Source organism: Cryobacterium sp. Sr8 (assembly GCF_004403225.1).
Lineage (GTDB): Bacteria > Actinomycetota > Actinomycetes > Actinomycetales > Microbacteriaceae > Cryobacterium > Cryobacterium psychrotolerans.
Genome location: NZ_SOHO01000060.1, coordinates 1 through 56,060, shown reverse-complemented (window position 1 = coordinate 56,060; position 56,060 = coordinate 1). Strand labels below are relative to the sequence as shown.

The 56,060-nt window shown below is 66.5% G+C and carries 53 protein-coding genes and 2 pseudogenes (1 of these 55 running past the window's edge); 33 read left to right on the top strand and 22 right to left on the bottom strand.

Features of this window, described 5'->3' with window-relative positions; translation table 11 throughout:
- Together E3T54_RS12525 and E3T54_RS12520 are read left to right on the top strand one after the other, a co-directional pair.
- On the top strand, positions 1-801 hold the final stretch of the coding sequence (locus E3T54_RS12525; protein WP_134475981.1) for a hypothetical protein. The gene continues 840 nt to the left of window position 1, outside the view; only the last 801 of its 1,641 coding nucleotides appear in the window; the start codon falls outside the window, past its left edge; its stop codon occupies positions 799-801.
- A complete protein-coding gene (locus E3T54_RS12520; protein WP_166804917.1) occupies positions 786-1,175 on the top strand; it encodes an adenylate/guanylate cyclase domain-containing protein in 390 nt (129 codons plus the stop codon). The genes E3T54_RS12525 and E3T54_RS12520 overlap by 16 nt, the downstream gene beginning before the upstream one ends.
- 90 nt (positions 1,176-1,265) lie before the next feature.
- Here E3T54_RS12520 and E3T54_RS12515 read toward each other — a convergent pair whose 3' ends face one another.
- The 5 genes from E3T54_RS12515 to E3T54_RS12495 all read right to left on the bottom strand — a co-directional run bounded on the left by E3T54_RS12515 (position 1,266) and on the right by E3T54_RS12495 (position 9,063).
- Positions 1,266-2,075, bottom strand: a complete 810-nt coding sequence (locus tag E3T54_RS12515) for a hypothetical protein (RefSeq protein WP_134475979.1) — start codon at positions 2,073-2,075, stop codon at positions 1,266-1,268.
- 102 nt (positions 2,076-2,177) lie between these two features.
- Entirely contained in the window at positions 2,178-4,511 is a 2,334-nt protein-coding gene (locus tag E3T54_RS12510) for a hydantoinase B/oxoprolinase family protein (protein WP_134475978.1), read from the bottom strand.
- 52 nt (positions 4,512-4,563) lie between these two features.
- Positions 4,564-6,690, bottom strand: a complete 2,127-nt coding sequence (locus E3T54_RS12505; protein WP_134475977.1) for a hydantoinase/oxoprolinase family protein — start codon at positions 6,688-6,690, stop codon at positions 4,564-4,566.
- 1 nt (position 6,691) lies between these two features.
- A complete protein-coding gene (locus E3T54_RS12500) occupies positions 6,692-7,141 on the bottom strand; it encodes an acetone carboxylase subunit gamma (protein WP_134475976.1) in 450 nt (149 codons plus the stop codon).
- A gap of 50 nt (positions 7,142-7,191) precedes the next feature.
- Positions 7,192-9,063, bottom strand: a complete 1,872-nt coding sequence (locus E3T54_RS12495; protein ID WP_134475975.1) for a hydantoinase/oxoprolinase family protein — start codon at positions 9,061-9,063, stop codon at positions 7,192-7,194.
- Between the two features lie 169 nt (positions 9,064-9,232).
- On the opposite strand from E3T54_RS12495, the gene E3T54_RS12490 reads away from it, so the two are divergent.
- Complete coding sequence (locus tag E3T54_RS12490; RefSeq protein WP_134475974.1) at positions 9,233-11,071, top strand: sigma-54-dependent Fis family transcriptional regulator; 1,839 nt, start codon at positions 9,233-9,235, stop codon at positions 11,069-11,071.
- An 11-nt stretch (positions 11,072-11,082) separates the two neighbouring features.
- Here the strand turns inward: E3T54_RS12490 and E3T54_RS12485 are convergent, their stop codons facing one another.
- Complete coding sequence (locus E3T54_RS12485) at positions 11,083-11,901, bottom strand: IclR family transcriptional regulator (RefSeq protein ID WP_134475973.1); 819 nt, start codon at positions 11,899-11,901, stop codon at positions 11,083-11,085.
- A 196-nt stretch (positions 11,902-12,097) separates the two neighbouring features.
- Between E3T54_RS12485 and E3T54_RS12480 the strand changes: the two genes are divergently transcribed.
- Genes E3T54_RS12480 through E3T54_RS12470 form a run of 3 tightly spaced genes read left to right on the top strand, consistent with a single transcriptional unit; the run spans position 12,098 to position 14,693 of the window.
- Complete coding sequence (locus tag E3T54_RS12480) at positions 12,098-12,814, top strand: CoA transferase subunit A (RefSeq protein WP_134475972.1); 717 nt, start codon at positions 12,098-12,100, stop codon at positions 12,812-12,814.
- 32 nt (positions 12,815-12,846) lie between these two features.
- Positions 12,847-13,503, top strand: coding sequence for a CoA transferase subunit B (locus E3T54_RS12475; RefSeq protein WP_134475971.1), 657 nt, complete (start codon positions 12,847-12,849; stop codon positions 13,501-13,503).
- Positions 13,500-14,693: an acetyl-CoA acetyltransferase gene (locus tag E3T54_RS12470; protein WP_134475970.1), complete on the top strand. Its 1,194-nt coding sequence runs from the start codon at positions 13,500-13,502 to the stop codon at positions 14,691-14,693. The genes E3T54_RS12475 and E3T54_RS12470 overlap by 4 nt, the downstream gene beginning before the upstream one ends.
- 88 nt (positions 14,694-14,781) lie before the next feature.
- Here the strand turns inward: E3T54_RS12470 and E3T54_RS12465 are convergent, their stop codons facing one another.
- Positions 14,782-15,459, bottom strand: a complete 678-nt coding sequence (locus E3T54_RS12465; protein WP_134475997.1) for an alpha/beta family hydrolase — start codon at positions 15,457-15,459, stop codon at positions 14,782-14,784.
- A 194-nt stretch (positions 15,460-15,653) separates the two neighbouring features.
- On the opposite strand from E3T54_RS12465, the gene arfB reads away from it, so the two are divergent.
- Positions 15,654-16,076, top strand: a complete 423-nt coding sequence (arfB, locus tag E3T54_RS12460; RefSeq protein WP_092324465.1) for an alternative ribosome rescue aminoacyl-tRNA hydrolase ArfB — start codon at positions 15,654-15,656, stop codon at positions 16,074-16,076.
- A 124-nt stretch (positions 16,077-16,200) separates the two neighbouring features.
- Here arfB and E3T54_RS17110 read toward each other — a convergent pair whose 3' ends face one another.
- From E3T54_RS17110 to E3T54_RS12445, 3 genes are all read right to left on the bottom strand, one after another.
- On the bottom strand, positions 16,201-16,449 hold the full coding sequence (locus E3T54_RS17110) for a hypothetical protein (RefSeq protein WP_206751264.1): 249 nt from the start codon (positions 16,447-16,449) through the stop codon (positions 16,201-16,203).
- Positions 16,450-16,633: 184 nt separating this feature from the next.
- A complete protein-coding gene (locus E3T54_RS12450; RefSeq protein ID WP_134475968.1) occupies positions 16,634-17,053 on the bottom strand; it encodes a prevent-host-death protein in 420 nt (139 codons plus the stop codon).
- Positions 17,054-17,118: 65 nt separating this feature from the next.
- Positions 17,119-19,002 (bottom strand): FAD-binding monooxygenase, encoded by a 1,884-nt coding sequence (locus E3T54_RS12445; RefSeq protein ID WP_134475967.1) that lies wholly within the window; start codon positions 19,000-19,002, stop codon positions 17,119-17,121.
- Between the two features lie 344 nt (positions 19,003-19,346).
- On the opposite strand from E3T54_RS12445, the gene E3T54_RS12440 reads away from it, so the two are divergent.
- Both E3T54_RS12440 and E3T54_RS12435 read left to right on the top strand, forming a co-directional pair.
- Positions 19,347-19,547: a hypothetical protein gene (locus tag E3T54_RS12440; protein WP_092324521.1), complete on the top strand. Its 201-nt coding sequence runs from the start codon at positions 19,347-19,349 to the stop codon at positions 19,545-19,547.
- A 69-nt stretch (positions 19,548-19,616) separates the two neighbouring features.
- Positions 19,617-20,588: a squalene cyclase gene (locus tag E3T54_RS12435; protein ID WP_134475966.1), complete on the top strand. Its 972-nt coding sequence runs from the start codon at positions 19,617-19,619 to the stop codon at positions 20,586-20,588.
- Here E3T54_RS12435 and E3T54_RS12430 read toward each other — a convergent pair.
- On the bottom strand, positions 20,585-21,064 hold the full coding sequence (locus E3T54_RS12430; protein ID WP_134475965.1) for a nitroreductase/quinone reductase family protein: 480 nt from the start codon (positions 21,062-21,064) through the stop codon (positions 20,585-20,587). The two genes, E3T54_RS12435 and E3T54_RS12430, sit on opposite strands and share 4 nt — an antisense overlap.
- 169 nt (positions 21,065-21,233) lie before the next feature.
- On the opposite strand from E3T54_RS12430, the gene E3T54_RS12425 reads away from it, so the two are divergent.
- Positions 21,234-21,530 (top strand): zf-TFIIB domain-containing protein, encoded by a 297-nt coding sequence (locus E3T54_RS12425; RefSeq protein WP_092324473.1) that lies wholly within the window; start codon positions 21,234-21,236, stop codon positions 21,528-21,530.
- Between the two features lie 30 nt (positions 21,531-21,560).
- Here the strand turns inward: E3T54_RS12425 and E3T54_RS12420 are convergent.
- Positions 21,561-21,974, bottom strand: a pseudogene (locus E3T54_RS12420) (cation transporter); the annotation flags it as partial.
- A gap of 108 nt (positions 21,975-22,082) precedes the next feature.
- Positions 22,083-22,979 (bottom strand): LysR family transcriptional regulator ArgP, encoded by an 897-nt coding sequence (locus tag E3T54_RS12415; RefSeq protein WP_134475963.1) that lies wholly within the window; start codon positions 22,977-22,979, stop codon positions 22,083-22,085.
- Between the two features lie 68 nt (positions 22,980-23,047).
- On the opposite strand from E3T54_RS12415, the gene E3T54_RS12410 reads away from it, so the two are divergent.
- The 3 genes from E3T54_RS12410 to E3T54_RS12400 all read left to right on the top strand — a co-directional run bounded on the left by E3T54_RS12410 (position 23,048) and on the right by E3T54_RS12400 (position 24,682).
- Positions 23,048-23,734, top strand: coding sequence for a LysE/ArgO family amino acid transporter (locus E3T54_RS12410; RefSeq protein ID WP_134475962.1), 687 nt, complete (start codon positions 23,048-23,050; stop codon positions 23,732-23,734).
- 66 nt (positions 23,735-23,800) lie between these two features.
- A complete protein-coding gene (locus E3T54_RS12405; RefSeq protein ID WP_134475961.1) occupies positions 23,801-24,175 on the top strand; it encodes a helix-turn-helix transcriptional regulator in 375 nt (124 codons plus the stop codon).
- Between the two features lie 12 nt (positions 24,176-24,187).
- Positions 24,188-24,682 (top strand): SRPBCC domain-containing protein, encoded by a 495-nt coding sequence (locus E3T54_RS12400; RefSeq protein WP_134475960.1) that lies wholly within the window; start codon positions 24,188-24,190, stop codon positions 24,680-24,682.
- Positions 24,683-24,691: 9 nt separating this feature from the next.
- Here the strand turns inward: E3T54_RS12400 and arsA are convergent, their stop codons facing one another.
- From arsA to E3T54_RS12375, 5 genes are all read right to left on the bottom strand, one after another.
- Positions 24,692-26,473 carry an arsenical pump-driving ATPase gene (gene arsA, locus E3T54_RS12395; protein WP_174844420.1) on the bottom strand — a complete coding sequence of 594 codons (1,782 nt, stop codon included), beginning with the start codon at positions 26,471-26,473 and terminating at the stop codon, positions 24,692-24,694.
- Between the two features lie 19 nt (positions 26,474-26,492).
- Positions 26,493-26,900, bottom strand: a complete 408-nt coding sequence (gene arsD / locus E3T54_RS12390; protein WP_134475958.1) for an arsenite efflux transporter metallochaperone ArsD — start codon at positions 26,898-26,900, stop codon at positions 26,493-26,495.
- A gap of 120 nt (positions 26,901-27,020) precedes the next feature.
- On the bottom strand, positions 27,021-27,443 hold the full coding sequence (locus E3T54_RS12385) for an arsenate reductase ArsC (protein ID WP_134475957.1): 423 nt from the start codon (positions 27,441-27,443) through the stop codon (positions 27,021-27,023).
- A gap of 77 nt (positions 27,444-27,520) precedes the next feature.
- Positions 27,521-28,462 carry a metalloregulator ArsR/SmtB family transcription factor gene (locus E3T54_RS12380; protein ID WP_134475956.1) on the bottom strand — a complete coding sequence of 314 codons (942 nt, stop codon included), beginning with the start codon at positions 28,460-28,462 and terminating at the stop codon, positions 27,521-27,523.
- A 45-nt stretch (positions 28,463-28,507) separates the two neighbouring features.
- Entirely contained in the window at positions 28,508-29,821 is a 1,314-nt protein-coding gene (locus tag E3T54_RS12375; RefSeq protein ID WP_134475955.1) for an FAD-dependent oxidoreductase, read from the bottom strand.
- A gap of 91 nt (positions 29,822-29,912) precedes the next feature.
- Here E3T54_RS12375 and E3T54_RS12370 point away from each other — a divergent pair, with 91 nt between their 5' ends.
- The 6 genes from E3T54_RS12370 (at position 29,913) to E3T54_RS12345 (ending at position 37,491) form a co-directional block, all read left to right on the top strand.
- Positions 29,913-30,263 (top strand): metalloregulator ArsR/SmtB family transcription factor, encoded by a 351-nt coding sequence (locus E3T54_RS12370; RefSeq protein ID WP_134475954.1) that lies wholly within the window; start codon positions 29,913-29,915, stop codon positions 30,261-30,263.
- Positions 30,260-30,979: an MIP/aquaporin family protein gene (locus E3T54_RS12365; RefSeq protein ID WP_134475953.1), complete on the top strand. Its 720-nt coding sequence runs from the start codon at positions 30,260-30,262 to the stop codon at positions 30,977-30,979. The genes E3T54_RS12370 and E3T54_RS12365 overlap by 4 nt, the downstream gene beginning before the upstream one ends.
- Before the next feature lie 103 nt (positions 30,980-31,082).
- Positions 31,083-31,691, top strand: a complete 609-nt coding sequence (locus E3T54_RS12360) for a DUF4395 domain-containing protein (protein ID WP_092324490.1) — start codon at positions 31,083-31,085, stop codon at positions 31,689-31,691.
- A 61-nt stretch (positions 31,692-31,752) separates the two neighbouring features.
- Entirely contained in the window at positions 31,753-33,261 is a 1,509-nt protein-coding gene (locus tag E3T54_RS12355) for a DUF3375 domain-containing protein (protein WP_134475952.1), read from the top strand.
- The gene (locus E3T54_RS12350) at positions 33,251-33,988 is read left to right on the top strand and encodes a DUF4194 domain-containing protein (RefSeq protein WP_166804916.1); all 738 of its coding nucleotides are present in this window, start codon (positions 33,251-33,253) and stop codon (positions 33,986-33,988) included. Before E3T54_RS12355 ends, E3T54_RS12350 begins: the two co-directional genes overlap by 11 nt.
- Positions 33,985-37,491, top strand: coding sequence for an ATP-binding protein (locus tag E3T54_RS12345; RefSeq protein WP_166804915.1), 3,507 nt, complete (start codon positions 33,985-33,987; stop codon positions 37,489-37,491). The genes E3T54_RS12350 and E3T54_RS12345 overlap by 4 nt, the downstream gene beginning before the upstream one ends.
- Positions 37,492-37,508: 17 nt before the next feature.
- Here the strand turns inward: E3T54_RS12345 and E3T54_RS17740 are convergent.
- From E3T54_RS17740 to E3T54_RS12335, 3 genes and pseudogenes are all read right to left on the bottom strand, one after another.
- Positions 37,509-37,562, bottom strand: a pseudogene (locus E3T54_RS17740) (hypothetical protein); the annotation flags it as partial.
- Positions 37,563-37,627: 65 nt separating this feature from the next.
- Positions 37,628-38,617: an NUDIX domain-containing protein gene (locus E3T54_RS12340; protein WP_134475949.1), complete on the bottom strand. Its 990-nt coding sequence runs from the start codon at positions 38,615-38,617 to the stop codon at positions 37,628-37,630.
- Positions 38,614-40,416, bottom strand: coding sequence for an ABC transporter ATP-binding protein (locus E3T54_RS12335; protein ID WP_206751263.1), 1,803 nt, complete (start codon positions 40,414-40,416; stop codon positions 38,614-38,616). The genes E3T54_RS12340 and E3T54_RS12335 overlap by 4 nt, the downstream gene beginning before the upstream one ends.
- Before the next feature lie 306 nt (positions 40,417-40,722).
- On the opposite strand from E3T54_RS12335, the gene E3T54_RS12330 reads away from it, so the two are divergent.
- The 7 genes from E3T54_RS12330 (at position 40,723) to E3T54_RS12300 (ending at position 47,798) form a co-directional block, all read left to right on the top strand.
- Positions 40,723-41,907, top strand: a complete 1,185-nt coding sequence (locus tag E3T54_RS12330) for an ROK family transcriptional regulator (RefSeq protein ID WP_241977208.1) — start codon at positions 40,723-40,725, stop codon at positions 41,905-41,907.
- A gap of 166 nt (positions 41,908-42,073) precedes the next feature.
- Complete coding sequence (locus tag E3T54_RS12325; RefSeq protein ID WP_134475946.1) at positions 42,074-42,991, top strand: BadF/BadG/BcrA/BcrD ATPase family protein; 918 nt, start codon at positions 42,074-42,076, stop codon at positions 42,989-42,991.
- Positions 42,988-44,292 (top strand): extracellular solute-binding protein, encoded by a 1,305-nt coding sequence (locus E3T54_RS12320; RefSeq protein ID WP_134475945.1) that lies wholly within the window; start codon positions 42,988-42,990, stop codon positions 44,290-44,292. The genes E3T54_RS12325 and E3T54_RS12320 overlap by 4 nt, the downstream gene beginning before the upstream one ends.
- Before the next feature lie 5 nt (positions 44,293-44,297).
- A complete protein-coding gene (locus E3T54_RS12315; RefSeq protein ID WP_134475944.1) occupies positions 44,298-45,254 on the top strand; it encodes a carbohydrate ABC transporter permease in 957 nt (318 codons plus the stop codon).
- Complete coding sequence (locus E3T54_RS12310; RefSeq protein WP_134475943.1) at positions 45,251-46,099, top strand: carbohydrate ABC transporter permease; 849 nt, start codon at positions 45,251-45,253, stop codon at positions 46,097-46,099. Before E3T54_RS12315 ends, E3T54_RS12310 begins: the two co-directional genes overlap by 4 nt.
- Positions 46,100-46,107: 8 nt before the next feature.
- Positions 46,108-47,160, top strand: coding sequence for an SIS domain-containing protein (locus E3T54_RS12305; RefSeq protein ID WP_134475942.1), 1,053 nt, complete (start codon positions 46,108-46,110; stop codon positions 47,158-47,160).
- A 32-nt stretch (positions 47,161-47,192) separates the two neighbouring features.
- On the top strand, positions 47,193-47,798 hold the full coding sequence (locus tag E3T54_RS12300) for a YgjV family protein (protein WP_134475941.1): 606 nt from the start codon (positions 47,193-47,195) through the stop codon (positions 47,796-47,798).
- On the opposite strand, the gene E3T54_RS12295 is transcribed toward E3T54_RS12300, so the two are convergent.
- Complete coding sequence (locus tag E3T54_RS12295) at positions 47,768-49,195, bottom strand: PucR family transcriptional regulator (RefSeq protein WP_134475940.1); 1,428 nt, start codon at positions 49,193-49,195, stop codon at positions 47,768-47,770. The genes E3T54_RS12300 and E3T54_RS12295 overlap by 31 nt on opposite strands.
- Before the next feature lie 183 nt (positions 49,196-49,378).
- Here E3T54_RS12295 and E3T54_RS12290 point away from each other — a divergent pair, with 183 nt between their 5' ends.
- From E3T54_RS12290 to E3T54_RS12260, 7 genes are all read left to right on the top strand, one after another.
- Positions 49,379-50,881, top strand: coding sequence for an amino acid permease (locus tag E3T54_RS12290; protein WP_134475939.1), 1,503 nt, complete (start codon positions 49,379-49,381; stop codon positions 50,879-50,881).
- On the top strand, positions 50,878-51,588 hold the full coding sequence (locus E3T54_RS12285) for an SDR family NAD(P)-dependent oxidoreductase (protein ID WP_134475938.1): 711 nt from the start codon (positions 50,878-50,880) through the stop codon (positions 51,586-51,588). The genes E3T54_RS12290 and E3T54_RS12285 overlap by 4 nt, the downstream gene beginning before the upstream one ends.
- Positions 51,588-52,373 (top strand): SDR family NAD(P)-dependent oxidoreductase, encoded by a 786-nt coding sequence (locus E3T54_RS12280; protein ID WP_134475937.1) that lies wholly within the window; start codon positions 51,588-51,590, stop codon positions 52,371-52,373. The genes E3T54_RS12285 and E3T54_RS12280 overlap by 1 nt, the downstream gene beginning before the upstream one ends.
- 64 nt (positions 52,374-52,437) lie before the next feature.
- Positions 52,438-53,409: an agmatinase gene (gene speB / locus E3T54_RS12275; protein WP_134475936.1), complete on the top strand. Its 972-nt coding sequence runs from the start codon at positions 52,438-52,440 to the stop codon at positions 53,407-53,409.
- Positions 53,410-53,471: 62 nt separating this feature from the next.
- Complete coding sequence (locus E3T54_RS12270) at positions 53,472-54,272, top strand: polysaccharide deacetylase (protein ID WP_241977207.1); 801 nt, start codon at positions 53,472-53,474, stop codon at positions 54,270-54,272.
- Between the two features lie 141 nt (positions 54,273-54,413).
- Positions 54,414-55,754 (top strand): aspartate aminotransferase family protein, encoded by a 1,341-nt coding sequence (locus E3T54_RS12265; RefSeq protein WP_134475996.1) that lies wholly within the window; start codon positions 54,414-54,416, stop codon positions 55,752-55,754.
- Between the two features lie 67 nt (positions 55,755-55,821).
- Positions 55,822-56,060 (top strand): aldehyde dehydrogenase family protein (locus tag E3T54_RS12260; RefSeq protein WP_134475935.1); only part of this gene is annotated, 239 nt, incomplete at its 3' end.

Genomic DNA, 56,060 nt, shown 5'->3' with positions numbered 1-56,060 from the left:
ATTCCGGCCGCGGCCGCCCTGGCGCTCTACCGGATCGGTGCGATCCGCCTCCAGCGGGGCGACCTGGAGGCTGCCGAGGAGGTGCTGACGCAGGCCCACGCGCGCGGGACGAAGACCGAGCCGGCGTTCTCGCTGCTGCGCCTCGCGCAGGGACGCACTGGAGTAGCAGCGGCGTCCATTCGGCGCGCCCTCGAGGACCCGCCGAGAACGACGTCCTGGGACGCTCCGCCGGACACGCCGCTGATGCGGATGCCCCTGCTCCGGGCCCAGATCGAGATCGCCCTGGCCGCGAAAGATCTCGTGACTGCGCGCGCGGCCGTCGATGAGCTGGGCGCACTCGCGGACCGGTTCGGCAGCCAGGCGATCGGCGCAGGCGTCGCAAGCGCGCGCGGGATGTTCCAGCTGGCGTCGGGTGACGCTCCGGCCTCCGAGGTCACCCTCCGCACCGCCGTCGACGCGTGGACCAGGCTGGACGCTCCGCACGAGGCAGCGCGGGCGCGCATGGGCCTGGCACAGGCGTGCGCGGCGAACGACAACGCGGACCGGGCCGCGGTCGAGCTGCGGGCCGCCGCCGACACATTCGAGCACCTCGGTGCCCTCATCGACCTGTCGATGGCCCGGCAGCTCCTCGAGCAGCTCGGCGAACAGGAAGGCGGCGCGCCGAGGCACGCCGACGCTCGACAGCTGAAGACGTTCGTCTTCACCGACATCGTCGACTCGACAAAGCTGGGCGAGCTGCTCGGCGACGAAGCCTTGGGAAGCTCATGCACTGGCACGATCAGGCGGTGCGATCGGCCGTAGCGGAGCACGGCGGGGAGGAGGTCAAGGAGATCGGAGACGGCTTCTTCCTCGCCTTCGACGACACGGACCGCGCGATCGAGGCGATGATCGCCCTGCAGCGCCGCCTGGCCCAGCAACGCGACACCCAGGGTTTCGCCCCGTCAATCCGGGTCGGCATTCACGCCGCCGAGGCGACGCGAGTCGCCTCGGACTACTCGGGCACGGGCGTGAACATCGCCGCCCGGATCGCGGCAGCCGCCTCCGGGTCCGAGATCCTGGTCAGTGAAACGAGCCTCTCGGGCAGCCGGCGCTCGTTCGGCGAGACCGGGCGTCGCTCGCTAGAGCTGAAGGGAATCTCGGGGCCGACATCCGTCGTCTCGATCGACTGGCGCTGAGCCGCCGCGCCCTGCGCTGGCGGTGGTTCTCGCAGTCAGGGGCGTCGGGTGGCGCGCACAACGGCGTCACGGAGGGAGAGGGCCCAACACTCACAACAGCGTCGAGATTCGGGCCAGGACATCTTCGGGGACGGCCGCGGGCGGGATCTCTCCCAGAAGGAAGTCTCCGGCTGGGGGCGTTTGGCCGTCATCGAACCAGAACTCGGGTTGGATGAGGGATCCCGAGGCGGCGGTTCCCTTGAGTTCGACCCCGTTGGCGCGCCGCATACCGAGTGTCCATTGGTAGTGGTCGGTGACGTTCGCGATGGGGGAGTACGTGTCGAGGGGTACCGGCACGGTGACGGGGTCGCTCGCCCCGGGCCTGTCGTCGAGCAACACCGCCGCCAGCGGCAGGGAAGCGAAGCCTCGGAGCCAGTCCGCCACATACATGGATGCGTTTTCGGCGTCATCGGCGTCGAGGTCGTCGACATCGGAGACGCGGGAGAAGGCGTGAGTGCGGGCGAGCCACTGCATCGGCGAGGGTATCTGCAGCACGATGGGTTCGCGCTGGGTCTTGCTGAAGATCGTGGCGAAGTCGATCACGGCCCGGGTCGTATCGGCATCACCGAGCAGGGTTCGGAGTGCGTATCCGGTGCGGGGCCTGGCGCTCATCGCCGTTGACAGGCCGACGTTCCCCTCGAGCCGGTGCGCGTAGAACCGGTCCAGGCTGAGCAGGGCAACGTCGGACCCCAGCAGTCCTTGCGCCTGGCCGAAGAAGTTCGAGTAGGCCATCGGCTCGTGCCAGGGGACCGGCTTGCCCTGGAGGATGACGGACTGCGCGTAGTCGTGGCTGTCGATCAGGACAGCCCTGGTGCGGCCCGACGGCGGCTGGGCGATGACGGCGATAAGGGAGGTGGTCACGATTTTTCCTTCACGAGAATGAGGGGCCGGAAAGCGGGGCCTTCCCGCCGACGGTTGTCGACAGGGAGGCCCCGCGCCGGCGTGGGGCAACGAGAGCTGTGCTCAGGACTTGTGCACGACCGTTTCGCCGTACTTCTGCTCGAGTTCGCGCACGCGCTCCTCAAGACGGGCGATCTTCAGCACCCGGCGATCGGGCACCATGATCAGCGGCAGTTCGCCGAGCTTGCCCGTGACCCGCTCAGGCTCCAGGCCGCCCCAGTGGGTCGCCACGAGTTCCTCGTCATTGTCCTGCCCCCATGACCCGTAGTACAGCAGATCCTTCGGCGGCTCGTCCTGCACGAATTCCGCGACGAACTCGTGGTACGGCTTGCCGCGTGCGATCCGGTCCCGGCGGATCTGGGCCCGGAGCTCGATGGTCGCCTGCTCGTGCACGACGTAGGTCTCCGGTTCCCAGACGATCCCGTAGATGCCCGTGGCGACCTGAGCGGAGATCCGGTCCAGTTCCAGGTCGGTCACCACGAGTTCCGGGTCACGTTCCAGCACGTCGCCGTAGCCGCCGCCGGCGCCCTGGGCGATCATGTACAGCTCGCCTTCCTTCGCCACGTCGAACTGCAGTCCCATGTGCGCGGACTGGTAGTCGCCTCCCTCGAAGGGCTGCTCGTTCATGACGCGTTCGATCGACAGGTCGAACTGGGTGGGATCTTTCTGGATGATGTCGTAGATGTTGATGCCCTTGACGATGGCCAGCGGATAGACCGGGCAGCCGTAGCCCCCGAACATGCCGGGAACGGACGAGAACTTCGACCCGGAGGTGACGGTCATGAAGCCCCAGCTCGGCGTGCCTCTCGAAGCGACGATCATCTCGTAGCCCATGCCGCCGCGGAATTTACCGAAGCCCTGGTTGTCGCGGACAAGCCGCTTGCTCACCAGCTGGAGGAACGGAACTTCCTCCTCCATGACCTCCTGCTCGCCGATGTCGGCCATCGCGCAAAACAGCGGCGCGACGGCATCCTCTCCGTCGCGGAAGGCTTTCGCCCCACCGCCCATGCCGTTGAGGTCGGCGCAGAGGTTTCCCACCTGCTCCCCGTTCTGCGTCGTGCCGCCCCAGAGGAAGTCGTTGATCTGGTTGAACCAGGGTGCCACGACGTTGGAGTACTTCTGCGGGGAGGAGAACTGCATCTTCGCGAAGGCGGTCTGGAGTGCCGAGAACCCACGGAATGACGCCTGGAGGGACTGACCGACCGGGGCGTCGTAGCCGGCATCGGCCCAGCTGTGTTCCTCGGTAATGACCTCGATGGGCGAGAGCGCCCCCGTGCTGCGGGGGAGATCGGGCCACCAGTACGACAGGATCGCCTGGGCCATGAAGGACTTCGTTGATGCCAGCGGCGAGTTGATGGCCCGGTTGAGGATCTCGGGGCCGGTGCCGGTGAGGTCGACGATCATCCGCTCACCCTTGATGGTGATCTTGCAGGCGAACTTGATCAGGATGTTCTCTTTGAGGGTCGAGTCGACGAACTGGTTGAACGTCACCGTGCCGTCGGGCAGCTCGCCGATGCGACGACGCACCTCGGTCTCGACATCCTCGACCGTCACGCGCAGGGAGGCCACGAAGGTCTCCTGGCCGACCTCGTCGATGAGGCGGTCGACGGTGTCCATGATGCGCCGCACGGCGCCCATCTTCACCTTGATGTCGGCGAGCATCAGCTTCGGATCCCGGGTCGAGTGCTGCAGGAAGGTCAGCAGGTCGCGACGCAGGTGACCCCGCTCGACGATCTTGATCGGGGACGCCCGAAGACCGTCGTCGAAGGGCGATTCCGAACCTGACGGCATGCCGCCGGGCTCGCAGGCGCCGTTTTCTCCCTCATGGATGGTCGCGCCCACCCAGGCGATGATGATTCCGCCGCGGATCACGGGCACGAGCATGGACTGGTCCGTGTTGTGCACCATGCCGAAGCGTGAATCGTTGTGGAAGAATCCGTCGCCTTCATTGATGCCGACGGTGGGCTCGTCCTTCCAGTTCTTCATGATGTAGCGGATGGGGTGGTGCAGCACCGCGGAGAAGGCGATGACCCCGCGGTTGGACAGGTAGGTGACGTCACCCTCGGCCGTGTAGACGGCGCACGACAGGTCGGCCCACTTCGCGCCGGGCGCGGCGCCCATGCTCTCGCACATTTCGAAGGCCTCATCCAAAGCGCCGGCCAGGCGCTTGCGGATGCGGTCGATCTCGAGGGGGTCGACGCCCTGCGCGATGCACTCCTCTTCGTACTTGCTGCGCGGCATGATCTCGTGATGCCGCATGATGGCCGGGTCCGGGCCGAGGAAGAGCGTCGTCTCGTCCATGAACTTGTCGACCCACTGCTGCTCCTGGTTGGTGAGCAGCTGGGATTCTTCGTCGTTTCCGCCGGTGGGCACAAACTCGCTGGTTGTCATTGTCATTGTTCTCAAGCTCCTTTGCTTGCGCGTGCTGAAGAAATGGTGTGAGGGGTAGTCAGTCGCTGAGCAGCCACACGGCCCCCTGCACTGTGGGTTCGAGCCGCCATCCCGGTTCGACCAGGTAGGTGGTGTTCTCGGTGGTGACGATCGCCGGCCCGTGGATGACGTACTCGTGCTTGAGCGCGTCGGCGTCGTAGACCGGGGTGTCGACGGCGCCGCTGATGTTGGTGAAGTGCACCTCACGGTGGGACACCGGCGCCGGCTTCGTCTTCTCACCCCCGGCGTGGATGGACTCGAACTGGATGACTTCGCCTTCGATGTAGGAGGCCACCCGGATCGTCTGCACCCGGATGCCCGCCTCGGGCGCCTGCGTGCCCTCGCCGTAGCGCTCGCCGAAGATCTCGGAGAAGGTCTTGATCAGGTGCAGCACGTCGGCCACCCCGTCGACCCGGTTGATGTCGAAGGCGACGGCCGTGGTCACGAGCTGGTTGCCGTAACGCATGTCCATCTCGAGCCGGTAGCGCACGTCGCCGCGGTCGTAACCCTGGCGAACCAGGTCTTCGGCGCCCTTGGCCTCCAGCTCCTCGATGTAGCCGTTCATCGTCTCGTACTTGCTGTACAGGCTCCGTTTCAGGGGCTCGTAGAGCACGACATAGGCGCTGCGCTCGTGGATGTGCAGGGGCCGCATGTTGCCGGCTCCCAGCGCCGAGAACACCGACGCGAACGGCGGGAACAGGATACGGCTGATCCCCGCGCTCGCCGCGATGCCGCAGGCGTGCAGGGGGCCGTTGCCGCCGTAGGCGAGCATCGTGTAGTCCTCGATGAGTCCGCCGCGGGAGCGCAGCTCCTTTTCGATTCCGATCGCCATCTGCTCGTCCACGGTGCGCTTGATCACCTTGGCCACCTCGACCGCGTCGAGATCGAGCTCGTCGGAGAGCGTGTCATCGATGACGTGCAGCGAACGCTTCTTGTTGAGCTGGATGTGGCCGTTGGCGTAGTTGTCCGGGTCGAGGTAACCCAGGACCAGGTCGGCGTCGGTGACCGTGGGGCGCAGGCCGCCGCGGTCGTAGCAGGCCGGTCCCGGATCCGACCCGGCGGACTCCGGCCCGATCTGGATGGCGTGGTGGATGCGGTTGTAGGCGGCGATCGACCCGCCGCCGGCTCCCAGGGTGTTGAGGTGGATCATCGGAGCCGACACCAGCCAGCGCCCGATCGTGGGCTGGAAGTCGTAGTGCCGCACGCCGCCCTCCGGCACGAGGCCGATGTCGAACGACGTTCCGCCCATGTCCATCGAGACCACATCGCCGAGCCCGGTCGACTCGGACAGGTGCTGCGCCGCCCCGACGCCGGCAATCGGGCCGGAGTGGATCGTCTGCAGCGCATCCGTGGAGTTGGGCTGCGCCATGCCGCCGGAATTGTGGATGACCAGCATGGGCTTCTTATAGCCGGAATCACGCAGGTTGTTGGAGAGCTGGTTGAGCGCGTGGAACATGGTTTCGTGCAGGAACGCGTCCACGATCGTGGCCATGGCCCGAACGTACTCACCCTTCCGGCCAGAGACCTGGCTGCTGAGGAGCACCGGGATGGAACCCAGTTCGTGCGTCGGGTACTCCTCCAGGATGATCTCCAGGATGCGGTCCTCGTGCACCGAGTTCTCGGTCGCGTTGGTGAGCGCGATGACGATGGCCTCGGCCCCGTTGTCCACCAACTCGCGCACCTGGGTGCGCACGTCGTCGTACATGAGCGGCACGAGCACCTCGCCCACCGAGTCGATGCGTTCCTTGACCGAACGGATGAGGCGGCGCGGCACCAGCGGTTCCGGGCGCTGGGCATCGGGCATGTCGCCCTGCTTGATGCCGTCGAGACCCTCACCGTAGCCGCGACCCCGGGACAGCGGGATCGTGTCCTCGAAGCCGTGGGTGACGATGGCCGCGACCCGGGGCCCCTTGCCCTCGATCAGGGCGTTGGTGCCGAGGGTGGTGGCGTAGCGCACCGAGTCCACCTCGTGGAGGGCCGTTTCGCGGGAGATCCCGGCGCGTGCGCAGGCCCGGTCGAGGGCCTCGTTGAAGCCCAGGGCCAGGTTGTGGTGCGTGGTCAGAGCCTTTGATTCGATGTAGATGTCATCCCAGACGAAGAAGCAATCGCTGAAGGTGCCACCGATGTCAACAGAGATCCGTTTCATGTCAGTGTCCTGCCTTTCCGTGCGTGTGGCCGCCGACGGAGTCGAAGCGGGCGCTGAGGTCCGTGACGGCGTTTTCGCCCGGGCCGTAGTTGACGACTTCTTCGGGGTTGTCGCCCCGGGCCTCCCATTTCTCGCGGAGCGAGTCGATGTCCCAGAGCATGTCGACGGTCGGGGGATGCCCCGGCGGCAGGTATTCGGCTTCGATCTGGGTGCCACAGGTCGGGCAATAGAACTCGAGGATGCGACAGAAGGCGGGGTCGGGCGAGAAGGTGAATTCGTACTTCTCAGGGTCGATCACCGGCGGGTGGATCTCCCGGGGATCGCGGTCATAGACCAGCGTCCCCTCCTTGTAGTTGCCGCGAGCATCACCGAAGTCGTGGGCGCAGACTCGGCAAATCCATCTCTCCGTGTCGAGGTCGATGAAGAGGTATTCCGTCATAGGGACGCGCATTTTGTTTTTACCTTCCTTGGGAAACAAAGTGGGTTACGGGAAGTTGCTGATTACTTGTGCTGGTGACCGTGAGTGTCGGTGAGCAGCAGGTCGCCGGCGGCCGAGATGTTCAGGCGCCAGCCGGCGGGTACCCTGGCCGTGAAGAACGGGCCTTCGACGATTGCCGGGCCGGATGCCGCGGCGCCCGGTTTCTGATCGTCGAGCCGGTAGACCGACACCGTGTCGACCTGGGACGCGGAGGACCGCACCTGCCGCGTGCCGCTCGCCACGGCAACGCTGTTCTCGGCCGGCAGGCCACCGTCGAAGGTGGGGTGCGGCAGCCGGAAGACCGCCTTGAGCGCCAGGATTTCAGCCTCGCCCTCAGTGATGGTCGTCCACTCGAGGTCGCACTCGCTCAGGTTGTGTCCCTCCTGGAACATGTCCCGGGCCGCAGACGCCTCCATCCGCTGCTTCGCCGCGTCAATCGCCGCGGCGCCGAGGCCGGTGACGTCGCTCTCGTAGGACTGCGCGATGTCGGAGAAACTGATCCCATATGCCGAGAAGACGGCGGCCAGGCGAGGCACGAGCACGTGGCGGACATCGGCGAGCCGGGCCGCACCGCAGGCGCTCATCGGCCCGCCGCCGCCGAACGCGGCAACGGTCGTGTCACCGGCCGGGTCGACGAGGTCCGCGAACGCGTGGGCCAGCCGGCGCGAGTAGGTGTCCTCCATCAGGATCAGCGCCTCTTCGAGGTTGATTCCGAGCGGTTCCGCGACGGTCCGGGTGATGACGGCGCGGGAGCGTTCGGCGTCCAGGGCCATCTCGCCCTCCAGGTACGTCTCCGGATCCAGCACTCCGAGCAGGAGGTTGACGTCGGTGATGGTGGCCTGCGTTCCGCCGAATCCGAAGCAGGCCGGGCCGGGCGCGGCCCCGACGCTCTCCGGGCCGACCGTGATTTCGCCGTCACGTACGGCGATGATCGAGCTTCCGCCCACGCCGGTCGAACGAACATCGCTCATCTCATAGGAGATGTCCACGCCCTGGATCGAACCGCGCCGGTCAACGGCGATCGTTGAATCGTGCACGGCCCCGACATCGGTGGTCGTGCCGCCGACGTCGATCATCAGCACGTTCGCCAGGCCGTAAGCCTCGGCCAGGGCGCGAGTGCCCTCCAACCCGCCGCGAGGCCCAGAGGAGTACGTCTTGAGGGCCACCGACTTCGCGACCCGGGAGGACGCGCCGTCGTTGCGGTAGATCAGGAGGGGATTCTTGACTTTGTAGGCCCGGAGCCGGTGCTCCGCGCTGTAGAGGAAACGCTCCACCGTCGGGTGCAGGAAGGAATTCAGGATGCCGGACCACACCTGCCGCGTCCGCGACGTGTCCGCGGCGAATTCGCGGGAGAAGAGAATCGGCACCGAGCCGAGCAGGTGCCGGGGGAAGTTCTTCAGCATGGTGCGCTTGTACAGGTGCTCGCGTTCCAGGCTGGATGCCGCGACCACCAGCCGTTCGGCCCCCGCCGTCGTCAAACGGTTGATCCCGGCGACGAGCTCCCTGGCGAGTTCCTCGGGCGTCCCGTCGGGGGAGACGACCTCGACGCGGGCGCCGATCAGGTCGACCCAGAGTTCCGCGGTCTCCTCCGAGGCGCGCAGCGCGTCAACGAGCTGGGGATCATCCGTGATCAGGCCGATCAGCGGTCCCTTGCGCTCCACCAGGGCGTTGGTGCCCTGGGTGGACGAGTAGCGGATGTGGCGGGTGGAGTGGAGCAGGCCGGCCAGGTCGGCCTTGCCGAAGAGCTGCGCCGACGCCTTCGTCATCGCGTCGAAGAGGCACTGTGACAGGTCGACCGGGGTGGTCAGGGTCTTCGTGAACGTGAAATCCGTCCCGCTGCCGACCACGATGTCCGTGAGTGTTCCGCCATTGTCGATGTTGATCAAACGTTCCATGAGCGCTCCTTTGCGTCTGTCTTGTGAATGACCGTGGGGGCCCTTTCGGGGCCACCAACCAACAGTGGCTCCGGGCCTCCGCAGCGACCTGTCCCAGATTGGGACACGTCTCGTGTAGCGGATCCCAAGCTTGGAAGCGCATGCTTGCAGGGTCCACAAAGGAGTAGATATGCCGGGAATCGTCGAGCGTCGTTCAAGGATCGCGACTGCACGGGCCGATTTTCTGCGGTCAGGCCGGGCCGAGTCCACGACAGTGCCCGGGGTCGTCGCCGCATCCTGGCAACGCTCCTTTTCGGCCGGAGTCGACGCCGCGACGTCGCAGGCCGCGTACCACGAGGACCTTGACCTGACCGGGCGCCTGATGCGCAGCGCCGCGCCGGTCATCGCCCGGCTCAGCGATGACCTGTCGGAAATGCCCCTGAGTATCGTGCTCACCGACTACCGGGCGAGGATTCTCAGCCGGTCGGAGACCGACAGGACCATCGGCACCCTGCTGGACAAGGTCTCGCTGGCGCCGGGGTTCAACTACGCCGAGGGATCGGTCGGGACCAACGGCATCGGCACGGTGCTGGAGTCAGGCCAACCGCTGTACATCGTCGGTCCGGAGCACTTCCACGAACAGCTCCAGCCTTTTGCCTGCGCGGGGAGCCCCATCCGCGACCCTGCCACCGGCCGGGTCGAGGGCGTGCTCGATATCAGCTGCCTGACCGAGCATTCGAGTCCGCTCATGCATTCCCTGGTGAGGTCGGCGGCACACGACATCGAGCGCAACCTGCTCGTCGATCGCAACGAGTGCCAGCAGGCCCTGTTCGACACGTTCATCCGGCTGGACTCCCGCACTCGAGGCGCCCTGATGGCGATCGGCGGTTCGATTGTGATGGGCAATGCCGTCGCGCAGAACCTCTTCGAACCGTCCGAGCAGCGCACGATACATGAACACGCGCGCTATCTCATGATGGGACAGAGCAACCCCGTCGACCAGATCGAGCTGTCGTCCGGGAAGGTCGTTCACCTCCGCGGAACACGGATCATCGTCGGTCATGATGTCGCGGGGATCGTCGTGGCCGTGCAGATCGTCTCGGAGACGGCATCCCTGGAGCATCGGGCATCCGGTCGCGGCTACCGCGCAGGCGAGACACAGCCGGCCTCCCTTGGAGCCGGGCCGGCCGTCGCGGACCTGTCCGTCGCCTCCGGCGATGGCCGTTCGCTCCTGTGGCACCGGGCCTGCAGCGGTATCTCCGATGCGCTCCGCGATGACGTCGCCTTGCTGGTCACGGGTGAGACCGGGTGTGGAAAACGCTCGCTCATTGCCGATCTCTACCGGAGTGCCGTGCCGGGCGGCCGCACCATGGTGTTCGCGTCGGCCGACCTGGATGGGCCACGCATCAGGGATGCGGAGCGTGCGCTGGCCGATACGGTCGATCCCACTCTCTTCCTCTTCACGAACATCGACCGCCTGAGCATCGACGGCGTCGTCGTCCTGAACGACTTCCTGGTCGGGCTCGCCGCCAGCGACCGGCCGATCTTCATCGCCGCGACCGTTTCAGACGCCGATCTTGGTTCCGGACTTCCTTTCCGGGATCTCCTGCCGCACTTCGCGAGGGCGGTGACGGTGGCCCCGCTTCGGCACCGGATTGAAGACCTCCCCCTGCTCGTGGCGCACGTCATCGCCAACGTGACCGGGGGGCGCCGCGCCGCGGTGAGCCCCGCCGCGATGCGCGTCATCTCCCGCTACCCCTGGCCGCGGAATATCAGGGAGCTGGAAGAAGCGCTCGCCGTGGCGTTGCTCAAACGGCCCGTCGGTGAGATCCAGCCCGAGGATCTGCCGGGATACTGCCACAGTGGCGCCAGCCGGCTCCTTTCGGTTCTGGAATCGGGGGAGCGGGACATGATCGTGGCGGCCCTCCACGATGCCGAGGGCAATCGTGTGCGCGCCGCGGCGGCACTGGGAATCGCGAGGTCCTCGCTCTACCGCAAGCTCAAGAGTTTCGGCATCGACGCCGCGTAGGGAGCGCCGGGTCAGCGGGCGGGAGCGGATTCGTCCTGCCGCAATTTCCGTGTTATCGCCTGGGCCTCCTCGACGAGGAGTCGCCCCAGGTGCTCCTGTCGTTCAGGCCGGAAGCGGGGTTCGATGCCGGTCAGCGACAATGCCCACCCCGGCCGGCCGGCCGGGTCGAAGACGGCCGCGCCCATGCCCCAGCTGCCCTCGACGATCATCCCGGGGTTGACGGCGTACCCGGCGGCCCTCGTCCGTTCGATGCCGGCGCGCATGGCTGCTGGGGAGTTCTGTTCGCCCCACCGTTGCACAAAGGCCGGGTCCGCATCCAGCAGCAGCTGGTCCACCTCGGGGTCAGGCAGGGCGGCGAGGATGGCCATGCTCGCCGAGGCGACACCGAGTGGGAACCGCACGCCCTCGTGCAGGACGAAGGACCGGATGGGGAAGCTGCCTTCCTCGCGCAGCAGGCAGACCGTTTCGTTGCCGCGGCGGACCGAAAGGAAGGCGCTTTCCTCGGTCGCGTCGGCGAGCCTGCGCAGGGAGGGCCGGGCGAGGTCCTCAATCGGATACCGCGGCGCGGCGACGGTACCCATGACGAAGATCTCCGGGCCATAGCGCCAGGTGTTGCTCTTCGGATCGAGTTCCAGGAGCCCCTCGGCGGCGAGCGAACCCAGCAGGCGATAGACCGTCGGGCGGGTCAGCCCGGAGTCCCGCACGATGTCAGCCAGGGCGGATCCGTTGGGGTCCCGCCCGACGAGCCGGAGGAGCAGCGCGACCCTGCTGACGACCTGGGCGCCCTGCACGGGCTTTCCGCCGGCGGCCGTTCCCGACAAACCGAGCATGAGTTCTCCTGTCCATAATGTGGATATCTCTATGATATCGTTCCGTCCCCGTGGGCGTAATCAACGCACCGTGGTCGCGGGCATTGACAGTTCTTCCGTTGGGCGAATACGATTGATTGTAAATCAATTGTCCATAAAGTGGACACGCGCAATGCCGCATTTCGGTGCAACCACGACGACTCAACGAGGAGATCCAGTGTCCAAGGTTCATGCAAGCGCGGCCGACGCGCTCGGTAACGCACTCAGGGACGGGATGGTCCTGGCGGTCGGCGGCTTCGGCCTGAGCGGAATCCCGGCGGACCTGATCGACGCCGTGCGCGCATCCGGGGTGCAGGATCTCACGGTTGTGTCCAACAACATGGGCATCGACGGCAAGGGTCTCGGAGTGCTGCTCGAGGCCGGGCAGGTGCGCAAGGTGATCGCGTCCTACGTGGGCGAGAACAAGCTGTTCGCCGAGCAGTTCCTGGCCGGAGCGCTCGAGGTGGAATTCAGCCCCCAGGGCACCCTCGCCGAGCGTTTGCGCGCCGGCGGAGCCGGCATCCCCGCGTTCTATACCAAGACCGGTGTCGGCACCCTGATCGCCGAGGGCAAGCCGCACGATGAGTTCGACGGCGTGACCTACATCCAGGAGCGCGGGATCGTCGCCGATGTCGCTCTCGTGCGTGCGCACCTGGCCGACACCGACGGCAACCTCGTCTACCGGTACACCGCACGCAATTTCAACCCCATCGTCGCCACGGCCGGCCTCGTCACCGTTGCCGAGGCCGAACGAATCGTGCAGCCGGGCGACATCGACCCGGAGCACGTCGTGACCCCGGGGGTGTACGTCCAGCGGCTGGTCCTGGCCGGGAACCGACCCAAGGACATCGAACAGCGCACCGTTCGCCAGCGGCCGGTCGCGGCCGTCGCGTAGCCGCAGCAACCCACAACTTCAAGGAGGAAATCATGGCATGGACACGTGACGAAATGGCAGCGATCGCGGCCGGGGAACTCAGCGACGGCGATTACGTCAACCTGGGCATCGGCATCCCGACCCTCGTGGCAAACAACCTGCCCGCGGGCATCCGGGTGACGCTGCAGAGCGAAAACGGGCTGCTCGGAATGGGGCCCTACCCCTTCGAGGGCGAGGAGGACGCCGACCTGATCAACGCCGGCAAGCAGACCGTCACCGTACTGCCGGGCGGGTCAATCTTCGATTCGGCCACTTCCTTCGGCATGATCCGCGGCGGTCACGTGAAGGTCGCCATCCTCGGCGCCATGCAGGTCTCCGGGGCCGGGGACCTCGCCAACTGGACCATCCCCGGGAAAATGGTCAAGGGCATGGGCGGGGCGATGGACCTGGTCGCGGGCACCCCGCGCGTGGTCGTGCTCACCGAGCACACGGCGCGGGACGGCTCGGCGAAAATCGTCAACGAGTGCAGCCTGCCGCTGACCGGGGTGGGAGTGGTCGACCGCATCGTTTCCGACCTCGCGGTGTTCGACGTGACGGATGCCGGACTACGGCTTTGCCGTCTGGCCCCCGGAGTCACCGTCGAGCAGATCCGCGCGAGCACCGAGCCCGCCTTCTCCGTCACCGCAGACCTGAGCGAGGTGGCCGAATGAGCCTCAAGGAACAGTTCGGCACCGACGTGCTGCTGACCGGGTGGGGTCACACTCGCTTCGGCAAGCTTGTGGACGACACCCTGGAAACCCTCATCGTGCAGGTCGCGTCGGAAGCGATCGCCAATTCGGGCGTGGATGCCGCGGATATCGACGAGATCTTCCTCGGTCAGTTCAACTCCGGCCTGTTACCGCTCGGCTTCCCCTCGTCCCTGGTCCTGCAAACGGACCCGGCGCTGGTCAATGTGCCGGCGACGCGTGTGGAAAACGCCTGCGCCTCGGGGTCGGCCGCATTCCAGCAGGGCGTGAAGTCGATTCTCGCCGGCACTGCCCGTACCGTGCTGGTGATCGGGGCCGAGAAGATGACGCAGGCCTCCCCGGAGCTGGTCGGGTCTGCGCTCCTCGGCGCTGACTATGACATGGCGGGGAAGTTCTCCACGACGGGCTTCACCGGACTGTTCGCCACCGTGGCCAGGGCATACGAGGAGCGCTACGGACCGATCGGAGACGTCCTGGGCTCCATCGCGGCCAAGAACCACCGAAATGGCCTCGCCAACCCCTACGCGCAACTGCGCAAGGACCTGGGGGAGGACTTCTGCCGCACCGTGTCGGAGAAGAACCCCATGGTGGCGAGCCCGCTGCGCCGCACCGACTGCTCTCCGATTTCCGACGGGGCCGCAGCCGTGGTTCTCACCTCGGACCGGTTCCGCGCGGGCTCCGCCGTGACCGATCCGGTGCGTCTGGCCGGCTTCGGGCAGGCCAATGATTTCCTGCCGGCCGCCCGCCGTGACCCGACCGAGTTCGCGGCAACCCGCGTCTCCTTCGAACGCGCCCTGGCGATGGCCGGCGTCGGGCTGGACGACCTGGACTTCGCTGAGGTTCACGACTGCTTCACGATCGCCGAGCTGATCATGTACGAGGTCATGGGCCTCACCGCGCCGGGCCAGGGTCGCCAGGCCATCGAGGAAGGTTGGGTGTCCCGTGACGGCAAGCTCCCGGTGAATATCTCGGGCGGCCTCAAGGCGAAGGGGCACCCGGTGGGGGCGACGGGAGTCTCCCAACACGTGGTGTCAGCGATGCAATTGACCGGCACCGCGGGGGACATGCAGCTTCCGGCTCCCCGGCGCGCCGTCGTCCAGAACATGGGCGGCGTCGGGATAGCCAACTACGTCAGCGTGCTGGAGTCCGTGTAGCCCGCCCTGCGCCGCCAAAGCGTTTGCAGCGGGGTGCGGGCGTTCCAGGCAGCGGAGGGGGCGCCTGAGGAAGCGGCCCTGGCGCTGTTCAACCGACCCCGGGCCGGCTACTTTCCCGCAAGAACGTGGCGACGGCCGGAGCGAGCGCTGCTCCCACCTCGGCGGGGCTGCGCCTGGCGCCCTTGATCTCGAACGAATGGTTAGCTTCGACCAGCCACTGGAGCGTCGCCGTTGCGCCGATCCTCTCGACGACCTGGTCGAGCTCCTGGACGGTGGCGAACGGGTCGCGCGTGCCCTGCAGGAACAGCGTCGGCAGGTCGATTCCGTACAGGTGCTCGTCGCGCATCGTCTCCGGCTTGCCGGGCGGATGCAACGGGTAGCCGAGCAGGACCAGGCCTGCTGCCGCCATGCCGGCGGCCACCGCCATGGAGGCCATGCGCCCGCCGAAGGACTTGCCTCCCGCCCAGACGGGTTCGCCTGGGGAACGGGAGATCGCGACATCCATGGCCGCCCGCCAGACGGCGATCGCCGTGGGTGCGCGGTCGGGAAAGCGCCTGCCGGCCTCCCGGTACGGAAAGTTGAACCGCAGGGTCGCCACCCCCTGATCGTTCAGCGCCTGCGTGAAACCGACGAGGAACGGGTGGTCGAAGCCCGCACCCGCGCCCGGCGCCACGACCAGCGTCGAAACTGCGCCGGCCGGCCGGGCGAACGCTCCCGAAACCGCCCCGTCCCCGACGTCGATGCGGATGTTCTCTGAGGGCTCCATGCGTCTGTCGATCGCCTCGGGGATCTCGGCCTGGGTGATCAGGTTCATCGGCGGGTTGAGCTGGCCCGACTTCATCAGCTTCCGCCGTGAGGGGTCGCATATCGACCTTCGTTGGCCCGTGGAAGGTCGATTTGCGACCCCTCACGCGCGGCATTGATGCTTCAATCGCACCTGCATCGTGCCACGCTGGTGGCATGGATCTGGAGGTGTCGCCCGCGCTCACGATTCCCGCGTCGGAACTCGGCTGGCGGTTCTCGCGTTCGTCCGGGCCCGGCGGCCAGCACGTCAACACCTCGGACAGCCGCGTCGAGCTCTTCTGGAACGTCGCCGACTCGGCGGCACTCGACGATGACCAGCGGATGCTGCTGCTCACGCGACTCGGACGTCGCCTCGTCGCCGGGGTGATCACCGTGGCCGCCTCCGAGCGGCGCTCCCAGCTGCGCAACCGCGAGATCGCCCTGGCCAAGCTCGCCGACCTCGTGGCCGCGGGCCTTGCCCCCGATGCGGCTCCCCGCCGCCCGACCAAACCCACCCGGGGCTCGGGCCGGCGGCACCTCGCCGCAAAGCAGCAGCGGTCGGCGACGAAACGGCAACGGCAGCGGCCGTCCGCCGAGTAGCACCGTCCAGCCTGCAGGCTCCAGCCTTTGGTCCCTCGCATAGGTGAGGACGGCCGGCGAACAGTCATACGCCTGCTGTGGAAGCGCGTCGAGCACGTCGAAGAGGCGCCGTTGCCCCGCGGAACTAGCCCCGGTTTTGTTGTTCAGTCAGCTTCACTGCGAGCAGGTTTGCGGCTTCTCCCGGTGTCAGAGTCAGAATGCTGGCCTCGTCCACGCCGAGTTCGCTGAGTGCTCGGATGAGGTAGAGCGGCAGAGCGTTATCGGCGCACTGGTTCTTGGGTGCGCCCCGATCGGGGAGCCGCCCTTTGCGGACGCACGCCCAGAAGATATCCACGGTCACTTCGAGCTGCTCTCGTAAGATACGTGACCACATGCTTGGAGAGTATGTCGATTTGTCGATGGGCTTCGAGATGCGGGTTCGAAGGATTCGCCCGTCCCATAGCGTCAACTCGTACGTGCGATGGTGCGATACCGGCCGGCCCGTAGCTCCGCGAACGATGCTCCAGCCTTCTCCCTCGCAGAACTCGTCGTGGTGCTCACGCGTGGCAGCCGGGTGCTTACTCACCACCGCACTCAAGCCAATCGAGGAGCTGATCCTCGTCGGAGAGCTTGATCAGCTGAACGAGCGCCCAATAGGCCGTGTGGTTGGGTGCACCCTGGAGCCGGTCCTCCCAATCATCCGCGTATTCCCGCAGCGACAGAGCGAGGTCTGCGAGAGCGCCAGAGATATCCTCGCCCTCCGAGACAAAGGGGCGGTCCTGCATGAGGGCGATCGTACGCCCGTCCTCCCTGTACACCTTCACACGCGGCGAGACCGTGCGGTAGAAGTATCCGCGGAGCTTCTCGGCCGGCATAACTGCCGACAAGTGGGCGTCGCGGAGCACGGTAACGATGCGCCCCTGCTCAGTGGCGTCGAGGACGTCCTTGAGGTGCAGACGTGCGTCAGTGAACGAGCCGTAGTCGGCTGTGATTGGCATGGCTGTTCTTCTCCGTTGGGGACGTACATGAAGTACATCACGTACATCGTAGCGCGTCCAGCCGGCTACCGCACGAGCAGCATCTGCCGGAAGAACGCAGCCAGCTCCGCGGTCGCCGTCAGCGGCAGCACGTTCGCCACGTACTGGTCCGGGCGCACCACCACAACGGCGCCACCGCGGTTGATGCCGCGGAGCTCGAAAATGTCGTGCTCCGGGTCTGCGGCGTACACCTTCTCGTAGTCGATCAGCGCGAACGGACCGGTCTTCGGCAGGAACGCGCCGGGAACCCGGCCGATGTCCACGCCGGCGTGCGCCTGCTGGTAGACCACCTTGACGTCGAAGACGCTGTCGATGTCGCTCCCCGCGGGAGTGTGCACGAGAAGCGGCGAATCAGGCGAGGTCTGCATCCAGTGCGCCCAGTCCGCCAGTGCCGAGGGCTCACCGGAGAGGTCAGCATCCGCGAACGCGTACACGCGCCAGCGCCCGTCGGCGCGGTGGTGGTGTCCGAGCTGCACCGGGTTGGCGTCGGCGACGCGAACCACGGGGGCGGACTTGAAGCGCTTGCCGACCGGGAACCCGGTGGCGAGCTCCTGGTGGGTCGACTCGCCAATCAGCATCGACGGCGGGTACTGCGTCATGAAACCGGCCGGGAACTCGGCGGTCTTCGTGTAGAACTCCTCCAACGGCACGTCGAGCTCCTCCGGCTTCTTCGCCATCAGGCTCGACCACTCCTTGTCGAAGTCGATGAGGTTCTTGGCGATGACCTGACGCTCGGCCGAGTAGGTGCCGAGCAGGGTTTCGGGGCTGCGACCGTCGAGCACATGGCCGAGCTTCCAGCCCAGGTTGAAGCCGTCCTGCATCGACACGTTCATGCCCTGGCCGGCCTTGGCGCTGTGCGTGTGGCACGCGTCACCGGTGATGAAGACGCGCGGCGTGCGGGTGCCGATTTCTGCGGGGAGCACGTCGTCGAATCGGTCGGTGAGACGATGGGCGACCTCGTACACGCTGTGCCAGGCGACGTTCTTCACGTCCAGCGTGTAGGGGTGCAGGATCGCGTTCGCCTTCCCGATGATCTCGTCGATCGTCGTTTTTCGCACGGCCCCATTGTCACCGTCGGCCACGTCGCCCAGGTCGACGTACATGCGGAACAGGTAGCCGCCCTCGCGCGGAATGAGCAGGATGCTTCCGCCTGAGCCGGACTGGATCGCGCACTTCGTGCGAATGTCCGGGAAGTCGGTGACCGCGAGAACGTCCATGACCCCCCAGGCGTGCTTTGCCTGGTCGCCGGCGAGCGTGCAGCCGATGGAGTCGCGCACGCCACTGCGGGCGCCATCGGCGCCGACCACGTACTTGGCGTGAACGGTGCGCTCCTGTCCCGCCCGTTCCCCGGTGGTGTGCGCGAGCGTCACCGTGACGGGATATTCGCCCTCGTTGCTATTCGACAGGCCGCGGAACTCCAGGCCGAAATCCGGCGTCATCCGCGTCGGCGAACTGGCCATCACCTCGGCGAAGTAGTCCAGCACGCGCGCCTGGTTGACGATGAGGTGCGGGAACTCGCTGATGCCGGTGGGGTCATCCACCGCGCGGGCGGTGCGGATGATGCGCGAGGGATCGCTCGGGTCCGGCTTCCAGAAGGCCATCTCGGTAATGCGGTAGGCCTCGGCGATGATGCGCTCGGCGAAACCGAACGCCTGGAAGGTCTCGACGCTGCGTGCCTGGATCCCGTCGGCCTGCCCGATCGGGAGACGTGCGCCGCGGCGCTCAACGATACGCGTGGTGATGCCGGGGAACTGGGAGAGCTGGGCGGCGGTGATCATGCCCGCGGGGCCCGTTCCGACGATGAGCACGTCGACGTTCTCGGGGAGTTCGTCGGGGCGATCGATGCCGACCCCCGCGGCGTCCTGGATGCGCGGGTCTGTGGATACGTATCCGTGGTGGTGGAACTGCACGGCTTCCTCACTTCGTTGTGGGCGAATCGGACATCACTGTCGCTGTATCTCTTCGATAATCCAACGCGCAGTTCTTTTGTCGTTTTCTGAATCGTATATCATCCGGCTGGCCGCGGTGCTGTGCGACGAAGACGCGCCCGAACAACGCCCCGGACTGGTGCCGGAGCATCCGGTTCGCCCTCGGACAGGCACCCGGGCCGTTGGCCGTCGCCTCGGGCGTTGACTTCACCGCGCACTTCCTTGGCCGGGAGCTGTCCGAGGCGCGGGTTGTCGCTTTGCGGGCACTGCGGCTATCTTGATGCCGACGGAGTAGTCAGGAAGGCCTCGTGGAAACGGAGGATCGGATGGGTACGGACAGCCGGGCACGGGTGATCGTGCGAGAGGGACCATGGGGCTTCGTCTTCTTGTTGGCATACATCGGAGCCGCCATCTACTTCATCTCGATGTCAAGCGGATCATTCTGGGGCGTCATCCTCGGGCTGCTCCAGGCGGCCGTCTGGCCGGTCTACGTCATTTACCACGTGTTGGTGCTGATCGGCGCCTGATCGCGCCGCCTGAGCCCAGGCCCGTGCGTTGCCGCAACGGGTTCGTCGCAGCGCGGTAGCCTGTCGGCCATGAGCCTCGACCCCGCCCTGCTCGACTGGATGCTCGACGCCGACCCGGCGCTGAGCTGGCGGGTCGAGCGCGACCTCGCCGGCGCGCCACCCGACGTGTGGGGCGCGACCCGGGCCCGAATCGCGACCGAGGGGTTCGGAGCGCGGCTGCTCGCGCTGCAGGACCCGGACGGGCAGTGGGCGGGCGGGGCGTACTTCCCGAAGGACTTCGACTCCGAGGGCCCGGAGGCGGCCGATGACGCGGGACAGCCGTATACCGCGACGACGTGGTCGCTCAACGCGCTCCGCGACTGGGGCCTGGATGCCGCCGTCCTGGCCGGCACGGCCGACCTGCTCGCCGCGAACAGCCGCTGGGAATACGAGAACCTGCCGTATTGGGGCGGCGAGGTCGACTGCTGCATCAACGCGTTCACGCTCGCCAACGGCGTCTGGCTCGGGGCGGATGTCTCCGGCATCGCCCAGTGGTTCCTCGACCACCAGATGGCCGAAGGCGGCTGGAACTGCGAGTGGGTCGAGGGCTCGACCCGGTCGTCCTTCCACTCCACGCTCAACTCGCTGAAGGGCCTCCTGTACTACGAGGCTGCGACCGGAGGCAGCGACGCGCAGCGCGCTGCCCGACGAGCCGGTGAGGAATACCTGCTTCAGCGTCGTCTGCTGCGCCGGCTGTCCACCGGCGAGCCCGTTGCGTCATGGGCGACGCGGTTCGTGTACCCGTTCCGCTGGTTCTACAGTGTGCTGAACGCGGCGGACTACTTCCGGGCGGCGGCGCTGCACGACGGGACGGCCCCCGATCCGCGGCTCGCCGACGCCATCGAAGTGATCCGCGCCGCCCGCCGACCCGACGGCACCTGGCTGCAGGAGCGCCGCCACCCCGGGCGGGTGTGGTTCGAGGTCGATGTACCGGCCGGCGAGGCGTCGAAGTGGCTCACGTTCTACGGCACGCGTGTGCTCGAGTGGTGGGACGGTCGTTAGGTTTCGGGTCCTGAGATTCTGGGTTCGAAAACCACCACGGCCGTCTCCGTCGATCGGCGGCGGGCGTAGCCGTCGAGATCCTTGTCGAGTGACCGCCAGAGGTCCCAGAGCCGGGCACGCTCCGCTCCGGTCGCGGCGTGGGCGACGACCTCACGGGGCCCGTCGGTGAGCTGCACCCGGGCCTGCGGGTGCGCCTGCAGGTTCAGCCACCACGCGGGTTCTCCTTCGCCCCAGCCGTTCATCGCCATGGTCACCAGGTTCGGGCCGTCCTCGAAATAGCCGACGATCACCGACCGCTCCTGACCGCTGCGGCGCCCGATTGTGGTCAATCGCAGTGCGCCCCAACGCTCGGCCTGAGCGGGCCACAGGCCGCGACGCCCGCCGGTGAACCGGACGAGGGCCCGGTGCACCTTCCAGAAGAGCACGATGAACCATCGCGGCTGAAGTCGCGGGGTCCGTTCGCTCTCACCAGGCATCCTGATCAGCCCCTTCCGCCGCCGACACCGGTCATGGTAGCGGGGTCTGGTCACCCGCGCTGACCTCGGCGCCGCGGTGTATTGTGCGTCCGCCACGGGCCGGTTGCCAGCTTGAGGCAATAGGTTTTTTCCATGGATGGGATCGTCCTTCTCCTGGATTGGATTGCCAATGAAATGCCCCACCGATGACACCCTCCTGGTCATGACAGACCGCTCGGGGATCGAAATTGACTACTGCCCCCAGTGCCGGGGTGTGTGGTTGGACCGTGGCGAACTCGACAAGATCATCGAGCGATCTTCGATCGCTGCCGTGCCGCAGGCATCCGCCCAGCCTCCAGCCGGCTACCCGGCGAACGACGGCTGGTCACGCGGCCGCACTGACGACGCACACGGCCAGTCCCACGGCGGTTACTCGGACGGGCGAAAGCGCAAGAAAGAGAACTGGCTCAGCGAGCTCTTCGATTGAGCCGAATCCGGCAACGACGCCGCCGACGCGTCAATCCGCGTCGAAGGCCCGTTCGCCCGTGAGGACACTGATCGGCACCGAGCCGGTGTCACCCTTCCAGGCTTCCAGTCCCTCCCGGATGGCGAACCCGGCAATCACCAGGGCAGCGATCGAATCCGCCCACGCCCACCCCAGCTGAGAGTTGAGCAGCAGTCCACCGAGGAGCGCTGCGGACAGATAGCTGCACATCAGGGTCTGCTTCGAGTCCGCCACGGCCGACGCCGACCCCAGCTCACGGCCGGTGCGGCGCTCCAGCCAGCTCAGCACCGGCATGACGGCGAGACTGACGGCAGCCAGCGCGATCCCGACCGGGCTGTGCTCCGCTTCGCGAAGGCCAAAGATCGACAAGCCGGCATCGACAATCACGTAGGCGGCCAGGCCGAAGAACGCGTACGCGATGACGCGCTTCGTTTCCGGGCTGGATCGATGTCGCGAACGTTGACGAGCATGCACTGACTACACAGTCACCACTGATCTGTGGAGGCCTCACCGCCAGGTGCGCTGTGCGTCGGACTAAGACCGTCTGAGCTGTGCCGCAGCAGCTTCCCGCACGACGTGCGTGAGGCCGTCGAGCAGGGGAGAGGCGAGGTTCCACCGCTGCCAGTAGAGCCGAACGTCGACCGGATGCTTCGGCGCGAGTTCCACGAGGGCGCCGGCGCGGAGGTGGGCGTCGGCCTGCTGCTCGGGCAGAAGGCCCCAGCCGAGTCCAAGCACAATCGAGCGGGCGAAGTCGGCGGAGGTCGGGATGAGGTGCCGAGGTCCGGACGGCTCGCGGCCGGTTGCCGTGCGCACTAAATCGCGCTGCAGCTCGTCCTTCCGGTCGAAGTCGACGACCGGGATGCGGTCGAGGTCGGCGAGGTCGCCGCGGGGGTTCCAGCGTGAGAGGAAGGCGGGGGAGGCGACGGCCTTGTAACGCATGAACCCGAGCAGACTCGACGTGCATCCCTGCACGGCCTGTTCCGCCGCTGTCACGGCGGCCATGACGGTGCCGGAGCGAAGGAGGGAGACGGTGTACTCCTCATCGTCACGGTGCACGTCGAAGATGGCGCCGAAGCGCTCGTGGGCGGTTGCGAGGGCGGGCAGGAACCAGGTCGCGAGTGAGTCCGCATTGACGGCGACGGCGATCGAGTACGTCGCCTGTTCCTGGCCGTCCTCGCCCAGCTCCCGGCGAAGGTCTTTGCCGAGGAGATCCACTTCACGTGCGTAGCGCGCCACGCTTTCGCCCGCGGCGGTGGCCCGGGCGGGATTCGTGCGTTGCACGAGCAGCTGCCCGGTCGCCTCCTCCATCGCCTTGATGCGCTGGGATACTGCAGAGGCGGTGACGTGCAGGCGCACAGCGGCGGCGTCGAACGTGCCCTCGTCAAGGACCGCCACGAGGGTCCGCAGATGCTCGAGGGAATACGACGGCATTAGCTCTCCTAACGGTGAATAAGAAACATTAGCTGTTCTGTCGTCAGCCGGCTGCGTAGGGTCGAGGAATGCAGAACGTGATTGCGCCCTTGTTGATGGGCCTCGGAACCGGGCTCGCCCTCATCGTCGCCATCGGGGCCCAGAACGCGTTTGTTCTGCGGCTCGGCATCGCCGGCCGGGGCCGGGAGATCCTCGCCGTCGTCGCTATCTGCGCCGCATCCGACATCGCGCTCATCGCCGCCGGGGTGCTCGGCATCGGTTCCGTGGTCGAGCGCTTTCCCGTGGCGCTCATCGTGCTGCGCTTTGTCGGCGCCGCGTTCCTTATCGGCTACGGAGTGCTGGCCGCTCGTCGCGCGGTGCATCCCGGTGCGCTGCGCGTCGACGAGGGTGCCGTGGCGCCGATTCCCGGCGCGGTCGCTACCGGGACTCAGCACGGCGCGACGCTGACCGTCGAGCGCCCCGTTCGTCTCCGCGCAGCGGTGGTGACCGCACTGGCTTTCACCTGGCTCAACCCGCACGTGTACCTCGACACCCTGATCTTCGCGGGATCGATCGCCAACCAGCAGGGTCCTGACCTGCGCTGGTGGTGGGCGGCCGGCGCCATGATCGCGAGCCTCGTCTGGTTCTTCGCCCTCGGCTTCGGCGCCCGCCTGCTCCGGCCGATCTTCGCTCGTCCGGCGGCATGGCGCGCTCTGGACATCTGCATCGCAGTGGGAATGATCGGCCTCGGGCTTGGCCTCGCAATCGCCGGCTGACCGACCGAGCCTGCCGGCGTCCGAACCCCTTGCGGCACCACGTCAGGAAAGCTAAAGTACAACCAAATGGTTGTAGAAAGCGTAGTGGACGACGAAGCGGACCGCATCTTTCATGCGCTCGCCGATGCGACGCGCCGGGACATCGTGGTGCGTGTCGTCCAGCAGGAGCAGTCGGTGTCGACGCTCGCCGCAGGCTATGCCATGAGTTTCGCGGCGGTCCAGAAGCACGTGGCGGTGCTCGAGCGGGCGGCCCTGGTCGTCAAGGAACGCCGGGGGAGGGAGCAGATCGTGCACGGAAACCTCGAAACCGTCCGCCGGGCCACCCGCCTGCTTCAGCGCTACGAGGAACTCTGGCGGTATCGCGTGCAGAACATCAGCAGCATCCTGTCCGAAGACCGAGAAGAAGACCGAGAAGAAGACCGAGAAAAGGAAAACGAGTAAAGGAGAGAGTTCATGACTGTCGTCAGTTCACACAAAGACCCGGAGGCGCTGACCCTCACGTTCGTGGCCGAGTTCGACGCGAGCGTGGAACGGGTGTGGCAGGTGTGGGAGGATCCCCGCCAGCTCGAGCGGTGGTGGGGCCCGCCCACGTGGCCGGCCACCTTCGACCGGCACGACTTCGTGCAGGGTGGCCGGTCGAACTACTACATGACCGGCCCCGATGGCGAGAAGGCCCGCGGCTGGTGGGTGATCACGTCGATCCAGCCGCCGCACCGGCTGGAGTTCGACGACGGTTTCGCCGACGAAAACGGTGAGCCCGTCGGCGACCTGGGCGCCACCCACGGTGTCGTGACGCTGGAAGCATCCGAGGTTGGCACCCGGATGACCGCCGTCACCACGTTCGAGAGCGTGGAGCAGCTCGAGAAGATGTCGGCCATGGGCATGGAGGAAGGCATGCGGGAGGCGCTGGGCCAGATCGATGCGCTGCTGGCCGAAGTGAGGGCCTGACCGGTCCGGTCAGGCCTGGGCGTCTGCGGCCACCTCGACCGGGCGGCCGTCCTGCAGGGCGCGCAGGGCCGGGATGCCGACCGGCTCGGCCGAAAGCAGGGGAACAACGGCCAGCCTGTCCGCGAAGCGACTCTGCACCTGGTCGATCTCCGCCAGCTCGTTCGCGGCCCGCGCCCGGAGGAAGGGGGAGTCCGGCGCCGCCGCCGCGATCGAGTTGTTGATGATCCAGGCCCACGGCGTGATGCCGGCGCGGCGCAGGTCTTCCTGCAGCTCGGCTGCCTCGAGCACCGGGGTGGTCTCGGCGAGGGTGACGAGCAGTACCTTCGTCTGCTCCGGGTCCTGCAGCTTCATCATCGGGGTGGTGACGTGCATGGTGCTGCCGACCTGGCGCTTGACCTCCCGGTCGTAGGAGCCGGTCGCGTCGAGGAGGAGCAGGGTGTGGCCGGTCGGTGCCGTGTCCATCACCACGAATTTACTCTTCGCCTCCCGGATGACGCGGGAGAACGCCTGGAACACGGCGATCTCTTCGGTGCAGGGGGAGCGGAGGTCTTCCGCCAGCATGGCCAGGCCCTGCTCGTCGAGGTGGGCGCCCTTGCTGCGCATGACCGAGTCGGTGTAGCGCTGGATCTCTACGGCGGGATCGATGCGGGAGACTTCGAGGTTGTCCGCGCCGCCGTGGAGGGTGTCGGCCAGGTGCGCAGCGGGGTCCGTCGTCGTCAGGTGCACCGGGAGTCCGCGTTCGGCCAGCGCGACGGCGATGGCTGCCGCCATGGTGGTCTTGCCGACTCCGCCCTTGCCCATCAGCATGATCAGGCCGTGGCCTGCGGCGGCGATGTCGTCCACGAGGGCCGACAGCGGCGCGTCCGGCGTGACCAGCGAGGCATCCGCGGGGTCGGTGGGGGAGTTCCCGGGCTGGAGCAGGCTCCGCAGCGCGGGCAGGCCCACCATGTTGTTGCTCTTCAGATCGATGTGGTCCGTCCGCAGCGCTTTCAAGGCCTCGGACATGTCCGCGAGGGCGAGGCGTTCGCGGCCGCGGATGGACGTCGCCAGGGGGTCGGTCCCCGCGACGTCGGCGGGAAGGATGCCGTTGACCACCAGGTATTGGTTGGTCATGCCGATCGCGGCCAGTTCCGTGTGGGTTCGGGCTGCCTCCTGCAGCGTGGACTGCTGGGCCCGGGCGACCAGGACCAGCCGGGTGCGCGCCGGGTCGGCGAGGGCGGAGACGGCTTCGGCGTAGATCGCCCGCTGCTTTTCCAGCCCGGAGAGCGGGCCCAGGCAGGAGGGGTCACCCTTGCCTTCGTTGAGGAAGTCCGTCCAGGATCCCGGCAGCCGCAGCAGCCGGATCGTGTGGCCGGTCGGTGCCGTGTCGAAGATGATGTGGTCGTAGGCGGCGGTCCAGGCGGCATCCGTGAGGAGGTCGGTGAACTCGTTGAAGGAGGCGATTTCGGTGGTGCAGGCGCCGGAGAGCTGTTCCTCGATCGAGGCGACGGCCGCGGCCGGGAGCACGCCGCGCACCGGTCCGACGATGCGTTCCCGGTACTGCTCCACGGCCTGCTCCGGATCGATTTCCAGGGCGGACAGACCCGGCACGGAGTCGATCGGGGTGACGGTGTTGCCGATGGTGACGCCGAAGGCCTGGCCCACGTTGGAGGCCGGGTCGGTGCTGACGAGCAGAACGGATGCCCCGGCATCGGCCAGACGCACGGCCGTCGCGCAGGCGACGGAGGTCTTGCCGACCCCGCCCTTGCCGGTGAAGAAGAGGAAGCGCGGGGCGGCGTCGAGGAACTTCAGAGCAGTCATTTCTATCGTTTTAGCAGCAGCTGGTTCCGCCGCAGCACGCGGAGTCGCCTTGTTCCGCGGCGGTGGCCGTGGCGGTGGCCATGGGCAGCAGTCGTGCCTCGGGGACCGGGGCAACGGCAAGGCCGGCCCAGCGGGCCAGCTCGGCGCGGGTCGGGTACCGGCCGGTCAGCACGGTGGCGCCGTTGACGAGCACGACGGGGAGGCCTTCCTCACCGGCCGTGTGCAGGAAGGTGCGGGCGGTGTCGTTTTCGGCGAAAGCCAGCGGCTCCTGGGCGAGGTTGAACCGTGCGACGTTGCCACCTTCGGTGCGTACCCAGTCCATGTCAGCCGAGAAGGTGATGAGTTGCTGGTCGACGTCCACGCCGCAGATGCCCGTGCCGCAGCAGAGGCCTGGTTCGAAGATCTGGATGTTAGTCATGAGTCAACCGTTCCTTTAGCGCCGTCTTCAGAGACCGGGTGTTCGTGGCGGCTGCCCTTCCACCATATCGACGGTTGTCGATGCAACGCAAGGCGTGGACCTGCCAATCTCCGGTGTGCTTCAGGCCCGGGAGTCCGCCGCGGCGGGAAGGATTTCGGCGAGCAGCTTCTCGATCCGAACCTTGATCTCGTCACGGATCGGGCGGACCGACTCGATGCCCTGGCCGGCCGGGTCGTCGAGTTCCCAGTCCTCGTAACGCTTGCCGGGGAAGATCGGGCAGACGTCGCCGCAGCCCATGGTGATCACCACATCGGATTCCTTCACGGCGTCCGTGGTGAGCACCTTGGGCACGTTACCGGCGATGTCGATGCCCTCTTCGGCCATGGCCTCGATCGCAACCGGGTTGATCTGGTCTTTGGGGGCGGAGCCCGCGGAGAGAACCTCAACGCGGCCGTGGGACAGGGCGGCCAGGTAGCCGGCGGCCATCTGCGAACGGCCTGCGTTGTGGACGCAGACGAAAAGTACGGTGGGCTTGTCAGGCATGGCGTTTCCTTTGCTCGTGGCGGCTTGACTAAAGCATAGACGGCCATCTATGGGTTGTGAAGAGTTCAGACGGAAATTCAGCTGCCGTTCACCCTGGCGGCCGACATCTCAATCTCGGTCAGCAGGTCACGCACTCGCCGGGTGATGTCGTCGCGAACCGCGCGCACGCCGTCGAGGGGCAGGCCGACCGGGTCGGCGAGATCCCAGTCGAGGTAGCGGCGGCCGGGGTAGACGGGGCAGGCGTCGCCGCAGCCCATCGTGATCACGTAGTCGGCGGCGCGCACGACTTCGTCGGTCAGCGGTTTGGGGTACTCGCCGGCGATCGGGATGCCGACCTCGTCGAGCACGTTGATCACGAGCGGATTCACGAGCTCGGCGGGCTCGGACCCTGCGGTCCTGACGCGCACTCGGTCCCCGGCGAGCGACCGAAGGATCGCGGAGGCCATTTGGGACCGTCCGGCGTTCTGCACGCAGACGAAGAGCACCTCGGGCGTCTCGTCGGTGACCAGGTTTTCGACGGTCGCCAGGGCGCTGAGCCGTTCACCGGCGAACCGGCTGGTGAGGGACGGCAGGTAGCGGGTGATTCGGGCTCGCTCGGCCAGGAGCGCGTAGCTTTCCCTGACATAGCGGTCGATTGTCTCCACGGAGAACACGCCGCGGAATCGCATCGCGAGGTCCTCGGTGATGCGCTCCAGCACCGCCGGTGCCAGCGGAATCGGTGGCGCACCCCGGCGCGCGCGCAGCACCTCGGTCACGTCCGCCTGTCGGCCCGGCGTGACGGAGTACCAGGCGACGCGGCCGTCCTGCTCGCGCTCGAGGAGACCCTCTTCGACCATGACCCGCATGTGGTGGCTCACGGTCGGCTGGCTCAGCCCCAGCGCAGTGGCGAGCTGTCCGACGAGGGCACGGCCGCCGGGACTGTCGACGACCATCCCGAGCAGTTGCACCCTGGTCGGATCCGTCAGCACCTTCAGGCTCCGGGCGATGCCTGCAGCGGCGTCGCGAGTCGGAATGGCCATGAGCGTGAGTCTAATCGGGCGAGTGCCGCCGCACCCTGCGGTGCATCAGCAGCAGTTCGACGCGCCACCACCGCCGGTGGAGCAGGCGCCGGTGGCCGGGAGAATGAGCTGCACCTGTCGGGCAGCGTCACGGTTGCCCGCGAGTTCGTCCGCGATCGAGCGCACCTGCTCGTAGCCGGTCGCGAGGAGGAACGTGGGCGCGCGTCCGTAGCTCTTCATGCCGACGATGAAGAAATCCCGCTCGGGCTGGGTCAGCTCGGCCACCCCGTGCGGCGACACGGTGCCGCAGCTGTGCAGGTTTGGGTCGATCAGCGGAGCGAGGGCAGCGGGGGCTTCCACGATCTCATCGAGGGAGAGACGGATCTCGCGCAGCATGTCGAGGTTGGGCCGGAACCCGGTCGCATTCACGATGACATCCGCGCGGACGCGTTCCAGGCCTCCGCGGCGGTTGCCGACGATGTCGACGCCGTCGCCGTCTCGCTCCAGTCCGACGATTTCGAATCCGTCCACCTGGCTGATCGCGCCGGATTGGGCGAGGCGGCTGACGGAAGCCCCGATCGACGCGCGAGCCTGAAGCTCATCGTCGGCCGAGCCCAGGACGCGTACGGCTGCCGTGTTGCGAATGATCCAGGTCACGGTCGTGCCCGGTTCATCCCGCGCAAGCTGCGCCAGGTTGATCAGGGTGTTGGCCGCGGAGAGTCCCGCTCCGACGACGGCCGTGTGCTTGCCGGCGAAACGGTGACGTTCGGCGCCGAGGACGTCGGGCAGGGCGTGGCTGACGAGGTCGGCGACGCCTCCAAATCCCAGCGGGTCGAGGCCGTTCGAGCCCAGGCTGTTGGGGTTCAGGTACGTCCCGGAGGCGTCGATGACGGCGGCCGCGCGGACATCCGTGATCTCCCCGTCGGCTCCGGCAAGGCGCAGGATGAATGCGCGGGATCCGCGGCCGGCGGTGCGGGTGCGGTCCATCCCTTCACGGCTGACCGCTGTGACGGTCTTACCGGTGCGGATGCGGGACGCGATGGCGTCCAGGGCGGCCAACGGCTCGAGGTAGTGGGCGATCAGCTCGCTCCCGGTCGGAAGTGAGGACTCGTCGGGCTCGGTCCAGCCGGCGGCGAGCAGGAGTCGCCGGGCCGCGGGATCGACGAGATGCTTCCAGGGGGAGAACAGCCGGGTGTGCCCCCAGGCGGCCATGCTGGTGGCGATGCTCTCGCCGGCCTCGTAGACGATGAAGTCGATGCCGCGCTCGTGCAATTGTGCGGCGGCGGCGAGCCCGATCGGTCCCGCGCCGATGATCGCCACGGGCAACGTGCCAAGGTGAAGGTTTCGGGCTGCAGGAGACGTCAGGTCGATGAGTGTCATGTCGATGCCGTCCTTCTATATTGATTGTTGTCGATGAATGAATCCTGCCCCACAATATCGACAGATGTCAATGTTGACTTATGCTGGGCACATGTCCACTCCCACCTTGCTTCCGCTGGATGAGACCGAGGTCTGCCGGGCTCCGCTGACCCGGCAGCCCCTTGACGCGGAGCAGGCGGTGGACCTCGCCCGTCTCCTGAAGGCCCTGGCCGATCCCGCGAGGTTGCGGTTGTTGTCGATCGTTGCGGCTTCCGAAGGCCAGCAGGCGTGCGTGTGCGACCTGACCGAGCCCGTCGGCCTCAGCCAGCCCACGATCTCTCACCACCTCAAGGTGCTCATGGAGGCGGGTTTCCTCAGCAGGTCCAAGCGCGGCACCTGGGCCTATTACGCCCTGGTCCCCGGGGCACTTGACTCCGTCGCGACCGTGCTCGTCACAGCATGAGCGAATTCGCCCGGCGAGTTTCTGCCGAGTTTCTGGGGAGCCTGCTGCTGGCCGCCCTCGTCGTGGGTTCCGGCATCGCGGCGCAGCAGCTTTCCCCGAGCGACGTGGGATTGCAGCTGCTCCAGAACGCCCTCGCCACGGCGCTGGGACTGTTCGCGATCATTCTGATCTTCGCGCCGGTCAGTGGCGCCCACTTGAACCCGGTCGTCTCTCTCGTCGACGCGGCGCTCGGGCACCGGTCCTGGCGCGACGTGGCGGCCTACGTGCCGGCACAGATCGTCGGCTGCATCACCGGAGCGGTCGTCGCGAACCTGATGTTCGGGCTTCCGGCTGCGAGCATCAGCGCGACCGAGCGCCTCTCGGCCCCGCATCTGCTGGCGGAGGTCGTGGCTACCGCGGGCCTCGTGCTCGTGATCTTCTCACTCGTCCGATCGGGCCGGGGTCACCTCGCGCCGGCCGCGGTCGGCGCCTACATCGGCGCCGCCTACTTCTTCACGAGTTCCACCAGCTTCGCGAACCCGGCGATCACCATCGGCCGGATATTCTCCGACACCTTCGCCGGCATCGCCCCGTCCGCAGCGCCGGGCTACATCGCCGCGCAGCTGGCCGGGGGACTGCTCGGCTTCGCCCTGGTGCGGCTCTTCTACCCGAGCGCCGGCCAGGGCGTCCGAGCCGCACAGGCGAAGGCCCCGGATCCGGCGGCGGCACTCCCGTAGGTTTCGGGCGCCGGGATCACAGGCAGACAAATACCCCCTGGGGTATAGTTCATCCTGTTCGAGGCAGTCAACGAAGGAGAACTCCCATGTGCGGTGCAGCCGAATGACGAGTTCCGCGGAACGTGCGGACGAGGCCCCCGTCATCGGGGAGTTCGTCGACGGCATCACCATTCCCGTCATCAACGAACGCGCCGTGCGCGCGTCCGCCGGGCTGCTGTTCCTGTTCGGGACCATCGGGTTCATGACCGCGGCGCTGACCGGGGACTTCCAACTCCTGCGCATGTTCGGCATGACATTCATGCTCGACATGATGATGCGCTTGTTCGTCGGCACCCGGTTCACCCCGAGCCTGATCATCGGTTCGCTCATCGTTCGGCGTCAACGCCCCGAATGGGTCGGTGCCGAGCAGAAGAAGCTCGCCTGGACATTCGGCCTCGTGATGGCGTTCGTCTCGTGCGCCGCGATGGGTTTCCTGGGCCTCAGCGGGGAGATCACGCTGGCGCTCTGCAGCGTGTGCCTGGTCCTGCTGTTCATCGAGAGCGCCTTCGGGATCTGCGTCGGTTGCGAATTCCAACGGCTGTTCAGCAAGACGAAGCCGGAACTCTGCTCGGGCGACACCTGCACGTACGTGCCGCCGAAGCGCGGTGAGCGCCATTCGGTGTCGTCGGCGTCCGAGCGTGACGGACAGCCAGGCGAGCTCAAGCGATCGTAGGGTGACGATCGCCGCGCAGCGGCGACTACGGTTGAGGAGGCCCGAGAGAGGACTTCCATCAATGAGTGAAATCGCGGGCGAACTGGCGCGGGTGCGCGAAGCCTTCGACAGACCCACGCTGCGCCTGCTGGACCGCAAGTGGGCGCCGTTTGTGCTCGCCGTGTTCAAGTCCTCGTTCAGCCGCGACCGGCGCAGTGTGCAGGCCGACCTGCTGCACACCCAGGTTGACGCCTACCTGGCCGACCTGCGCACGGTCGGCAGCGATGTCCCGCCGGGCAAGAACGGCCGGGCCCTCTGCGTGCAGTGGATGAACGACCAGTGGCTCTACCGGGAGACGGGGGAGGGCGACGAGGAACACTATTCGCTCACCTCGCACGCGCTGGAAGCGCTGCTCCTGGTCGAGAGCCTGTCCCGGGACCGCGCGCTCATCAGCGAGAGCCGCCTCACCACGATCGTCGACACTGTTCGCCACCGCGCGACGCAGGCCAACCCTGACCGCGAGGAACGCATCCGTCGTCTCGACCTCGAGATCGCCGAGAAGACGAGCGAGCGCGATCGCCTCGAGGGCGGCGGCGAGATCGCCCCGGTGTCGAACGAGGCGATGCTCGAGGGCTACGCGAACCTCGTCGATCTGATCAACCAGCTGCCGAGCGACTTCAAACGCGTCGAAGAGTCGGTTGCCGCCATGCACCGGCAGATCGTGAACGACTTCCGCGGCGAGGAACGCCCGATCAGCGAGGTTCTCGACGAGTACCTCTCCAAGACGGATGCGCTCATGTCTGCGACTCCGGAGGGTCGCGCCTTCGAGGGAGCCTTCACCCTGCTGCGCAACGACGCGCTGCTGCAGGAACTCAAAAGCGATCTCGAGACGATCCTGCTGCACCCGTTCGCCCTCGAGCTCACGGCCAACGAGCGACGCGGTCTCATGGGCACCGTGCGCCTGATCCGCAAGGGCATCGACGACGTGCTGACCCAGCGGAACGGGCTGAGCGAGACCCTGCGCGAGCACATCGTCAACCACGATGTGGTCAAGGACCGCGAACTCGAACGCCTGCTGCGCGAGATCAACAAGGAGCTCGCGACCTGGATGCAGACCGCCGGCCCGCGTTCGGCCGTGACGGCCGAACTCATGCCGGGAACACTCGAGGTCGAGCACCTCCGGGAACGGTTCTACGACCCGGCCGCGCACCTGCCGCCGCCGGACCTCGAGGACGTTTCCGACGACGCGCCCGAGCCGCCGAGCCTCGACGACATGCGCAAACAGGGCGGCCCGCTGCTGGAGGAGCTGCGCGACGCCATCGTGACGGCCTTCACCGACGGGGATGCCGCATCCGTCGGCGATGCGTTCAACGACCTGGATGCGAACCTCCGCCGTCCGGTCGAGATCCTCGGGATGTTGCAGATCGCCACCCAGATCGACGCGGTCAGCCGCGCGCAAACACTCGAACGGTTCGAAACCGTGAGACCGGATGGCTCCATCCGCAGCTTCGAGGTGCCACGAATCATGTTGACCGAGCACGAAACCGCGGCACTGGCCGCCCTGAACTATGGACCCGATCATGACGCCTGAATTGACCGACGAGTGGACCGCCGAGCACGCCGACGATGAGCGCGCAAACGAGGAGAATGCGACGCCGGACGACTCGTCGCAGAGCTTCTCGCTGTTCGAGGGCGACGAGGGCGGGCTTACCGTGGAGCAGCGCCGAACCCTGGTGCTGCTGCTCAAGCACCGGTACATCTCCGCGGCCCTCCAGCCGGCGGAATGGCGCACCCTGCTGGCCTCCCAGAGCCTGCTCAAGTCGCGCCTGAACGACGTATTCCTCGACCTGCATGTAGACCTTCATTACGAGGTGGCGTTCAAGCGGCAGGCGGTCGCGGAGGGCGGCGACCGGTTCCCCACCCTCCTGCACGATGTCTCGTACACCCGGGAGGAGACGATCCTGCTCGTGCTGCTGCGCCAGCGGTTCCGCAGCGAGCGCGCCAACGGCCACGACATCGTCATTGTCGACCGCGACAACCTGGTCGACAACGTGGCACATTTCCGCCCGGAGCACGCCACCGACCGCTGGGGAGACGCCCGCAAGGCCACCGCGGCCGTCGACAGCCTCGCCAAGGCCCGGGTCCTGCTGAAGACGAGCGACCCCGACCGGTTCCGCATCTCCGCCGTGATCGAGGTGCTGCTGCCCGTCGACCGGCTGAACGAGCTGCTGGAATGGCTGGTCACCCAGAACGACGACGACGCCGAATTAGAAGAGACCGACGAGACCGCCGAGCCCCGACTGGAGGCCATCTCATGACCATGACCGATTCCCCGCTTTTCTACGCCGATGGCCTCACCGAAGGCACCACCCAGTGGAAGGCCGAGTCGTTCCAGATGGTCAACTGGGGTGGCTTCCAGGGGCACCACGAGGTCGTCTTCGCGCCCTCGTCCACCCTGGTCTCCGGCGCATCCGGCACCGGGAAAAGCAGCCTCCTCGACGCCTACCTGGCGCTGATGATGCCCTCCGACACCCCCTTCAACGGAGCATCCAACGACGCCGGATCCGGGCGCGCGCGCAGCGTCGACCAGCGCAACCTGATGACCTACCTCAAGGGCAAGACCGACTCCAACCGGGAAGCCGGAACGGGCCAGATGCGGGACCAGGTGCTGCGCGGCGTGAACGCGTCTACCTGGGGCGCGGTGTCGATGACGTTCGTCGACGACAACCAGCGTCGCTTCACCGTGCTGCGGGCCTACTTCGTGCCTCGTGGCGGCAGCAAATTCGCCGATATCACCATGAAGATGGCCACCAGGGACGGCTACCTCGACCTTCGCGACCTGGCCGAGGCCACCGAGTCCCGGTTCGACAAGCGGGCGCTGAAGGCCCGGTTCCCCGACCTGGATGTCTTCGACACCTATGCGGCGTTCGCCCAGACCCTCTACACGCGGCTCGGCATCGGAGCCAACGGCGAGGGCGGCAAGGCCCTGCGCCTGCTCGCACGGATCCAGGCCGGACAGCAGGTCAAGACCGTGGACGGTCTCTACAAGTCGATGGTGCTGGAGGAACCCGCCACCTTCGCAGCCGCCGACAAGGCCGTCGACCACTTCGAGGACCTGGAACGCTCCTATGGGGCCATGGTCACCGAGGCGCAGAAGGCCAGGGTGCTCGAGCGGCTGCCCGACCTGCACCGCGACTACGAGACGGCGACCGAGAAGGCCGACCTGATCGACACCTTCGGGGTGCACCGCTCCGGGGACACGCCCTTCGGCCTGTGGCAGCTCCAGGCGGAACGGCGCCTGCTCGAGGGGGCCGCCGACGCCAATCGGGAGCAGCGCCGTGGCAACCAGGCGGAGTCGACGGAGGCGCGGGATGCCGAGAGCGAGTTGAAGACGCGGGTCGCCGACCTCCAGGACCGGCAGAGGGAGAACGGCGGCGAGGTGCTCGTGCGCCTGCAGAACGAACTCGGCCAGCTCAGCAACAAACGCAACGACGTGGCGGGCGTCCGGGCGAAGTTCGACGAACGCATCCGGCCCCTGTCCGCATCGATCGGCTCGCCGGAGGAATTCGGAGCCGCGCAGGGCGCGGCCGAAGCGTTCCTGGCCGGGTTCCCCCGAGCGGAGGCCGGCCTGGAGGCGGAGCGTGCGACGCTGCACCGCAGGTCGTACCCGGTCGAAGAGAGCATCCGCACCCTCAAGGCGGAACACGCGTTCCTGACCGGGCGCGCGAGCCTGGTTCCCCAGCACCTGCACAACGCGCGCCTGATGATCGCGGAGGCGGCGGGGATCCCGGCCGAAGAGGTGCCGTTCGTGGCGGAGCTCATCGAGATCGCCCAGGGCGAGGAACAGTGGCGCCAGGCGGCCGAGGTGACGCTGGCATCCGTCGTTCGGGTCATGCTCGTCGACGAGACCCGGCTCGCGTCGCTGAGCCAGGCCATCGACCCGCTCCACATCCCGGTGCGCATCCACTTCGAAGGGGTCGCCCTGCACGCGCACCAGGAGATGGTGGGCGACGCCCGGTTCGTTTCCGGAAAGCTCGTCTACAAGGACTCGCCCTTCAGCCGTTGGGTGCAGGATCGCGTGCAGGCGTCGAACCTGGATGCGCAGTGCGTGGCCACCCCCGCCGAGCTGGTGGGGGACGGGCCCAGGGTCACGCCGAGCGGGCAGACCCGCAACGGCAAGCGCGGTGCCCACGGCTGGAACAGCGACCAGAAGTCGATCATCGGTTTTTCCAGCCGAGCTCGCCTGGAGGAGATCACCGAGGAGCTGGCCCGGCTGAAGGCGACCGCCGACGCGTCGTCGGTGGAGGCATCCACCCTGGGGAACCGCATCGCCGACCTTCGCGCACGGAAGGTCGCCCACCAGTACGTCATCGACATCGCCTGGCCGACCATCGATGTGGATGGTGCGGAAGCCAGGATCCGCGATAAGGAGGCCGAGCAGGAGCGCCTGCTGGCCAACAGCGACGTGCTGCGTGGGCTGAAGGACGAGGAAATTCGGCTGTCCGCCGAGCTGGAGCGAGCCCAGAAACGCAGGCACGTCACCGATCTCGACGCACAGGGCCTGCGCGACGAACAGGAATTGATCGTGGACCGCCAGGATGCCGTCAGCGGCACTCTCGATCGCATCGACCGGGACCAGTCCGTGACCTTGTCAAAGGAGCACTCGGCCCACCTGGAAGCGCAGTTCGCGTTCGTCGGCGACCAGGATGACCTCGCCGCGTTCGAGGGCGCGGTCAAGCGTCTTCGCGAGCGGCTCACCGAGCAGTTCGCCCAGGACCGCGACAACGCCGCGAGCGCCCGTGACTCCCTGGTTCGTATCTTCGAGACCTTCCAGGGTCGCTGGCCGGACCCGAACATCGGCGTCTCCTTGGACTCGTACACGAGCTACCGGGATATCCTCGACGCCGTTTACACGCTGGGCCTGCACGAGCGACGGCAGGAGTGGAAGCGGCGGCTTTCGCTCTGGAGCGGCCAGGACCTCGTTCCCCTGATGGGAGCCTTCACCACCTCCATCGAGGAGATCGAGGATCGGCTCCGGCCGATCAACGAGATCCTTGCCACCCTGCCGTTCGGGGCCGGGCGCGATCGCCTGAAGATCGCGCTGCGCCGACTCCACCGCGACGACGCCACGTCGTTCCGTACGGAGCTCAAGGCCCTGTCCTCCGGGGCCGCCCAGGACCTCACCGAGGGCGAGACCGAGAGCCGCTTCATACGGTTGCAGGCCTTCATGGGCCTGATTCGCCGGCCCGAGAGCGGTTCCAGGCAGGAGTCGCAGCGCGATCTTCTTCTCGACGTGCGCAAGCACGTGGAAATCACCGCGGTGCGCACCACGCCGGAGGGGGTGGAGGCCAGCACCTACTCGTCCCTCGGCGGCAAGAGCGGCGGGGAGTCGCAGGAACTCGTGGCTTTCGTCGTGGGTGCGGCGCTGCGCTTCCAGCTCGGCGATGAAAGCCGCACCCGGCCGCGTTTCGCGCCCGTCTTCCTCGACGAGGGCTTCGTGAAGTCGGACTCGGAGTTCGCCGGCCGGGCCGTCGCAGCCTGGAAGGGGCTGGGCTTCCAGCTCATCATCGGTTCCCCGCTCGACAAGGTCACCGCGCTGGAGCCGCACATGGAGCTTGTGCTGTCGATGACCAAGAACAACAGCACCGGATTCTCGTACATCACCCCGCTGTCCTCCCCTCGCGGACAAGTTGAGTTGCGGACAAAGCACCTTAAAACTCAAATCGAAGGCACATTCTCCGCAACTCAGACAGAAGGACCCGAGCGCGGGGATTCTCGCAGCAACTCCCTCGCTCCGCGCTCAATGAGCACAGGGATGTAGGCGCGAACCGGATTCCCGGCGAGAGCCGCACGCCTCTCGTATACCGCCCGTTCAACGGTTGACCGCGGCATGTCCGGGAATTTCTCCGTGAGTCGATCAATCACGTGTGCCACGGCTCGGTCCTCTTCCTCAGCAGTCACGTCAGCGCCTCCAATCGCAACCGGCCGAGCGGGGACATGACGTCGTCGGATGCTGCAGCAGAGCCCAATTCCGGCAGGGGGAGGTAGTACGCGGAGGTGTAGCGGGCATGGTCGCCGGTGAGAGCCCAGACGGAGCCGCGGCGCCGACCAGGATGTGGCTCCACAGCAGTCCGGTCATGTTTGGCGAGCTCGGTCAGGACCCCGGACACGACGTCCTCGTGTGTGCAGAGAACGGTCCCGGTGCCACGTGCGTCCTCGATGAGCCGCATGGCCTTCCCGATGCGGCCGTCGGACAGGTCAGCGGAGGCTTCCACGCTGAGCGTTTCGCTCCGCGCCAGAGGTTCGACGGTCTCCATGCACCGTGCGGCAGGTGCGGAAAGAATCCGGTCAATTTCGAAGAACGATCCCAGATCTACCAGGGAACGGGCCATTGATCTTCCTTCGGAGGCGAGGGGTCGATCGTTTTCGGAGTGCTCCCATTGCTCCCGAGGCAGCGCCGCAGCGCCGCGCACCAGCAGCAGCATCCTCTCTTTTGCCGGTACCGGGCAGACGCCCAATTCCTTCGCCACCAGGGCGCCCAGGGCCAGGACGACGGGCCGTTCCCGGGCCTGCGTCAGTGTGCGCAGGGCGAGCGGGAGCGCCAGCCAGCGAGCATCGTCGACCTCGTCGTTGGCGGCGAAGACACCGGCATCCACGGTCACGGCCCAATAGCGAACGGTCTTGACCCGGCGCGTCCGGTCCAGGTAGACGACGTGGGGCAATTCGGCACCGGGGCGGCAGTCGAACCCGGTCTCTTCACGAACTTCCCGCAGAGCACAGTCCGCGTCCGATTCGCCGGGTTCGGCTTTGCCCTTGGGAATGGACCAGTCGTCCTGGTTGCGCCGGTGGACGAGTAATACCTCCGGATTTCCGTCTCGGCCGATGCGCCACGGCAGGGCGCCGGACGTCTTGACGCGGGCCAGCATGATCGTCCCGGAGCGGGTCACAGCAGGCCTCCAGCCGGAATCGGCTTCGGTGCGACATGTTTGGGGTTGGCCCGGTTGGCCGGGATATCCTGCAGCCCGTCGAGCCGGCTGTAGAGGCCACCGGCCGCGATCAAATCGGCATGCTTGCCCGTCTCGACGATCCGACCATGGTCGATCACATAGATGACGTCGGCGCGACGGAGCGTGGACAGCCGGTGGGCGATCACAATCACGCTCCGGCCGATCATCAGCCGGTCCAGGCCGCGCATGACGTATTGCTCGGAGATTGCGTCGAGGCCTGAAGTCGGCTCGTCGAGGATCACGATCGGTGTGTCGCGCACCAGCGCGCGGGCGATCGCAATGCGTTGGCGCTGACCGCCGGATAGGCTGACCCCGCGCTCGGCCACCGGAGTGTCATAGCCGAGAGGCAGGGCTCGGACGAATTCGTCAACGTGGGCGGCCTCCGCGGCCGCGAAAACCTGCTCGCGGGTGGGGTGATCCGAACCGTAGGCGATGTTGTCGTAGATGGTGCCGCGGAACAGGATCGAGTCCTGCAAGACCATCGAGATCTGCGTGCGAACCGTCGCGAGTTGCAGGTCACGGATGTCCGTGCCGTCAAGCAGTACCGCCCCCTGGGTCACGTCGTACAGACGCGGAATCAGGCTGACGAGTGTGGATTTCCCGGCCCCGGTCGGGCCGGCGATCGCGACCATCCGGCCAGGCTCTACCCGGAGATTGATCGAGTGCAGCACCTCAGAGCCGGCGTAGCCGAAACTCACCCCCCGCAGCTCTACCGCGCCTGTGAGCGCCGGGGACGGCCGGGCACCCGGGCGGTCGATGATTTCGGGGGCGGTACTGAGGATTTCCAGGAGGCGTTCTGCACTCACCTGACCCCGGCTGATGACCGTGGTGAGTTTGGCCAATTCCTTCATGGGGTCGTAGAGAGCCTTCAAATAGGCCAGGAACACCAGCAGCAGGCCCAGCGTCATCGTGCCATCCAGCACCCGCCTCACCCCAAACCACAGAACGAGCACCGTGCCGAGGACGACTATGACATCCACCAGCGGAGAGAGCGCCGACTGGAGCCTGACCAGCCGCAGGCCGGCATTCATCCGGGCGCCATTCCGATCCCGGAAGTCGGCCTCATGGCGCCCTTCGCTGGTTGAGGATTGCATCACCCGGACCGAGGAGAACGTCTCCGCCATTGCCGATGCGATGTCACTGTCCTTGCTTCGAGCCGCCCGGGAAGCCGCCTTGACGCGCGGTCGATAGATCACCACCATGGCAAACAAGAGGGGCGCGACGGCCAACGCAATCAGAGCGAAGGTGGGGTCCACGACCAGACAGATCGTCGCGATGAAACCCAGGATGAGGACGTTGGGCACAAGGACCGCCATGATCGAAATGATCATGGCGCGCAAGTAGTCAATGTCCGTGGTCGTTCGCGTGACCAAATCGCCCAGGCGTTGCTTGTCGTGGAAAGACAAGGACAAACGTTGAAGGTGGGCGAACACGTCAACTCGGATGCTCGCCGTCATCCTCTCCCCGACGCCATTGAGCAGCCGGGACCCCAGATACCTTGCACCGGCATTGACCAGCGTGAAGACGAGCAAACTCGCGAGGGCCACGCTCAGCAGCTGCAGGCGGTCCAACCCGTCCGCACCGAACGCCCGCAGCAGGCCATTCTTATCGGAGGCTTCCGAGGTCTTGAGAACGTCGTCAACGATCACTTTCAAGGGCCACGGCAGCACCACCTGCATGACGGCGGCCAGAACAACCAAAATGACGCCCCCCGTCAACGCCCGGGCATGGGGTGCCATCGAGCGTCGAAACCGCCACAAGGGGAGAAACACAGGAAGCCTCCTACGTACGCGCCCACCCAAACACCAACATGAAGGAAGAAGCCTTCCTGCGAGGTCAACGTATCCGGATCACCTTCACCGCCCAACCCCTGATCGGACGGCCACCGTTCAGGCTCTCGTTCGTCAGCCATGCCGCGTGCGCCGCGTGCATAAATGATGCAGTGTGATAGAAAAGATTGAACGCACTGTGAAACGATCTGGGTGACGAGGGGTGCTGTGTCCAATCACAAGAAAAGTACCGCCACGACGAGCACCCTCGCGCGCGTGAATCAAACCGCCATTCTTGAGGAACTCCGCAAATCGGGCGCACTCTCGAGGCAGCAGCTCGGCGCTGCCACGGGGCTCAGCCCGGCAACGATCAACCGGCTCACGGCGACCCTGATCGAGCAGGGCATTGTCGTGCCTGCCGGCCAGGAGCCCTCAACCGGAGGTAGACCGTCGGTTCTGCTGCGCTACGCGGGGGGTACCCGATTGGTCGCGGCTCTGCAACTGCACCCGAACAAGGCCTCGGGGATCCTCGTCGATTTCGATGGCACGGTCGTCTTCCGACGCGAAGTCGACTTTGGCCCTCGGTTGTTTCCCCTCGGCTCGCTCGACGCGGCGGAAGGCGACCGCAGACAGAAGGGTCGCCTGGGCAAGATGATTGAGTTGTTCGATTCCCTCATTCTGACGGCCGAGACGATGGGAACGCCTTGCCTCGCGGTCGGCGTTGCCGTGCCGGGCGTGGTTCACTACCCCGAGGGCAGCCTGGAACGGATACCCGAGCTGGGTTGGACTGAAGTTCCCCTCGGCCAATTGCTTCGCGAACGCACCGCACTTCCGGTCGTGGTGGACAACGACGCAAACGCGCTGGCATTCGGCGAGCTCCACCGAGGTGCAGGGCGTGGGCTCACGAGCCTCGTCGCGCTGTTGTTCCTGGAGAGCGGTCTCGGTGCAGGCATCATCACAAATGGCGAACTGCACCGCGGTGCGCGTGCCGGGGCGGGGGAGATCGGCTACCTCCTGATGGAGCGCTCGTCCCTGGAGCGCTCGTACTCCGAATACGGGGACCTTGAGGATCGACTTGGCCCGATTGCCCTGACGAAGCGGGCGCGCGAGCGGGGGATTGTGATCCCGGCGAAGGGCGTGCTCAACGCCGGGGATATTTTCGAACTGGCCGGCGGCGGGGATGCGGCCGCCCGGGAACTCTCAGAGGAGATTCTCGACATGGTGGCGATTGCCATCGCGGCGATGGTCATCATCCTCGACCCGGAGTTGGTCGTGGTGGGCGGAAGCATGGTGGGGCGTGCGAACAGCGTGATCCCCGCGATTCAGCAGCGACTGACCGGACGCATCATGCACGTTCCCCGCGTTGAGGCGGCGACTCACCGCGATGACGCGGTACTTCTCGGGGCTGCTGAACTTGCGGCGGCCGAGGTCAACGGCTTCGCCTACATCGCCGGCCGCTAGCGACACCAGCCGCGGCACGAGGCACGGGCCTCGTTCAGATAACGACCCGTCGGCCCGCTTGACACGTCGTCATTCCTGCGGCTAGGTTTACATCAACTTCTTATCACTTAGATAGGAAAGAAGTGTCAGGGTTGCTCCGTCGGTCCTGGAATGATGAGGAGCAACGTTGCTGGTCGGCATCGACATTGGCGGAACGAAGACCCACGTCCTGATCGAGGACGCGGGCAGGGTCGTTCTGGACCGGTCTGTGCCCACGAGCGGCTGGCAGCGCGGCGGACTACTGGATGACACTGAGAACGTCGTCCGACTGGTCGATCTCTTCCGCGAGGTCGCCGGAGCCACAGATGCTCCTCTCCTGATCGGCGCCCACGGACTGGACAGCGAATGGCAACGCCTGGAGTTTGAAGCGCGTCTGGCTGAAAATCACCGCGGCGCGATCCGCGCGGTCAACGATGTTGAGCTCCTCGGACCCGCTGCGGGATTCGACGAGGCCATCGCGGTTGTCGTCGGCACGGGCTCCAAAGTCGTGGCGCATGCGGGCGACGGCGAGCTCATTTCCGCCGGCGGCCACGGCTTCCTGCTCAGCGACCCCGGCAGCGCTGCCGCACTAGCCCGGGACGCTGTCTGCGCCGTGCTCGGCGCCCTCGATGAGGGTCGTGAGGCGGACCTGCTCGGCCGCGAGCTGATGAAGCACTTCGGAGTCGAGGACGAGATCGCACTCTCCTACGCCTTTACCGCCACTCCGCGCCTGACGACCTGGGGAAGCCTCGCTCCGCTGGTCTTTGCCTGCGCGGATGCCGGCAGTGAGCTGGCCGCATCCGTCGTCGACAAGGCCGCGAAGGAACTCGCGTCGGACGTCGGCCTCGTCTGCGGACGGGGCGCCCTGGGGTCAGATGTCGTCTGCGCCGGCGGAGTAGTCACGAACCAGCCGCGCCTGTATCAGGCGCTTCTGCGCCACATCGAGGATCTCGACCTCGGGTTGACGGTGCACCTTTTGTCTGTTGCCCCCGTTGCGGGAGCGATCGAGCTAGCCAGAAAACTTCCCATCCAGACGCTATTCAATGATTCAAGGAGGAATGCATGATGCACAGGACCAAACGGGCATACCGCTCAATCGCAGGGATCGGCCTGGTGGCGGCGGCGTCACTGGTGCTGTCGGGCTGCAGCGTCACCGGCGCCGGCACGTCAAGCGGCGACACGGAGGGCGACGGCACGGGGACCATCAACGCGCTGTTCATGAAGCAGGCCGGTTACTCCGAAAGTGACGTCGCCGGGATGATCAAGGACTTCGAGTCGAAGAACCCGAAGATAACCGTGAAGCCGACGTTCGTCGCCTACGAGGCCCTGCACGACAAGATCGTCACCTCGGCGCCGGCAGGCACGTACGACGTGGTTCACCTCGATGTGATCTGGCCCGCCGACTTCGCGTCGAAGGGCATCATCACGGACGTCACGGAACGGTTCCCCGAGAGCTGGAAGTCCGAGATGCTGGGTGGCGCGCTCACGTCTGCCGAATATCAGGGCAAGTTCTACGGCGTGCCGTGGGGCCCATCGACAAAGATGTTCTTCTTCAACAAGGAGATGGTCGCCAAGGTCGGCGCCAGCCAGAGCGACCTCACGACCTGGGACGGCGTTCTCACCGTTGCCAGGAAGATCAAGGATGCCGGCCTGGTGAAGTACCCGCTCGCCTGGAGCTGGTCCCAGGCGGAGGCCCTCGTGTGTGATTACGCCCAGTTGCTGGGCGCATTCGGGGGAGAGTTCACCGACTCCAGCGGCAAGTTGGTCACCAACGAGGGTGCCGGTGTCGAAGCGCTCGCCTGGATGAAGAAGACCATCGACGATGGCCTGACCGACCCCGCCTCCCTGACCTTCCTCGAAGACGATGCGAACAAGTCCATGGCTGCAGGCAAGACGGCCATGGAGATCAACTGGGAGTCAACCTTCCGCGACCAGAACGATCCGTCCATTTCCAAGGTGGTCGGCCAGGTCGTTGTCACACCCACGCCGGCAGGTCCGAACGGAGACCACCCGGGTGTGAACGGTTCGATGGCACTGGCGATCGGCGCGAAGTCGAAGCACCAGCTTGCCGCCTGGAAGTTCATTGAGTACATGACGAGCCAGTCCGTCCAGGAGCAGTACGTCAAGAGCTCGATGACCAACTGGAAGTCGAGCTACACCAAGCCGGAGGTCACCGAGTCGAACCCCGAGGTCTTCGAGACCGCCGGAGTCGCCTACGACTCGATGATCCTCCGCCCGCCGGTGCCGAACTACAACTCGGTCTCCCAAACCCTGCAGGTTGAAATCCAGAACGCACTGCTGGGAAAGAAGACCCCGCAGCAGGCGATGGATGACGCTGTCGCAGCGGCGAACGCGAACCTCGGGTAGCGAACATGTCAGTTGTCAGCGCGGAGAATACCGACACGCTTGGGGGGAGTCCTTCCCCGGGAAACCCTCCTCGGCGCAGAAGAGAGAAGCAAGGCCGGCTGGCCTTTTGGCTGCTGCTTCCCGCGGCGGTGGCAGTCTTCGGCGTGATCATTTATCCGATCATCCGGACCCTGTTCATCTCCTTCTTCGAGGTTACCTCCGCGCTGGCAACAGACACCCCCTTCGTCGGCATCGACAACTACGTACACGTGCTCACCAGCGTTTCCTTCTGGGACTCGATGGGGCGCACGCTGTACTTCACGATCGTTTCGACCGCGCTTGAGCTCACGTTCGGCCTGATCGTCGCCGGCCTGCTCAACGCGAAGCTCAAGGCCCGTTGGCTGTTCCGGGCGATCGTGGTCATCCCCTGGGCAATTCCGACAATCGTCAATGCGGCCATGTGGAAGGGCATTTTCAACGCGCAATACGGTTCCTTGAACGCACTGCTCACGCAACTGGGAATCATCGACGAATACCAGGCCTGGCTCGGCGATCCGACCACGGCGCTGAACATGGTGATCCTGGCGGACGTATGGAAGACGACTCCGCTCGTCGCCTTCTTCCTCCTCGCCGGACTCACGTCGATACCACCCGAGCTTTACGAGGCCGCCAAACTGGATCGCGCGCGCTGGCCGCGCATTTTCCGTTCGGTCGTTTTGCCCATGCTGGTTCCTTCGATCTCGATAGTCCTGGTACTTCGAACGGTCGAGGCGTTCAAGGTCTTCGACATCATCTACGCGATGACGCGCGGCGGCCCGGCAAACGGCACCCAGACGGTGGCCTATTACGCCTACACGACCGCATTCTCCGATCAAAACTTCGGCGTCGGCTCTGCGCTTTCGTACATCATCGTGGTCGTCATTCTGGCCCTCAGCGCGATATACCTCCGACTGCTCCGCAGATCAGAAATGAGTCTCTTGTGAAGAGATCCACTCGGAATTCGATCCTTGTTCACGCCGCGGCGGGTGTCGTCTCGCTTCTGATCCTCGCGCCGTTTGCCTGGATGATCATGGCGAGCGTGACGCCGCAGCGCGTCCTGATCACGACACCCCTTCGCTGGATCCCGGACGAGTTCGATTTCAGCCGCTATTCCCAGATCTTCACCGGCGGCTCGGATAGCGTCGGTGCGACGTTCCGTGCGGCGATGGTGAACTCGGCCGTTGTCGCGGTCGGCACGGTCTCGATCTCCATGGTCGTCGGCATCCTGGGCGCGTACGCCTTCGCCCGGTTGCGGTTCCGCTTCCGGCGCGCAACTCTCATGGTCTTCCTGGCGACGTACATGCTCCCGCAAATCGCGCTCCTGATCCCGCTCTACCTCATCCTCAATTCACTCAACCTCCTGGACACAACGACCGGGCTCATCCTCGTGGACTGCGCGCTCGTCATCCCGTTCGTGCTCTGGATCCTCAGCAACTACTTCATGACGATTCCCGAAGAACTGGAGGAGGCGGCACGCATCGACGGTACGACCCGCCTGGGCGCACTCTTCTGGGTCGTCCTTCCCGCCGCTCGTCCGGGGATCTTCGCGGCCATCATGTTCTCGTTCCTGCTGGCGTGGGACGAGTTCATGTACGCGCTCATCTTCACGTCGTCGGATGCCGCCAAGACACTTCCCGTCGCCATCAGCGAATTCGCCGGTCGCTACACGACCGACTTCGGGCTCGTCGCTGCCGGCGGCATCCTCGCGGCCCTTCCGCCCCTCGTCGTGGCCATCGTCTTCCAGCGCTTTGTCGTTTCCGGCATGGCTGCCGGGGCAGTCAAGGGATAGGACCACACATGTCACACAACGCATTGTTCGTCGACGCCATTCGTGCTCAGCCGAAGGAGCTCGCTCTCGCCCACTTCGCTCTGGCGCGCGACCTGCAGCGCGCTCGGCTGGCCGAGTGGATGCCGGGCGAAACCGTCGCGGTCGTCGCGATGGGCGCATCCAGCCACAGCGGCAACGCGTTCGTCGCGGTGCTGGCGGAAGCCGGCTTCCGGGCCGTCAATCTCACGGCGTCGGATGTCCTGCTGGCTGCCGACGGATTCCAGCCGGCCGACCACTACGTGGTCGTCTCCGAATCCGGTCGGAGCCCCGAGACCATCGAAGCGGCCCGCGGGCTGACCGTCGGGCGCCGAATCGGCATCAGCAACTTTCCCGAAGCCCAGATCGGGGAGGTGATTGACGCTCCGCTCGGCCTGGGCGGCTTCAACGACTCGCCCGTCTACACGATCGGCTACACGGCAACGCTGCTGGCTTACGCGCTGCTACTGGATCGTCTGGCAATCGTGCCCGCCGGCCCGGAGGTCGAGCAGATTTCCGCGATCGTCGAAGGCGCCCTGAACGCCTTCGACTCGATTGCCGAGAGCGTGAGCCGTTTCGTCGGAGAGGCGGACGCCATCGATGTGATCGGCCGGGGAACATCCTTTGCGTCGGCTGCCGAAACGGCGCTCCTGATCCGGGAGGGGCTGCGCATCCCGAGCGGAAGCTACGAGACGTTCCAGTACCTGCATGGACCGATGGAATCGGCTGCACCGGGGACCGTCCTGATCATCTTCGGGGACGGGCGGGAACTCACTGTTCCGGACGCCGTAGTGGACTCGGGCGTGCGCGTCATACTCGTGACGGCCGCGCCCGAAAGCGCGATCCCATCCGCAGGTCACGCTAATCTGACGATTGTGCCCCTGGACCCGAGCCTGGACGGTTTCGTGCGGCCGATCGTCGAGATCGTGTTTTCGCAGCTCCTGCTCGCGCATGCGATGGGCCGCAAGCCCTTCCCGATCGAGGAGTTCATCTACGAGCAGCACGATACAAAGGTCGAGGAAATGGGTGTCGGCCGGGAGGCCTGATTGAGCGCCTGGCCTCAGGTGTACCAGCAGCAATGACAACGAGTGCGGAGACAGGCGTGGACTGGATGTGGTGGGTTGGCCAGACCTTGGGGTTCATGGGCATCGCCGTCATCCTCTGGTCGCACTGGTCGAGGCAACGCCGCACCACCGTCGTCCGGAATGCGGTGGCGTCCGTCATCCTGTCTGCCTCGTACTTGTTCCTGGGCATGCCCGGGACCGCCGCGATACCCGCGATCGCAGCCGTGCGAGGCTGGATGCTTGCCCGCCCTGACGAGCCTGCGTGGGTGCGGGGCCGCTGGTGGACTCCGGCGTTCGTCACCGCTATCTGGGTCGCATACCTGGGGCTCAACGGAATACCGACCTGGTGGGCCGCGTGGCTACCGATTCTCGGTTCGGGGCTCGTCATCGTCGCGCTGTCGCTTCGTGACGTGCTGCACGTCAAAGCCGTGATGTTCTTCGGCGTGGCCACCTGGGTCACCTATGAGATCGCCTTCGGCCTGTGGGGCGTTCTCGGCGGAGAGGTCATCGGACTGGGCCTGATTGGAACGGCATTCGTGATGATCCTCCGGCAGCGTCGCGCGTCCGTCGGGTCAGCTCTCCCCGTGGGTCAGGGAACGTATCGTCGCGACCTGTCATAGGCCCACAGCGCAATGGCGAGGGAGGCCCGGTCATTGTCTTCCAGTGGGTTGCGGCCGACGATGTCGGCGATGCGTCCGAGTCGATGGCGGACCGTGTTGACATGAAGATACTGGGCCTCGGCGGTCGCCTGCAGGGACCCCTGCTGCTCGATGAACGTTCGGAGGGTTGCCAGGAGCTGGCTTCCGCGACGGGCGTCATGCTCGAGCAGCGGACGCACGAGCTGGTCGATGAAGGGAACCAGCCTCACGGGCGGTTGTTGCTCGAGCAGCCCGGTCAGGCTGGTCAGGCTTTCCGGGCCGGCAACCTTGCCGTGACGGCGCGCGAGGCGAAGCGTTGCGCGGGCTTCTCCGATTCCGCGGGAGATTTGGGAGACGTCGACCGGGCTCCCGTGGCCGCAGACCAGGCCCAGTTCGCGGGCAGTGTCGTAGACGGTCTCCGGGCCGGTTGTGACGACGAAGGTCGCTTCGGGGGCGTCTGCGATCAACGTGCCGGGCAGGTGCGCGGCGAGGAGGGGCGCCGTCTCGGCCGGCCAGGCCGAGATTGTCAGGGACTTCCCAACCAGGCCGGCCCTCTGCAACTCCGGCATCAGGGCCGCCGAGTCGGCGAGCCCCTCGGAGACCAGGGCGAACAACTGGCCGATGCGCTGGCGGGCAGCATTGTCGCGGTCCACCCGCTCGTGCCTGGCGATTTCGAGCACCCGGCCGATCTGGCCGAGCACGTCGGCATCGGGCGAGGGAGGCTGACCCTGCCAGGCCAGGAGGTTTCCTTCCGCGGTCCTGACCGACAGCGACCCCGGGGTGTCGTCAACCACCGCGTTGAGGGTTGCGGTCGGCGGCGGCTCCGTGGCCGGATCGACGAGCTGGTAGCTGAGCGAACCCCCGAGGGCCGCGGAAGACACGCTCAGGATGTCTTCCATCGGCGCGTTCTCGCGAAGGGCCGCGAGCAGCGTGCTGACCAGCTCTGCATTCCGCTGGCTGCTGCCGGACTGAGCCCGAACGCGCGCGTCGGCGAGAACATCATTGATCGCCAGGAAGGGGACCCCGTGCGCCATTTCGATGAGCGGCACGGACAGCCTGCGGCATTCCCTGATCAGTGCCCGCGGGATTTGAGTGTGGACTTCGCCGATACCGAGACAGATCCCGGCCGAGCCGGTCGCGTGGACCGCCTCAACCAACCTCGCGCAACTGGCGGCGGTGAGAAGCGCCGACCCGACCGTGCAGACCAGCTCGGATCCGCGCAGATGTGGCCTGGGGTCGGTCATTTCCGTGGCGTGCGCCCAGCTGACGACCCGGGGGAGCGCCCACTCGGAGCCGACGACGAGGCGGAGCCCCAGCTCGGCCACATCGACGAGCTCCCCGAGTTCCAGGCCAAAGGCGGGAGCGATCGATTTAGCCACTTCTACTATCCTCAACTCGAAATACCGGAAAAAACTGCCAATAAGCGTGGATGCGCCTGCAATTGCTTGTGGCTTCCTACAATATCACCCGCTTTTACCGGTGGTTCTTCCTAAGTTGTGGCCGAAAGTGGCCGTCGCATCCCGAATCAATTCATAATTGCGAGAGTCGAAGGAGACCACACCATGACCCACACCGAAACGGTCGCTGCCACCGAAGGCATCACCCTCAAGCGAGATTTCAATCTCTTCTCATCCTTTGCGTTCGGTTTCGCCTTCATTTCACCGATCGTCGCGCTGTATGGGATCTTCGGCGTCGCGCTGTCCATCGCCGGCCCGTCCTTCTGGTGGGGTTTCCTCATCGTCTTCGGCGGCCAGCTCCTGGTCGCCCTTGTCTTCGCGATGCTGGTCTCTCGCTGGCCCATCGAGGGGTCGATCTACCAGTGGTCGGCTCGCCTCGGGGGCAAGGCATTCGGCTGGTTTGCCGGCTGGGCGTACATGTGGACCCTGCTCATCGCGATGGCAACCGTCGCCATCGCGGCGGCGGGCTTCATCGCCAACGTCATTGGGATCGAGAACCCCACCGGAGTGGACAAGGCATGGATTGCGCTCGTGGTACTGGTGCTCGGAACGGCCGTGAACCTGGCCGGACGAATGGTGTTGAAGGTCTTCATGATCGCCAGCATCGTGGCTGAAATCGTCGGCTCGCTCGGCCTCGGCACCTGGCTCCTGTTCTTCCACCAGCACAACTCCATCAGCGTGCTGTTCGATGGGAGTGCGGGCCTCGCACCGGGCACGGACTACCTGTCCCTCAGCGGTCCATTCCTGCTCGCAATGGTGTTCATCGGATTCTCATTCGTCGGGTTCGAGAGCGCCGGCGCGATTGCCGAAGAAGTCAATGAGCCGCGCAAGAACCTCCCCAAGGCGATCCTTTTCGCACTCATCTTCATCGCGGTGGTCGTCATGTACACGAGCCTCGCCCTCATCCTCGCCGTCCCGGACCTGGACGCCGTGCGCAGCGGCAGCGTCGCGGACCCGGTGAACTTCACTCTGACCTCGCAGCTCGGCAGCCAGATCGCCAAGCCGGTCGAGATCCTCTTCGTCATCGGCTTCCTGGCCAGCTTCCTGGCCCTGCAGACCTCGGCCTCACGAATGATCTGGGCCTTCGCGAGGGATGGCGCACTGCCGGCCTCGAAGATGCTGTCCCGACTGAGCCGGAAACAGCGCCAGCCCGTGGGCCCTTTGCTGATCACGATGGTCGTCGGCGGCGCCTTGTTCCTCCTGAGCGACGTGGCTGAGAACGTCTACACGCTGATGCTGAACTTCACCTCCGGCGGATTCTTCCTCTCATTCCTGTTCCCGCTCGTCGGATTCGTTGTTGTGAATCTGCGCGGACGCTGGCGTGCCGGCCCGTTCACCCTCGGCAAGGCAACGCTCCCGCTCGCCGTCGTCGCGCTGATCTGGGCTACCTTCGAGTTCCTCAATATCGCCTGGCCGCGGCCCGTGTACGAAGAGTCCTTCCTCGACTGGTCGATCTGGATCGCCGTAGCGGTGCTGAGCGTCGTGGGAACGGTGATCTACCTGTCCGTGCACAAGCGCATTCCCGTGGTCACCGGACTGGAGTACCGGATGCCCGAAGAGCTCCTGCCTCCGGAGAACCTCTCGGAAAAGGAACCGCACTTCTCATGAGCCATGACCCGGCGGCACGCAAGGTGGCCATCGTGACGGGCACCGCCAGCGGAATCGGGGCGGCCGCCGCCGCGGAACTCGAGTCCCGCGGCTGGACCGTCGCCGGGTTCGACCTGAGGCCTTCGCCGCAGTGCTCCTTCGACGCGTGCGTCGACATGGCCGACCCGGAGGAGGTCAGGGCCGCGGTCGCCCGGGTCGTGCAGGAACTCGGGCCGGTTTCGGCCGCGGTTTCGGCCGCCGGCTACTACGAAATGCTGCCCGTGTCCGAGATCACGCTCGACCACTGGCGCCGGATGCTCTCGGTGCATGTCGGCGGATTCGTCAACCTGAGTCGCGCGGTGATGCCGGGAATGACCACGGCCGGCGGCGGGTCGATTGTGGCCATCACGAGCGAACTGGCCATCGGCGGCGGGTCGCATGACGCGCACTACGCGGCGGCCAAAGGCGCCTTGCTCGGCCTCGTACGCAGCCTCGCCGCGGAGTCCGCACCCAGCGGAATCCGGGTCAATGCCGTCGCGCCGGGCCCAACCGACACGCCCTTGCTCGCGGCCGACTCGCCGTGGCGCGCCCCGGAATACCTCTCCACTCTTCCCCTGGGCAGGCTGACCTCGCCGGAGGAAGTCGCGATCTGCATCGCATTCCTTCTCGACGAGGGCGCATTCTGTGTCGGCGAAACCCTCAACCCCAATGCCGGAGCGGTGATCTGATGCCCGAGAACACAGGCCGTTCTTACCCCGATCTCGAAGGCAAGGTCGTTCTCGTCACCGGCGCCGCGCAGGGCATGGGAGCGGCGCACGCCCGCCGGCTTTCCGCCTCGGGCGCCACCGTGGCGGTGAACGACCGGGAGGCCTCGGCCGAACTCGCGGCCCTCGCCTCCGAGCTGTCAGGACTGGCCGTACCCGGGGACGTGTCGGACCCGGATCAGGTGCGCGCGCTGGTGCAGCGGGTCGAACAGGAACTTGGCCCGGTGGACGTCCTGGTCGCCAACCACGCCTTCATGACCATGGGGCCGTTCCTGGACGCGGACCCCGAGGACTGGTGGAAAGTCATCGACACCAACCTCGGCGGCACGTTCCACCTCGTCCAGGCTGTGCTGCCGGGGATGCGACGTCGCGGAGCCGGACGCATCGTGGTGATCTCCAGCGAGTGGGGTGTCACGGGGTGGCCGGACGCGACGGCCTACTCGGCCTCGAAGGCCGGCCTGATCTCGCTGGTCAAGACGCTGGGCCGCGAACTGGCCCCCGAGGGCATCATCGTCAACGCGGTCGCACCCGGAGTGACGGACACCCCTCAGCTCGAGGTCGACGCCCGAAGCGCCGGGATCTCCCTGGACGAGATGCGGGCCGTCTATGCCGGCAGCATCCCCCTGGGCCGGATCGGCACATCGCCCGAAATCGCGGCGGCGGTCGCGTTACTGTGCGATTTCCGACTCTCCGCGATCATCGGCCAGGTGGTGCAGGTCAACGGCGGCTCCACGAGAGGGCGAGCGTGAGCATGCCCCCGATTCCAGATTCTTCACGCCTCCGGGCGGCACAGCACACAGAAGGAAAAACGCCATGAACACTCCCGACATCAGCGCCCGAAGCACGCCGGTGGGCCAGGTCGACGGCCAGAAGTCCCCGCGCTACGCCGGCCTGACCACGTTCGCCCGGCTGCCCCGGCTCGAGGACGTGCCGGACTATGACGTGGCGGTTGTGGGCATCCCCTTCGACGCGGGGGTCACCTACCGTCCCGGAGCGCGCTTCGGCCCCTCGGCGATTCGTGAGGCGTCCCGCCTGCTCCGCCCGTACAACCCCGCCCTCGACTCGATGCCCTTCGCAGATGCGCAGGTGGTCGATGCGGGCGACATCGCCTGCAACCCCTTCGACATCGTCGAGGCGCTCGGTGAGATCGAGGCGGGGCTCGCCGAGCTGATGGCGGACGGCCGCATCGTCCTGGCCCTCGGCGGCGACCACACCGTCGCGCTCCCGGCGCTGCGGGCGGCCCACGCCCAGCACGGCCCGGTCGCCCTGGTGCATTTTGACGCACACCTCGACACGTGGGACACCTACTTCGGCGCGCCGTACACGCACGGCACCCCCTTCCGCCGCGCGTCGGAGGAAGGGCTGATCCGCAAGGACCGGTCGGCCCATGTCGGAATCCGCGGATCGCTGTACGACCCGGCGGATCTCACCGATGATGAGAAAATGGGTTTCACCATCGTGCACTGCCGCGACTTCGACCGCATCGGGGTCGAAGGCATCCTGGAGCGAGTGCTGGAGCGGGTCGGCGACGCTCCCGTGTACATCTCGATCGACATCGATGTGCTGGATCCGGCATTCGCGCCCGCCACCGGCACGCCGGAAGCCGGCGGCATGACAAGCCGGGAGCTCCTCGCGGTGCTCAGGGGGTTCCGCCACAACAAGATCGTCGGCGCCGACATTGTCGAGGTGTCCCCGGCCTACGACCACGCGGCCATCACGGCCGTGGCGGCCGCGAATCTTGCCTATGAGCTGATCACGATCATGTCTGCGCAGCGCCGCGAATGACCGCCGCAGGCCCCATCCGATGGCCGGAGGGGAAGCAGTCGGCAGCGGCATTCACTTTCGATGTGGATGCCGAGTCGGCCGTGCTCTGGAACGCACCTGGGAACGCCGACCGGATGAGCGTGATGAGCCACCAGGCCTACGGCCCGCTCGTGGGCGTTCCCCGGCTGTTGCGGATGCTCGACCATCATCAGATCCGATCCACGTTCTTCGTCCCGGGGTACACGGCCCACCGGTATCCGGGAATTGTCAGGGACATCGCCAGGGCCGGCCACGAAATCGCACACCACGGCTACCTGCACGAGCAGCCGAGCGCCGTCGACCTCGCCGGTCAGATCGACAACCTCGATCGGGGACTGGACGCGCTGGCTGAGGTGGCCGGCGTGCGGCCGGTTGGCTACCGGGCGCCGATGTGGGATCTGTCCTGGGAGACCCCGGCGCTGCTGGCCGCGCGTGGATTCCTCTACGACTCGAGCCTGATGGACGCCGATGTTCCCTACGAGCTTGCGATCACGCCGGGCTCCGGGGAGTCGATCGTTGAAATCCCCATCCAGTGGGCGCTGGACGACTGGGAGCAGTACTGCTTCCTCCCGGACATCTCGGGCAGCGGCCTGATCGAGACGCCGGCCAAGGCCCGCGAGCTCTGGACCAGCGAATTCGAGGGGCTCCACGACGAAGGCGGATGCTGGGTGCTCACGAATCATCCCTTCCTCTCCGGCCGCCCGGGGAGAGCCAGGCAGCTGGGCGAGCTCATGGCCGAGGTCATGGCAACCCCGGGTGTGTGGGTCGCGTCCCTCGAGGAAATCGCGCAGCACACCCGCAGCCTCGGGCTCGCACCACGGTCAATCGTCCGGCCGGAACTCTGACGCGGAACTGCAACAGCCCCGCATCAAGCCACTCGCACCAAGCCACCCGGAACCGCTGCTCTACCGCCCAACCTCACTACAGAAAGACACTCGATAATCGTGACTGCCACAACCGTCAATGACACCACGGTCACTGACTCCATCGCCAATGCCACCGCCGCCAATGCCACCGCAGGGGCGGGGCTTGACCAGCGCACGGTCGAGCTCGATCGTGCCTTCGTTTTCCACTCCTGGTCCGCGCAGGGCGCCCTCAACCCGCTCGTGATCGCCGGCGGGCTGGGCTCTCGCGTGTGGGACAACGCCGGTCGCAGCTACCTCGACTTCTCGAGCCAGCTGGTGAACGTCAACATCGGCCACCAGCATCCGGCCGTCGTCAAGGCGATCATCGACCAGGTCGGGACGCTGGCGACCGTCGCTCCGTCGACAGCCAACCTGGCCAGGGGCGAGGCAGCCAAGCGCATCGTCGGCCGGGCGCCGGAACGGTTCAACAAGGTCTTCTTCACCAACGGTGGGGCGGATGCGATCGAGAATGCGATCCGGATGGCGCGGCTGCACACCGGTCGCGACAAGGTGCTCTCGACCTACCGCTCGTACCACGGCAACACCGGTTCGGCCATTGTCGCCACCGGAGACTGGCGCCGCATCCCGAACGAATTCGCGCGCGGACACGTGCACTTCTTCGGCCCGTATCTCTACCGCAGTGAGTTCTGGGCGACATCGCCGGAGCAGGAATGCGAACGCGCCCTGCGCCACCTGGAGCGCATGATCCAGAGCGAGGGCCCCACGTCGATTGCGGCCGTGCTGATCGAATCGATCCCGGGCACGGCCGGCGTGCTGGTGCCGCCGCCCGGGTATCTGGCGGGGGTGCGGGCGCTGTGCGACCGTTACGGCATCCTGCTGATCCTGGACGAGGTCATGGCCGGGTTCGGGCGCACCGGGCGCTGGTTCGCGTTCGAGGGCTACGACGTCGTTCCTGACCTGATCACCTTCGCCAAGGGCGTCAACTCGGGCTACGTTCCGACCGGCGGCGTGATCATCTCGGATTCGATCGCGCACACCTTCGATACGAGCGTCTTCCCTGGCGGCCTGACCTACAGCGGTCACCCGCTGGCGATGGCGTCCATCGTGGCCGCGCTCGACGCGATGGAGGACGAGGGCATCGTGGAGAACGCGGCCCGGATCGGCCGCGACGTGCTGGCGCCGGGGCTTGCCGAGTTGCAGGCGAAGCACCCGGTGATCGGTGAGGTGCGCGGTGAGGGTGTGTTCTGGGCGCTCGAACTCGTCGCCGACCGGGAGACCCGGGAGCCGCTCAACGGCGCTGTGATGGGGCGGATCAAGGCGGAGCTGCTCGGCCGGGGCCTGCTGCCTTTCCTCGCGGACAACCGCATCCACGTCGTGCCGCCCTGCGTGGTGACCGATGACGAGGTCGCCGAGGCCCTGGCCGTCTACGACGAGGTGCTCAGCCTCAACCTGCTCAACTGACCGAAACCGGCCGGTACGGGCCCATACGCCACAATTTCCGTCGAAGTGAACAAAGGACACCACAACAATGAACGCTATTCCCACAATCAGCCACTGGATTGACGGGGCGGCCGCCGCCGGTACCTCGACCCGCACCGCGCCGGTGTTCAACCCGGCCACGGGCCAGGTCGCCAAAAACGTGAGCCTGGCCAGCACGACCGACGTCGACGTCGCGATTGCGTCGGCCCTGGCCGCTTTCCCGGCCTGGCGTGACACCTCGCAGGCCAAGCGCCAGAGCATCATGTTCAGTTTCCGTGAGCTGCTCAA

What these genes read in the sequence shown, in the direction of transcription:
- E3T54_RS12510 (WP_134475978.1), bottom strand. Translation starts at nt 4,511, where the DNA reads ATGACAATGACAACCAGCGAGTTTGTGCCCACCGGCGGAAACGACGAA.
- E3T54_RS12505 (WP_134475977.1), bottom strand. Translation starts at nt 6,690, where the DNA reads ATGAAACGGATCTCTGTTGACATCGGTGGCACCTTCAGCGATTGCTTC.
- E3T54_RS12500 (WP_134475976.1), bottom strand. Translation starts at nt 7,141, where the DNA reads ATGCGCGTCCCTATGACGGAATACCTCTTCATCGACCTCGACACGGAG.
- E3T54_RS12495 (WP_134475975.1), bottom strand. Translation starts at nt 9,063, where the DNA reads ATGGAACGTTTGATCAACATCGACAATGGCGGAACACTCACGGACATC.
- E3T54_RS12490 (WP_134475974.1), top strand. Translation starts at nt 9,233, where the DNA reads ATGCCGGGAATCGTCGAGCGTCGTTCAAGGATCGCGACTGCACGGGCC.
- E3T54_RS12485 (WP_134475973.1), bottom strand. Translation starts at nt 11,901, where the DNA reads ATGCTCGGTTTGTCGGGAACGGCCGCCGGCGGAAAGCCCGTGCAGGGC.
- E3T54_RS12475 (WP_134475971.1), top strand. Translation starts at nt 12,847, where the DNA reads ATGGCATGGACACGTGACGAAATGGCAGCGATCGCGGCCGGGGAACTC.
- E3T54_RS12470 (WP_134475970.1), top strand. Translation starts at nt 13,500, where the DNA reads ATGAGCCTCAAGGAACAGTTCGGCACCGACGTGCTGCTGACCGGGTGG.
- E3T54_RS12465 (WP_134475997.1), bottom strand. Translation starts at nt 15,459, where the DNA reads ATGGAGCCCTCAGAGAACATCCGCATCGACGTCGGGGACGGGGCGGTT.
- arfB (WP_092324465.1), top strand. Translation starts at nt 15,654, where the DNA reads ATGGATCTGGAGGTGTCGCCCGCGCTCACGATTCCCGCGTCGGAACTC.
- E3T54_RS17110 (WP_206751264.1), bottom strand. Translation starts at nt 16,449, where the DNA reads ATGTGGTCACGTATCTTACGAGAGCAGCTCGAAGTGACCGTGGATATC.
- E3T54_RS12450 (WP_134475968.1), bottom strand. Translation starts at nt 17,053, where the DNA reads ATGCCAATCACAGCCGACTACGGCTCGTTCACTGACGCACGTCTGCAC.
- E3T54_RS12440 (WP_092324521.1), top strand. Translation starts at nt 19,347, where the DNA reads ATGGGTACGGACAGCCGGGCACGGGTGATCGTGCGAGAGGGACCATGG.
- E3T54_RS12435 (WP_134475966.1), top strand. Translation starts at nt 19,617, where the DNA reads ATGAGCCTCGACCCCGCCCTGCTCGACTGGATGCTCGACGCCGACCCG.
- E3T54_RS12430 (WP_134475965.1), bottom strand. Translation starts at nt 21,064, where the DNA reads ATGCCTGGTGAGAGCGAACGGACCCCGCGACTTCAGCCGCGATGGTTC.
- E3T54_RS12425 (WP_092324473.1), top strand. Translation starts at nt 21,234, where the DNA reads ATGAAATGCCCCACCGATGACACCCTCCTGGTCATGACAGACCGCTCG.
- E3T54_RS12415 (WP_134475963.1), bottom strand. Translation starts at nt 22,979, where the DNA reads ATGCCGTCGTATTCCCTCGAGCATCTGCGGACCCTCGTGGCGGTCCTT.
- E3T54_RS12410 (WP_134475962.1), top strand. Translation starts at nt 23,048, where the DNA reads ATGCAGAACGTGATTGCGCCCTTGTTGATGGGCCTCGGAACCGGGCTC.
- E3T54_RS12405 (WP_134475961.1), top strand. Translation starts at nt 23,801, where the DNA reads ATGGTTGTAGAAAGCGTAGTGGACGACGAAGCGGACCGCATCTTTCAT.
- E3T54_RS12400 (WP_134475960.1), top strand. Translation starts at nt 24,188, where the DNA reads ATGACTGTCGTCAGTTCACACAAAGACCCGGAGGCGCTGACCCTCACG.
- arsD (WP_134475958.1), bottom strand. Translation starts at nt 26,900, where the DNA reads ATGACTAACATCCAGATCTTCGAACCAGGCCTCTGCTGCGGCACGGGC.
- E3T54_RS12385 (WP_134475957.1), bottom strand. Translation starts at nt 27,443, where the DNA reads ATGCCTGACAAGCCCACCGTACTTTTCGTCTGCGTCCACAACGCAGGC.
- E3T54_RS12380 (WP_134475956.1), bottom strand. Translation starts at nt 28,462, where the DNA reads ATGGCCATTCCGACTCGCGACGCCGCTGCAGGCATCGCCCGGAGCCTG.
- E3T54_RS12375 (WP_134475955.1), bottom strand. Translation starts at nt 29,821, where the DNA reads ATGACACTCATCGACCTGACGTCTCCTGCAGCCCGAAACCTTCACCTT.
- E3T54_RS12370 (WP_134475954.1), top strand. Translation starts at nt 29,913, where the DNA reads ATGTCCACTCCCACCTTGCTTCCGCTGGATGAGACCGAGGTCTGCCGG.
- E3T54_RS12365 (WP_134475953.1), top strand. Translation starts at nt 30,260, where the DNA reads ATGAGCGAATTCGCCCGGCGAGTTTCTGCCGAGTTTCTGGGGAGCCTG.
- E3T54_RS12360 (WP_092324490.1), top strand. Translation starts at nt 31,083, where the DNA reads ATGACGAGTTCCGCGGAACGTGCGGACGAGGCCCCCGTCATCGGGGAG.
- E3T54_RS12355 (WP_134475952.1), top strand. Translation starts at nt 31,753, where the DNA reads ATGAGTGAAATCGCGGGCGAACTGGCGCGGGTGCGCGAAGCCTTCGAC.
- E3T54_RS12350 (WP_166804916.1), top strand. Translation starts at nt 33,251, where the DNA reads ATGACGCCTGAATTGACCGACGAGTGGACCGCCGAGCACGCCGACGAT.
- E3T54_RS12345 (WP_166804915.1), top strand. Translation starts at nt 33,985, where the DNA reads ATGACCATGACCGATTCCCCGCTTTTCTACGCCGATGGCCTCACCGAA.
- E3T54_RS12335 (WP_206751263.1), bottom strand. Translation starts at nt 40,416, where the DNA reads ATGGCACCCCATGCCCGGGCGTTGACGGGGGGCGTCATTTTGGTTGTT.
- E3T54_RS12320 (WP_134475945.1), top strand. Translation starts at nt 42,988, where the DNA reads ATGATGCACAGGACCAAACGGGCATACCGCTCAATCGCAGGGATCGGC.
- E3T54_RS12315 (WP_134475944.1), top strand. Translation starts at nt 44,298, where the DNA reads ATGTCAGTTGTCAGCGCGGAGAATACCGACACGCTTGGGGGGAGTCCT.
- E3T54_RS12305 (WP_134475942.1), top strand. Translation starts at nt 46,108, where the DNA reads ATGTCACACAACGCATTGTTCGTCGACGCCATTCGTGCTCAGCCGAAG.
- E3T54_RS12300 (WP_134475941.1), top strand. Translation starts at nt 47,193, where the DNA reads ATGACAACGAGTGCGGAGACAGGCGTGGACTGGATGTGGTGGGTTGGC.
- E3T54_RS12290 (WP_134475939.1), top strand. Translation starts at nt 49,379, where the DNA reads ATGACCCACACCGAAACGGTCGCTGCCACCGAAGGCATCACCCTCAAG.
- E3T54_RS12285 (WP_134475938.1), top strand. Translation starts at nt 50,878, where the DNA reads ATGAGCCATGACCCGGCGGCACGCAAGGTGGCCATCGTGACGGGCACC.
- E3T54_RS12280 (WP_134475937.1), top strand. Translation starts at nt 51,588, where the DNA reads ATGCCCGAGAACACAGGCCGTTCTTACCCCGATCTCGAAGGCAAGGTC.
- speB (WP_134475936.1), top strand. Translation starts at nt 52,438, where the DNA reads ATGAACACTCCCGACATCAGCGCCCGAAGCACGCCGGTGGGCCAGGTC.